Origin of the sequence: Parasphingomonas halimpatiens (assembly GCF_036663795.1) — a bacterium.
Classification (GTDB): Bacteria; Pseudomonadota; Alphaproteobacteria; order Sphingomonadales; family Sphingomonadaceae; genus Sphingomonas.
On the sequence record NZ_JAXOJP010000001.1, the window covers coordinates 338,584 to 394,384 of the forward strand.

At 67.2% G+C, this 55,801-nt stretch carries 57 protein-coding genes (1 of these 57 cut by a window edge); 33 read left to right on the forward strand and 24 right to left on the reverse strand.

Annotated elements, in window-relative coordinates:
• Positions 1 to 119, forward strand: the 3' end of a protein-coding gene (locus U1839_RS01670; protein WP_332801936.1) for a hypothetical protein. 964 nt of this gene lie to the left of the window's left edge; only the last 119 of its 1,083 coding nucleotides appear in the window; its start codon lies off the left edge, out of view; the stop codon is at positions 117 to 119.
• A gap of 96 nt (positions 120 to 215) precedes the next feature.
• Here U1839_RS01670 and U1839_RS01675 read toward each other — a convergent pair whose 3' ends face one another.
• Positions 216 to 494 carry a hypothetical protein gene (locus tag U1839_RS01675; protein WP_332801937.1) on the reverse strand — a complete coding sequence of 93 codons (279 nt, stop codon included), beginning with the start codon at positions 492 to 494 and terminating at the stop codon, positions 216 to 218.
• A gap of 207 nt (positions 495 to 701) precedes the next feature.
• On the opposite strand from U1839_RS01675, the gene U1839_RS01680 reads away from it, so the two are divergent.
• The 5 genes from U1839_RS01680 to U1839_RS01700 all read left to right on the forward strand — a co-directional run bounded on the left by U1839_RS01680 (position 702) and on the right by U1839_RS01700 (position 5,011).
• Positions 702 to 2,516: a DUF885 domain-containing protein gene (locus U1839_RS01680; protein WP_332801938.1), complete on the forward strand. Its 1,815-nt coding sequence runs from the start codon at positions 702 to 704 to the stop codon at positions 2,514 to 2,516.
• Positions 2,513 to 2,878 carry a hypothetical protein gene (locus tag U1839_RS01685; RefSeq protein ID WP_332801939.1) on the forward strand — a complete coding sequence of 122 codons (366 nt, stop codon included), beginning with the start codon at positions 2,513 to 2,515 and terminating at the stop codon, positions 2,876 to 2,878. The genes U1839_RS01680 and U1839_RS01685 overlap by 4 nt, the downstream gene beginning before the upstream one ends.
• Before the next feature lie 83 nt (positions 2,879 to 2,961).
• Positions 2,962 to 3,393, forward strand: a complete 432-nt coding sequence (locus U1839_RS01690) for a DUF5990 family protein (RefSeq protein WP_332801940.1) — start codon at positions 2,962 to 2,964, stop codon at positions 3,391 to 3,393.
• A 314-nt stretch (positions 3,394 to 3,707) separates the two neighbouring features.
• Complete coding sequence (locus tag U1839_RS01695) at positions 3,708 to 4,412, forward strand: hypothetical protein (RefSeq protein ID WP_332801941.1); 705 nt, start codon at positions 3,708 to 3,710, stop codon at positions 4,410 to 4,412.
• Positions 4,413 to 4,495: 83 nt separating this feature from the next.
• A complete protein-coding gene (locus U1839_RS01700; RefSeq protein ID WP_332801942.1) occupies positions 4,496 to 5,011 on the forward strand; it encodes a hypothetical protein in 516 nt (171 codons plus the stop codon).
• Between the two features lie 34 nt (positions 5,012 to 5,045).
• Here the strand turns inward: U1839_RS01700 and U1839_RS01705 are convergent, their stop codons facing one another.
• Entirely contained in the window at positions 5,046 to 5,402 is a 357-nt protein-coding gene (locus tag U1839_RS01705; protein ID WP_332801943.1) for a hypothetical protein, read from the reverse strand.
• Between the two features lie 201 nt (positions 5,403 to 5,603).
• Here U1839_RS01705 and U1839_RS01710 point away from each other — a divergent pair, with 201 nt between their 5' ends.
• Complete coding sequence (locus tag U1839_RS01710; protein WP_332801944.1) at positions 5,604 to 6,065, forward strand: cupin domain-containing protein; 462 nt, start codon at positions 5,604 to 5,606, stop codon at positions 6,063 to 6,065.
• 13 nt (positions 6,066 to 6,078) lie between these two features.
• Here U1839_RS01710 and U1839_RS01715 read toward each other — a convergent pair whose 3' ends face one another.
• The gene (locus tag U1839_RS01715; protein WP_332801945.1) at positions 6,079 to 6,723 is read right to left on the reverse strand and encodes a hypothetical protein; all 645 of its coding nucleotides are present in this window, start codon (positions 6,721 to 6,723) and stop codon (positions 6,079 to 6,081) included.
• Positions 6,724 to 6,844: 121 nt separating this feature from the next.
• Between U1839_RS01715 and U1839_RS01720 the strand changes: the two genes are divergently transcribed.
• Positions 6,845 to 7,585, forward strand: coding sequence for a hypothetical protein (locus U1839_RS01720; protein ID WP_332801946.1), 741 nt, complete (start codon positions 6,845 to 6,847; stop codon positions 7,583 to 7,585).
• A gap of 40 nt (positions 7,586 to 7,625) precedes the next feature.
• Here U1839_RS01720 and U1839_RS01725 read toward each other — a convergent pair whose 3' ends face one another.
• From U1839_RS01725 to U1839_RS01735, 3 genes are all read right to left on the reverse strand, one after another.
• Positions 7,626 to 7,985, reverse strand: coding sequence for a response regulator (locus U1839_RS01725; protein ID WP_332802085.1), 360 nt, complete (start codon positions 7,983 to 7,985; stop codon positions 7,626 to 7,628).
• A gap of 23 nt (positions 7,986 to 8,008) precedes the next feature.
• Positions 8,009 to 10,123 carry a two-component system sensor histidine kinase NtrB gene (locus U1839_RS01730; protein ID WP_332801947.1) on the reverse strand — a complete coding sequence of 705 codons (2,115 nt, stop codon included), beginning with the start codon at positions 10,121 to 10,123 and terminating at the stop codon, positions 8,009 to 8,011.
• A gap of 308 nt (positions 10,124 to 10,431) precedes the next feature.
• Positions 10,432 to 10,566, reverse strand: a complete 135-nt coding sequence (locus U1839_RS01735) for a uracil-DNA glycosylase family protein (protein WP_443030555.1) — start codon at positions 10,564 to 10,566, stop codon at positions 10,432 to 10,434.
• A gap of 120 nt (positions 10,567 to 10,686) precedes the next feature.
• Between U1839_RS01735 and U1839_RS01740 the strand changes: the two genes are divergently transcribed.
• Positions 10,687 to 11,487: a cystatin family protein gene (locus U1839_RS01740; protein WP_332801948.1), complete on the forward strand. Its 801-nt coding sequence runs from the start codon at positions 10,687 to 10,689 to the stop codon at positions 11,485 to 11,487.
• 53 nt (positions 11,488 to 11,540) lie between these two features.
• Positions 11,541 to 11,951, forward strand: a complete 411-nt coding sequence (locus U1839_RS01745; RefSeq protein ID WP_332801949.1) for a VOC family protein — start codon at positions 11,541 to 11,543, stop codon at positions 11,949 to 11,951.
• 52 nt (positions 11,952 to 12,003) lie between these two features.
• On the opposite strand, the gene U1839_RS01750 is transcribed toward U1839_RS01745, so the two are convergent.
• Positions 12,004 to 12,450, reverse strand: a complete 447-nt coding sequence (locus U1839_RS01750) for a low molecular weight protein tyrosine phosphatase family protein (protein WP_332801950.1) — start codon at positions 12,448 to 12,450, stop codon at positions 12,004 to 12,006.
• A 346-nt stretch (positions 12,451 to 12,796) separates the two neighbouring features.
• On the opposite strand from U1839_RS01750, the gene U1839_RS01755 reads away from it, so the two are divergent.
• Together U1839_RS01755 and U1839_RS01760 are read left to right on the forward strand one after the other, a co-directional pair.
• Positions 12,797 to 14,041, forward strand: coding sequence for an Ig domain-containing protein (locus tag U1839_RS01755; RefSeq protein ID WP_332801951.1), 1,245 nt, complete (start codon positions 12,797 to 12,799; stop codon positions 14,039 to 14,041).
• A gap of 64 nt (positions 14,042 to 14,105) precedes the next feature.
• Positions 14,106 to 16,574, forward strand: a complete 2,469-nt coding sequence (locus U1839_RS01760; RefSeq protein WP_332802086.1) for a beta strand repeat-containing protein — start codon at positions 14,106 to 14,108, stop codon at positions 16,572 to 16,574.
• A gap of 30 nt (positions 16,575 to 16,604) precedes the next feature.
• Here U1839_RS01760 and U1839_RS01765 read toward each other — a convergent pair whose 3' ends face one another.
• A complete protein-coding gene (locus U1839_RS01765; RefSeq protein ID WP_332801952.1) occupies positions 16,605 to 17,090 on the reverse strand; it encodes a hypothetical protein in 486 nt (161 codons plus the stop codon).
• 61 nt (positions 17,091 to 17,151) lie between these two features.
• A complete protein-coding gene (locus U1839_RS01770; protein WP_332801953.1) occupies positions 17,152 to 17,535 on the reverse strand; it encodes a hypothetical protein in 384 nt (127 codons plus the stop codon).
• A 215-nt stretch (positions 17,536 to 17,750) separates the two neighbouring features.
• Here U1839_RS01770 and U1839_RS01775 point away from each other — a divergent pair, with 215 nt between their 5' ends.
• Positions 17,751 to 18,776, forward strand: coding sequence for an endonuclease/exonuclease/phosphatase family protein (locus U1839_RS01775; protein ID WP_332801954.1), 1,026 nt, complete (start codon positions 17,751 to 17,753; stop codon positions 18,774 to 18,776).
• Positions 18,777 to 19,023: 247 nt separating this feature from the next.
• Here U1839_RS01775 and U1839_RS01780 read toward each other — a convergent pair whose 3' ends face one another.
• The 4 genes from U1839_RS01780 to U1839_RS01795 form a co-directional block, all read right to left on the reverse strand.
• Positions 19,024 to 19,389 carry a hypothetical protein gene (locus tag U1839_RS01780; RefSeq protein ID WP_332801955.1) on the reverse strand — a complete coding sequence of 122 codons (366 nt, stop codon included), beginning with the start codon at positions 19,387 to 19,389 and terminating at the stop codon, positions 19,024 to 19,026.
• Between the two features lie 178 nt (positions 19,390 to 19,567).
• Positions 19,568 to 20,206: a hypothetical protein gene (locus U1839_RS01785; RefSeq protein WP_332801956.1), complete on the reverse strand. Its 639-nt coding sequence runs from the start codon at positions 20,204 to 20,206 to the stop codon at positions 19,568 to 19,570.
• Between the two features lie 138 nt (positions 20,207 to 20,344).
• Positions 20,345 to 20,722, reverse strand: coding sequence for a GFA family protein (locus U1839_RS01790; protein ID WP_332801957.1), 378 nt, complete (start codon positions 20,720 to 20,722; stop codon positions 20,345 to 20,347).
• Between the two features lie 30 nt (positions 20,723 to 20,752).
• Positions 20,753 to 21,115 (reverse strand): hypothetical protein, encoded by a 363-nt coding sequence (locus U1839_RS01795; RefSeq protein WP_332801958.1) that lies wholly within the window; start codon positions 21,113 to 21,115, stop codon positions 20,753 to 20,755.
• 56 nt (positions 21,116 to 21,171) lie between these two features.
• On the opposite strand from U1839_RS01795, the gene U1839_RS01800 reads away from it, so the two are divergent.
• Both U1839_RS01800 and U1839_RS01805 read left to right on the forward strand, forming a co-directional pair.
• Entirely contained in the window at positions 21,172 to 22,026 is an 855-nt protein-coding gene (locus U1839_RS01800; protein ID WP_332801959.1) for a hypothetical protein, read from the forward strand.
• A gap of 391 nt (positions 22,027 to 22,417) precedes the next feature.
• Entirely contained in the window at positions 22,418 to 22,732 is a 315-nt protein-coding gene (locus U1839_RS01805; protein ID WP_332801960.1) for a hypothetical protein, read from the forward strand.
• 92 nt (positions 22,733 to 22,824) lie between these two features.
• On the opposite strand, the gene U1839_RS01810 is transcribed toward U1839_RS01805, so the two are convergent.
• Positions 22,825 to 23,571 (reverse strand): hypothetical protein, encoded by a 747-nt coding sequence (locus U1839_RS01810; RefSeq protein ID WP_332801961.1) that lies wholly within the window; start codon positions 23,569 to 23,571, stop codon positions 22,825 to 22,827.
• A 167-nt stretch (positions 23,572 to 23,738) separates the two neighbouring features.
• On the opposite strand from U1839_RS01810, the gene U1839_RS01815 reads away from it, so the two are divergent.
• The 4 genes from U1839_RS01815 (at position 23,739) to U1839_RS01830 (ending at position 26,058) form a co-directional block, all read left to right on the forward strand.
• Positions 23,739 to 23,882: a hypothetical protein gene (locus tag U1839_RS01815; protein WP_332801962.1), complete on the forward strand. Its 144-nt coding sequence runs from the start codon at positions 23,739 to 23,741 to the stop codon at positions 23,880 to 23,882.
• Positions 23,883 to 24,393: 511 nt separating this feature from the next.
• Entirely contained in the window at positions 24,394 to 24,756 is a 363-nt protein-coding gene (locus U1839_RS01820) for a hypothetical protein (RefSeq protein ID WP_332801963.1), read from the forward strand.
• A 163-nt stretch (positions 24,757 to 24,919) separates the two neighbouring features.
• Complete coding sequence (locus U1839_RS01825; RefSeq protein WP_332801964.1) at positions 24,920 to 25,147, forward strand: hypothetical protein; 228 nt, start codon at positions 24,920 to 24,922, stop codon at positions 25,145 to 25,147.
• Between the two features lie 251 nt (positions 25,148 to 25,398).
• A complete protein-coding gene (locus tag U1839_RS01830; protein WP_443030556.1) occupies positions 25,399 to 26,058 on the forward strand; it encodes a manganese efflux pump MntP in 660 nt (219 codons plus the stop codon).
• A 726-nt stretch (positions 26,059 to 26,784) separates the two neighbouring features.
• Here the strand turns inward: U1839_RS01830 and U1839_RS01835 are convergent.
• From U1839_RS01835 to U1839_RS01845, 3 genes are all read right to left on the reverse strand, one after another.
• Positions 26,785 to 28,020, reverse strand: coding sequence for a hypothetical protein (locus tag U1839_RS01835; protein WP_332801966.1), 1,236 nt, complete (start codon positions 28,018 to 28,020; stop codon positions 26,785 to 26,787).
• A gap of 162 nt (positions 28,021 to 28,182) precedes the next feature.
• Positions 28,183 to 28,683 carry a hypothetical protein gene (locus U1839_RS01840; RefSeq protein WP_332801967.1) on the reverse strand — a complete coding sequence of 167 codons (501 nt, stop codon included), beginning with the start codon at positions 28,681 to 28,683 and terminating at the stop codon, positions 28,183 to 28,185.
• Positions 28,684 to 29,481: 798 nt separating this feature from the next.
• Positions 29,482 to 29,970, reverse strand: coding sequence for a hypothetical protein (locus U1839_RS01845; RefSeq protein ID WP_332801968.1), 489 nt, complete (start codon positions 29,968 to 29,970; stop codon positions 29,482 to 29,484).
• A gap of 191 nt (positions 29,971 to 30,161) precedes the next feature.
• On the opposite strand from U1839_RS01845, the gene U1839_RS01850 reads away from it, so the two are divergent.
• The 6 genes from U1839_RS01850 to U1839_RS01875 all read left to right on the forward strand — a co-directional run bounded on the left by U1839_RS01850 (position 30,162) and on the right by U1839_RS01875 (position 39,121).
• Entirely contained in the window at positions 30,162 to 30,290 is a 129-nt protein-coding gene (locus U1839_RS01850) for a hypothetical protein (RefSeq protein WP_332801969.1), read from the forward strand.
• A 160-nt stretch (positions 30,291 to 30,450) separates the two neighbouring features.
• Positions 30,451 to 31,395, forward strand: coding sequence for a LysR family transcriptional regulator (locus U1839_RS01855; RefSeq protein ID WP_332801970.1), 945 nt, complete (start codon positions 30,451 to 30,453; stop codon positions 31,393 to 31,395).
• Positions 31,396 to 31,479: 84 nt separating this feature from the next.
• Positions 31,480 to 33,216 carry a non-ribosomal peptide synthetase gene (locus tag U1839_RS01860; protein ID WP_332801971.1) on the forward strand — a complete coding sequence of 579 codons (1,737 nt, stop codon included), beginning with the start codon at positions 31,480 to 31,482 and terminating at the stop codon, positions 33,214 to 33,216.
• Positions 33,213 to 34,448: a cytochrome P450 gene (locus tag U1839_RS01865; RefSeq protein WP_332801972.1), complete on the forward strand. Its 1,236-nt coding sequence runs from the start codon at positions 33,213 to 33,215 to the stop codon at positions 34,446 to 34,448. Before U1839_RS01860 ends, U1839_RS01865 begins: the two co-directional genes overlap by 4 nt.
• Positions 34,445 to 38,443 (forward strand): non-ribosomal peptide synthetase, encoded by a 3,999-nt coding sequence (locus U1839_RS01870; RefSeq protein ID WP_332801973.1) that lies wholly within the window; start codon positions 34,445 to 34,447, stop codon positions 38,441 to 38,443. Before U1839_RS01865 ends, U1839_RS01870 begins: the two co-directional genes overlap by 4 nt.
• Positions 38,444 to 38,446: 3 nt before the next feature.
• Positions 38,447 to 39,121 carry a 4'-phosphopantetheinyl transferase family protein gene (locus U1839_RS01875; protein WP_332801974.1) on the forward strand — a complete coding sequence of 225 codons (675 nt, stop codon included), beginning with the start codon at positions 38,447 to 38,449 and terminating at the stop codon, positions 39,119 to 39,121.
• Here U1839_RS01875 and U1839_RS01880 read toward each other — a convergent pair.
• Positions 39,078 to 40,289, reverse strand: coding sequence for an MFS transporter (locus tag U1839_RS01880; RefSeq protein ID WP_332801975.1), 1,212 nt, complete (start codon positions 40,287 to 40,289; stop codon positions 39,078 to 39,080). The two genes, U1839_RS01875 and U1839_RS01880, sit on opposite strands and share 44 nt — an antisense overlap.
• Before the next feature lie 155 nt (positions 40,290 to 40,444).
• Between U1839_RS01880 and U1839_RS01885 the strand changes: the two genes are divergently transcribed.
• A complete protein-coding gene (locus tag U1839_RS01885) occupies positions 40,445 to 41,743 on the forward strand; it encodes a cysteine dioxygenase (RefSeq protein ID WP_332801976.1) in 1,299 nt (432 codons plus the stop codon).
• Between the two features lie 41 nt (positions 41,744 to 41,784).
• Entirely contained in the window at positions 41,785 to 42,882 is a 1,098-nt protein-coding gene (locus tag U1839_RS01890; protein ID WP_332801977.1) for an AI-2E family transporter, read from the forward strand.
• A 27-nt stretch (positions 42,883 to 42,909) separates the two neighbouring features.
• On the opposite strand, the gene U1839_RS01895 is transcribed toward U1839_RS01890, so the two are convergent.
• Complete coding sequence (locus U1839_RS01895) at positions 42,910 to 43,527, reverse strand: hypothetical protein (RefSeq protein WP_332801978.1); 618 nt, start codon at positions 43,525 to 43,527, stop codon at positions 42,910 to 42,912.
• Positions 43,528 to 43,532: 5 nt separating this feature from the next.
• A complete protein-coding gene (locus U1839_RS01900; protein WP_332802087.1) occupies positions 43,533 to 45,029 on the reverse strand; it encodes a lipopolysaccharide biosynthesis protein in 1,497 nt (498 codons plus the stop codon).
• Between the two features lie 399 nt (positions 45,030 to 45,428).
• Between U1839_RS01900 and U1839_RS01905 the strand changes: the two genes are divergently transcribed.
• The 3 genes from U1839_RS01905 to U1839_RS01915 all read left to right on the forward strand — a co-directional run bounded on the left by U1839_RS01905 (position 45,429) and on the right by U1839_RS01915 (position 47,488).
• Positions 45,429 to 46,064, forward strand: coding sequence for a hypothetical protein (locus U1839_RS01905; protein ID WP_332801979.1), 636 nt, complete (start codon positions 45,429 to 45,431; stop codon positions 46,062 to 46,064).
• Positions 46,054 to 47,121 (forward strand): RAD23 family protein, encoded by a 1,068-nt coding sequence (locus U1839_RS01910; RefSeq protein WP_332801980.1) that lies wholly within the window; start codon positions 46,054 to 46,056, stop codon positions 47,119 to 47,121. The genes U1839_RS01905 and U1839_RS01910 overlap by 11 nt, the downstream gene beginning before the upstream one ends.
• 115 nt (positions 47,122 to 47,236) lie before the next feature.
• On the forward strand, positions 47,237 to 47,488 hold the full coding sequence (locus U1839_RS01915; protein ID WP_332801981.1) for a hypothetical protein: 252 nt from the start codon (positions 47,237 to 47,239) through the stop codon (positions 47,486 to 47,488).
• Positions 47,489 to 47,592: 104 nt separating this feature from the next.
• Here U1839_RS01915 and U1839_RS01920 read toward each other — a convergent pair whose 3' ends face one another.
• Positions 47,593 to 49,533 (reverse strand): putative bifunctional diguanylate cyclase/phosphodiesterase, encoded by a 1,941-nt coding sequence (locus U1839_RS01920; RefSeq protein WP_332801982.1) that lies wholly within the window; start codon positions 49,531 to 49,533, stop codon positions 47,593 to 47,595.
• A gap of 194 nt (positions 49,534 to 49,727) precedes the next feature.
• Positions 49,728 to 49,865, reverse strand: a complete 138-nt coding sequence (locus U1839_RS01925) for a hypothetical protein (protein WP_332801983.1) — start codon at positions 49,863 to 49,865, stop codon at positions 49,728 to 49,730.
• On the opposite strand from U1839_RS01925, the gene arsC reads away from it, so the two are divergent.
• The 3 genes from arsC to U1839_RS01940 all read left to right on the forward strand — a co-directional run bounded on the left by arsC (position 49,855) and on the right by U1839_RS01940 (position 52,224).
• On the forward strand, positions 49,855 to 50,280 hold the full coding sequence (gene arsC, locus U1839_RS01930; protein ID WP_332801984.1) for an arsenate reductase (glutaredoxin): 426 nt from the start codon (positions 49,855 to 49,857) through the stop codon (positions 50,278 to 50,280). The genes U1839_RS01925 and arsC overlap by 11 nt on opposite strands.
• Positions 50,280 to 51,566, forward strand: coding sequence for an arsenic transporter (locus tag U1839_RS01935; protein ID WP_332802088.1), 1,287 nt, complete (start codon positions 50,280 to 50,282; stop codon positions 51,564 to 51,566). The genes arsC and U1839_RS01935 overlap by 1 nt, the downstream gene beginning before the upstream one ends.
• Before the next feature lie 166 nt (positions 51,567 to 51,732).
• Positions 51,733 to 52,224, forward strand: a complete 492-nt coding sequence (locus U1839_RS01940) for a P-loop nucleotide/nucleoside kinase family protein (protein ID WP_332801985.1) — start codon at positions 51,733 to 51,735, stop codon at positions 52,222 to 52,224.
• A gap of 3 nt (positions 52,225 to 52,227) precedes the next feature.
• Here U1839_RS01940 and U1839_RS01945 read toward each other — a convergent pair whose 3' ends face one another.
• Both U1839_RS01945 and U1839_RS01950 read right to left on the reverse strand, forming a co-directional pair.
• Positions 52,228 to 52,785: a VOC family protein gene (locus U1839_RS01945; RefSeq protein WP_332801986.1), complete on the reverse strand. Its 558-nt coding sequence runs from the start codon at positions 52,783 to 52,785 to the stop codon at positions 52,228 to 52,230.
• A 27-nt stretch (positions 52,786 to 52,812) separates the two neighbouring features.
• Positions 52,813 to 55,680: a PAS domain S-box protein gene (locus U1839_RS01950; RefSeq protein WP_332801987.1), complete on the reverse strand. Its 2,868-nt coding sequence runs from the start codon at positions 55,678 to 55,680 to the stop codon at positions 52,813 to 52,815.
• Positions 55,681 to 55,801: the final 121 nt, after the last annotated feature.

Consider the following 55,801-nt stretch of genomic DNA (forward strand, 5'->3'; position numbering starts at 1 on the left):
GCTGGGCACTGACGGCCAAGGGCCTTTGGGTCGGCGCGATCTTCGCGCGCGTCGAGCGTGTGTGCGACGTCCCTGACTGGGCGATCATTCCGTGGAGCAGATTGTCGCGCAAGCCCTGATCGCGATCGCGCCGTGTCGGCGCCCATCCCGGTGGCCTTGAACCGTCTCGCCACCAGGCGGGGGCAAGGCCTGGATATCTGACGCAGGTGCGACGATCAGGTCGCAAAAATGACGACCCAGGGAGCCAGCGCCAGCCCGGCCAGAGCCAAGGGAGTCCCCTTGCTGGACCTGATGTGAAGTACAATGCTCGCGATCAGGAAGACGGCCATCACGCCGATACAGGCGTTCCGTTCGAATGAAACCCGGTCGAAACAGCGCTGAATTTGAGATTCCGTGCGGCTCAATTGGCATTCGGGCATCGCAAGTAGCGCAAACAGCGGCACCGTCATGCAAAGGGAAACGACCAACCCGGCAGCAAAGTGCGTCCCTTTCATCGATGAATTCGATAACGCGGCGACGCGATGTCGGCAACGGGGCCGATTCCTGTGCGGCCGGCGTCACACTGTTTTCATCGACCGCCCGCCAGGCAGCCAGCCCTTGACCCGCCGCGTGATCGACTCTGCCACACCGCAAAACCACTGGCACCCCGCGTCATGCCCGAATAAACCACCCTCAACGCCCTCGCACCGCAAGGAAACCCCATGGACCGTCGCCAATTCCTCGCCACCGGCAGTGCCGCCGCGTTCACCGCCGCGTTGGTGCCGGCCAGCGTCTGGGCCGCGGGCGGCGGCGATGCCGCGCTGAATGCCGATTTCGCGCGGATCTTCGATGCGCAGGTCGCGCGCTCGCCGGAACTCGCCTCGTCGCTCGGGCTCGACAAGGGGCCGCTCGCCGCGCTCAAGGGCAAGCTCTCGCCGCGCACCCGCGCCAAGCGTGCCGCCGATGTCGCCGCGACCAAGGCCGCGCTGGCCACGCTCGCCGCTTACGACGCCGCCGCGCTGTCGCCGGCGGCGCAGCTCAATCTCGAGGTGGTGCGTTATTCGCTCGGCACGCAGATCGCCTCGACCGAGAAGTTCGGCATCGACAGCGCGATCCGCCCCTATGCGATCTTCCAGCAGGGCGGGGCCTATTTCTCGACCCCCGATTTCCTCAACACCGCGCACACGATCAACGTCGCGAGCGACGCCGAGGCCTATCTCTCGCGGCTCCACCAGTTCGCCACCGTGCTCGATCAGGAGAGCGCGGTGCAGCGCGACGATGCGGCGCGCGGGCTGCTCGCGCCGGGCTGGTCGCTCGACCTGACGCTGGGGCAGATGCGCGCGCTGCGCGGCCAGCCCGCCGCGACGTCGAGCATCGTCCAGTCGCTCGTCCGCCGCGCCGCCGCCAAGGGGCTGGCCGGCGACTGGCAGGGGCAGGCAGCGAAGATCGTCGATGCCGAGGTCTATCCTGCGCTCGACCGCCAGATCGCGTTGATGGAAAAGCTCCGGCCGACCACCAAGTCGGGCGACGGCATCTGGCGCGTCAAGCAAGGCGAGGCGATCTACGCCATGGCGCTGGCGCAGGCGACGACCACGACGATGGCGCCCGACGAGGTCCACCGCATCGGCCTGGCGCAGGTCGCCGAGATCAGCGCGCAGCTCGACACGATCCTCACCGCGCAAGGCTATAGCGGCGGCACGGTCGGCGAGCGGCTGGCGAAGCTCAACGTCGCGCCCGACCAGGTCTATCCGAACACCGCAAGCGGCCGCACCGATCTCATCGCTAGCCTCAATGCCGGCATCAAGGCGATGTACGAAAAGCTGCCCGCGGCCTTCGCCACCGTGCCGACCCAGCCGCTCGAAATCCGCGCCGTGCCGGTCGAGATCCAGGACGGCGCGTCGAACGGTTATTACAACCGCGCCTCGCTCGACGGGTCGCGCCCGGCGATCTATTTCATCAACCTCAAGGATGTCGGCGACTGGCCCAAATACAGCCTGCCCTCGCTGACCTATCATGAGGGCGTGCCGGGGCATCATCTGCAGATCAGCCTGGCGCAGGAATCGAAGGACATCCCGACGCTGCGCAAGGTCGGTTTCTTCTCGGCCTATTCGGAAGGCTGGGCGCTGTATGCCGAGCAGCTCGCCGACGAGCTCCACGCCTATGCCACCCCGCTGGAGCGCGCCGGCTATCTGCAATCCTTCCTGTTCCGCGCCGCGCGGCTGGTGGTCGATACCGGCATCCACGCCCAGCAGTGGAGCCGCGAAAAGGCCACCGACTATCTCGTCGCGACCACCGGCTTCGCGCGCCCGCGCAGCCAGCGCGAGGTCGAGCGTTACTGCACCCAGGCCGGGCAGGCGTGCAGCTACAAGATCGGCCATATGGCGTGGACGCGCGCGCGGGCGAAGGCGCAGGCGGCGCTGGGCGACAAGTTCGATCTCAAGGCGTTCCACGAGATCCTCAAGGAAGGCGCGATGCCGCTGACCATCCTCGAACGCCGCATCGACCAGCGCATCGCGGCGCTGCGCGGGGCAGCGTGATGGCGCGGCGCGGGAAGCAGGGCAGCGCGCTGCTGTCTGGGCTGGCGATGATCGGCGCGGCCATTGCCACACCGGCCACCGGTCGTGCGCGCGGCGGGTTCGACGGCGCTGCGCCGCAGGAGGTGCAGACCAGTGGAAAAGCCGTCGCCGCGCTCCAACGGTGCATGCTCGACAAACTGGGGCGGTACGGCGCGCCGGTGTTCACGCGCGACCTGCGGCGGGTCGTCATCGATTTCAAACAGGCATCGCCGCCGCTGACCGTCGTTATCAACGATCTCGCCGAAGAGACGCGTTCGGTGGAGGTGTGGCGGGCGGGGCCGCGCGATCACCAGCTCTGGCGCGACACGCTGGCCTGTCGCTAGCGGTTTCGCGGCGCGGCGCGGCGCTGTCTGCCGCTGCCAGCCGTATCGCTTTTGCCGGCGGGCGAGCTTATCCTCGCCTGATCATGCCGCGCGCCGACCAGACCGAAATCCGCCTGCGGATCGTCATCGAGCGGCCCGTCATCGGGGTCGTCCACAGCCTGCAGGTCGGCGACGCCGGCGTGCTCGATCCGAAAGCGTCGCGCGCAGGCGAACCGCTCGCCTTCGAATTCCCCGTGCGCGTCGCGCCGGGCCCGAAATTCTTCGGCGACCAGGTGCGCCGCGAGGGGCCGGTGCGGCGCTTCGTCTATATCCGCATCGGCCAGTCGGCCGGCGACCATGCCGCGCCCTGGACGCGGCGGATGAAGATCGACATTCACGATCTCGACCCGGCGATGCTGGCGGATGCGGCGGCCGGCGGCGGCACGATTGAGATCGCAGTCGACGGTACCGGCAAGGATGGCACGCCGGCCTGCGCGACGGTACGGCCCGTGCGGCGAACGCTCGCCTGCGATTGAGCGGGGCGCCCGCGACCGACGCGTGGAGCGGGATGCGTGAAATCTGAAGCGTGAAACGCGTCAGCCGCTCTATCTTTCTAGCTTCTCCGGCGAAGGCCGGGGTCCAGTTGGGGGGGGCTGCGACGGGCGTTGCCGCTCATCATATCCGTCATCCCGGCTGGGCCCCGGCCTTCGCCGGGGAAGTGAGGAAAAACGCGACAATATTCGGTCAGCTTTCGGGCGCGATGTTTCAAATGTTGCTGGATCGTAACGACATTCCCCGCTATTTCTGCCGCAAGCTGCTATTTCCACTGCACTAATCCGGGGAGCTCGTGATGGTCAGCGCCATGTCGCGACGCAGTGCCGATCATCTGTTCTTTCCCGCCATGGCGCTGCTGCTGGTCGGCGAGACGCTGCTCGGCTTCTGGCGCACCTATGTCGGCGCGGGGTTCGTGCTGGCGCGGCTGCCGAGCCTGCTCGTCCATGTCCATGCCATGCTGTTCGTCGGCTGGATCGCGCTGTTCGCGGTGCAAACGCTGCTCGTCGCGCGCGGGCGGGTCGCGGTGCATCGCCGGCTCGGCGGTGTGATGGGCTGGTGGGCCACGGCGATGGTCGTGGCGGGCCCGGCGACGGTGATCATGGCGCTGCGCCGTCCCGGCAGCGGTATCGACGCGACGATCCTCGCCGGCGACCTCGCCCAGACCGCGGCGTTCATCGTGCTGCTGTCGACGGGGCTCGCGCGCCGGGCGTACGCGGCGGAACACAAGCGGCTGATGACGCTCGCCACCGCCGCGATCATCGGCCCGGCGCTGGCGCGCTGGCCCTTCGCCATCATGCACGCGACGCCGCCGATCGGCATCGTGCTGTTCTACCTGCTGCCGCCGGTGCTGATGCTGCTCTACGACCTGGCCGTGCTGCGCCGCGTCCACCGCGCGTCGGCTTTCGGGCTCGTCATGATGGTGCTGGTGCTGGCGTGCTTTGTCGCGCTGCCGGCCACCTCGGCCTGGCTCGCCTTTGCCCGCTGGGTCCAGCACGCCTGACGGTGCCGCCTGATCGACATTTGCGCAACCGTGCGCCATTCTGATCGTTAGCGGATATGATGACCCCGATCGAGGAGAGACCCATGGCCAAGCCGCCCGCCAAGACCAGCACGAAGCCGGCCGAATCGCCCCTGCGCAAGGCCGCAAAGAAGGTCGCCGCGGCGTCGAAGCCCGACAAGGCCGCGCCACCCGCAGCCGCGCCGGCCCGGAAGCCGCGTGCTACCAAGGCCACGGCGCCCGCGAAGCCCGCCCCGGCCGCGAAGCCGGCCAAGGCGGTAAAGTCGGTCGAGACCGCCAAGCCAGCCGAGACGAGTGTGGCAGCTGCGCCGAAGGCTGCCGCAGCGCCGCCGACGCCGGTCGCGACCGCTCCGGCCAAGCCGGCAAAGGCGGAGAAGTCCGTCAAGCAGGCCAAGGGCAAAGCCAAGGACAAGGTTGAGCGCAAGTCGGTATTTCAGGAAGCCTCGGCGAAGATCGCGCAGCTCGCGTCCGATATCCTCGAGGACCGCATCGTGCCGACGATCGACCAGATCAAGGCGCTCGCCGCCTCGGCGCTCGGCCATGAGACCAAGGCGAAGAAACCCAAGCGCAAGAAGAAGTAGCGCGGTTGGCCCGGCCCGCCACGGCGCGCCGGGGTTAGCCCGCGTTCCCCGTCACCGGGATGCCGAGCTCTTCCAGCCACGCCCGTGCCTGGCGCGGCTCGCCCATCTTGCTCGACGCGACCGGCCCGCGGCTGGCGAGAAAGGCGTGGTGCAGCGCGAAGGGCTCGATGCCGAGCTGCGCGCGCATCGCGTCGATCGTTTCGCCGGTCTCGGTCAGCTCGGCCACCACCTCGGCGTAACGCGCCGTCGCGGTGCGATCATTCTTGTGGCCGAACAGCCCCCAGGCACCGCCCGCGGTACGTTGCAGCGCCGCGATCAGCGTGGCGGCATAGTCTTCCTCCAGCGCGGCGCGCTGGGCATCGAGGCGTTCGAGACGATCGGCTTTGGCCATGCCCCCGCCTGCGCGCGACGCGTGCCTGCGTCAATGCCACCTGCCAGAAGCGACCAAAGCTCTCTGCGTGCCGCCAGGTCCGTCGTGAGCGATGTTACGCGATCGTGGGCAGGGCGAACGCACCCTCTCGAGCCGGGCCCCACGGTCGCGGATATCGGGGTGGCGAAAGATTGTCGTCTGTTGATTGCGGCGGAGATGGCCATGCCCAGGATCGACCTCGAACGTGTGCCGGTTCGCGAAGGCGCGGGCTATCCGCCGCCCTTCGACGCGCCTTGCGCCGGGCGCCTGCGGCAGCGGCTTGGCGCGGCGGGCGGGCTGGTCGACTTCGGGGTCAACCTCATGCGCCTGCCGCCCGGCGCTTGGTCGAGCCAGCGCCACTGGCATTCGCACGAGGACGAGTTCGTCTATGTCATCGAGGGCGAGCTGGTGCTGGTCGAGGATGCCGGCGAGACGGTGCTGCGCGCCGGTTACGCCGCCGCCTTTCCCAAGGCGAGCGGCAACGGCCATCATCTGGTCAACCGCGCGGACCGGACCGCGGTCTATCTCGAAGTCGGGTCGCGCCACCCCGACGACCTTACCACTTGTTCCGACATCGACATGCAGAGCGCCAATGCCGATGGCCGTTTCGTCCACAAGGACGGCACGCCTTATGCGTCGGGGTAGACGCACGCTTGTTCTACGCCGCCAGGAAAGCCGACAGTTCGGCGAGGCCGGCAGGCGCATCGTCCCAAAACGCCGATAGCTCATGGGGATATCGCGCTTTCAGATCGGCAAGGATCGGTGCGGCGACTGGTTCGCGCAGGCGCGCCAGCCACGGGCCAATCGGCAAGCCGGCGCGGGCGATGCCGCAAAGCACGCCTTCGGCCTCCCAGCCGAAAGAATCCTCGATCAACGCGGACACGTCCTCGCTGATCGCCTGATCGAGCCAGACATCGACGAACGCGGTGATCGCGTCGCGTTCGCCCTGCGGCCATTGCTGCCAAGCCGCGCGCTCAAGCCTGTCGAGAACGATCTCGGCGTCGTTCGAATTTTCTGGATCGACGAGCGCGATCTCGAAAATGCGCGGCAGGAAATAGCGAAAGTCGTGCGTGCTGCCGGCCGTCAGGAAAACGCTCGAGACATAGGGCCAGAGCGCCTGACCGGACAGTGCGCGCAACGGTGTCGACAGCAGGACATCGACGTCGCGCTTTTCAATACAGCAGGGGCAGCCTTCGATCACCGAAGGCGTCGGCGCCGCGAACTGACGATAGAGTTCCTCCCCCGCCTCGCGGCGTCGCACTTCGGTGGGGCTTCGCGGCACGTTCATCCTGTCGTCGAGCATGGCATTTGCCGCTACGCCCGGCAATCCGGACACAGCCGGCCTTTGCGCCAATGTCGGCGCAAGAGGGATTGTCGCCGGCGTTGCCGCATGACAGCCTGATCGGGGCAAGCAGGGGATGTTCGTGGCAGGGGTTTCGATCGGACAGGGTGGCCGCGCGCGCGGCGGCTGGAGTTTCTTCGCGACGATGTCGCTGGTTATCGCGCTGATCATCACCGCCGGCTTCGGGCCGAGCTATGCCGCCAGCCTCGCGCCGCCCGGTCTGCCGATCTGGGTGCATCTCCACGGCGCGGTGATGGTCTGCTGGATCGCGCTGTTCGCGTTCCAGGCGGCGCTGGTCAGGTGGCGATCGTACCGGCTGCACCGCACGCTCGGCTTCGCATCGATCGCGCTCGTCGTGGTGATGGTCCCGCTCGGCATCGCCACCGATTTGCTGGCGATCCGCCGCGGCGCGACGCCGCCCTTCTTTACCCCGGCGATGATGTTCTCGTCCGACCTGACCGACATGCTGCTGTTCGCCGGCCTGTTCGGCTGGGCGGTGGCGCTGCGGCGGCGCAGCGACTGGCACAAAAGGCTGATGCTGTGCGCGACGGTGCTGCTGACCTGGCCGGCGCTCGGCCGGCTCGCGCCGCTGCACGCGTTCGGCCTGGCGATGATCGTGCCGCTGTCGCTCGCCTTGCTCGTCGCGCTCGCGCTGGTCGGGCCGCTGCACGACTTTTACCGTCGACGCCGCATCCACCCGGCCTATGGGTGGGGCGTCGGCCTGATCGTCGCGGTGCAGCCGCTCCACGTCATCCTCGCCGCCAGCGCGCCGGTCACGGCGGTCGTCGCGGCGGTAACACCGCACCCCGGCATCGCGAAATGAGCGGGATCCGGTTTCAGCCGCCTTCTATCCGCCGCTAGCGTCAGCCGTCGGGAACGAGGGTCTCGCCGACCAGCTCGAGCAGCTCGCGCGCGTCGAACGGCTTTTCCAGATAACGGGTCGCGCCGGCGGCGAGCGCCCGGTCCCGGAAGCTCGTCAGCCCGGCCTCGACGCTGCCCGACATGGCGATGATCGGCAGGTCCGGTGCCGCGGCGCGAATCCGGGCTATCGCGCTCATGCCGGGCTCGCCCGGCATCATCAAGTCGCTGATGACGAGATCCGGCCGGTGGTTGCGCACCGCGTCGACGCCGCTCGGCCCGTCGGCCGCGAGCACCACCGCATAACCCTTGGCTTCCAGCAGGATCGAAAGCGACAGGCGGATCGCGTCATTGTCGTCGATCACCAAGATAGTCTGGGTCACGACATTCATCCCTGGGCGGCTTGCCGGGGCATGGCGGGAAACAACAGGTCGAAACGCGTGCCTTTGGCAGGCGCGGTGCGCACCAGGATCGTGCCGCCATGGCTCTTGACGATCTTGTTGACGATCGCGAGCCCGAGGCCGGTGCCGCCGGTGCCGCCGGTGCCGCCGGTGCCGCCGGTGCTGCCGGTGCTGGACTTGGTGCTGAAATAGGGTTCGAAAACGCGCCGCGCGGTCGCCACGTCCATGCCCGGTCCGTCATCGGCGACGAACAGCCTGACATTCGCCGTGTCGCCCGCGCCGCCGGGCTCGCTGCTCGAACCGATCGTGATCGTGCCCGGCCGCTCGCCGATCGCCTGCGCCGCATTGGTCGCGAGATTGAGGATCGTCTGGTAGATCTGTCCCTTGCTGCCGAGCACCGGCGGCACCGGCGCGAGCGCGTCGACGACGGCGATGTTCGTCGGGATGCCAGCGCGGATGATCGTCATCGCCTCGCGCACCAACAGGTCGAGCCTGATCGGCTCGGGCGCGGCCTCTTCCTTGCGGCTGAAGGCGAGCATCTCACGCACCAGGTCGCGCGCGCGTTTGGCGCAGCCGATCATCACCTCGAGGATCTGCTGGCCCGCGGGGTCGCTGCTTTCCATCAGCAGCGGCGCCAGCGTCGTGATCGGCACCAGCGTATTGTTGAGGTCGTGCGCGATGCCGCCGGCGAACATGCCGAGCGATTCGAGCTTTTGCGCATGGCGCAGCTGCACCCCGATATCGGTTTGCTGCACCTCGGCACGGCGCAGCGCGGTGACGTCATGGACCACGCCGATGATCCCAACCGGCTTGCCCAGCGAATCCAGCAGCAGATCGACATGCATCACCGCGTTGTGGACGTCGGCGCCGTGACGCAAATAGCTGTAGTCGAGGTCGCGTGCCTCATGCCCGGCCTTTGCGGCGGTGATCATGCCGTCCAACGTGCCGCGCTCGTCCAGCGGAATGCTGGTGCGCAGAAAGGTCGCCCAGTCGCAGGTCGCGTCCTCGTGCAGCCCGTGCAGCGCCTGGAAGGCGCTGCTGCCGGTCATCATCATGTCGGAAAAGCGCAGCTCGAAACTGCCGATGGACGCGATCGACTGGGCCGTCGCGAAATGATGCTTGCAGCGGCGCAAATCGCGGCGCGTGACGTGCCGTGCGTAGACGAGCGCCGCTACCAGCCACACCCCGGCGATCGCAAAGCTGCGATTGACGGCCGCGACGTCGAACGGAATGTGGCCGGGCGGCGAGGCGAACAGGCCGAAGACGATCAGCAACGTCGCCATCGCCGCGAAGGCAACAGTGAGATAGGCGCGCTGAAACCACAGCGCGCAGGCGACCAGCGGCGCATAGCACAGGCCGGCATTGACATCGAGCGGGGTGTAGACGTCGAACAAAGCCACCGCGAAGAAGCCCAGCGCCGGCAGCCAGGGCGGCAGCCGCGATATCACCGCGGTCTCGTCCTGCCAGCCCTGCGCGAGCATCGCCGCGCCGAGGCTCAGCGCGCAAAGTGCCGAGGGGATCGACATCGGCCGGCCGCTCCACCAGCCGACGGCAAAGGCGGATTGGCCGATCTGACCTGCCAGCGCCTCCATCGCGACCGCGACGATGGCGAGCGGCACCACAAACAGCGCCAGGCGATGCGCCGCCTCGCGTCGGGCCGTGAGCAGCAGCAGGATGACGATGCCTGAGAGCAGGAGGATCGTCGCGGTGTTCGGGGGCGAACGTCCGGGCATCGGCCCGGCGGCGGCAGGCCAGTCGCTGATCAACAGCTGGTCGATCGGGATCGCGACGCCGAGATATTCGAGCAGGGTCAGCCCGCCGATCAGCAGCGGCACCGCCGCCAGCGCCGCGCTCCAGCGCCGTTTACCGTGGAGCAGGGCGAGCAATGCCCCGCCCGCCGCCGCAAAGCCCAGCGCCGAATTGGCCTTCATCTGGAACAGCAGGCGATGCGCCTGGTAAAAGCCGGCGTCGTGGCTGGCATAAAGCAGCAGGATCGCCAGCGAGATCGCAACGGTGGTCGCCGCGCCGGCGATACTGAGCGAGCGCAACGTAGCTCTGCGACGGGCGAGAAGTTCGGGTTCGAGTTGTTGCAACCGCTCCACGCGATATGACTAATCCGTGACAGCGACATTGGACAGCGATTTCTTACGTATAAATACGTAAAGCACGCAATTCTTGTCGTTGATTGCGTTACGTTATCGTAACGGCATTAGTCAATTCGGTTTAGATTTTAACTTGTGGCAACAACAGATCGAGGAGGAGAAAGTATTTTAACCGCCGCGATAGTGAATTGCGCTGAAATGCCACGCTGATCGCGCGAATTTTTTACTGACGTCGCGCCGTCGCTGTGGCTCGCGCTCGGCGCTCTCCCCCCGCGACTGCGTCGCGCGGTGTTCGCCGTCCCGCCGCACTACAGTCGCGCGCCGATCTCGCGCCGCAGCGACGGCAGCACCTCGGCCTCGAACCACGGGTTGCGCGTCATCCACCCCGTGCTGCGCCAGGATGGGTGGGGCAGGGGCACGGTGGGCGCCAACGCCAACGGCATGTGGGGTCATCCGCGCTGGTCCGTCCGCGGCATCTGTGCGAGCGTGCCCGACGGGTAACCGGGTTGGTGAAGGAACATCCCCGTCGCCCGTGATCGACCGCCCGGATGAGAGGACGTCGCATGCGTTTCGTGTCGCTCGCGCTGATGATCACCGCCACCGCCGCCGCCGCCGCCAGCGCGGCAGTGGCGCAGGTCAGCGATCCGGGCGTGCGCGCGATGCCGCCCGGGCCGGACCAGGCGACGCAAGGGGACTTCGGCACGCTGCAGATTTTCACCACCGACCCCGAGCAATTGCACAAGGACTGGGCGCAACCGACCGAGGGCGTGCGCATCGCGACGCAGGACCAGGCGACGCGCAACCAGCCGATCTTTTCGTTCATCGTCTTTCGCGGCTGCAAGGCCGGCGCCGATGGCAATTGCCATGTCTCGGTGCGCTTCGAGACGCTCGATCCGCGCGGCAAGCCCTATGACGCGGGGGGCGAGGCCCCGATATGGGACCAGCCGCCGCCGCCGTCGGGCCGTCTTCAGCTGAGCGAGGGCGGGCTGGGGCTGCGGATCGAGGATGGCGAGGCATTGGGGCAATACCGCGTCATCGCGCGAACGACCGACCATGTTGCCGGCATCACCCTCACCACCGAAGGCACGCTGACGATCGTCGAGGCACCGCGCGCCGGCGGCTGGAGCGCGGTGGCAAATCCGGCCGGCGACCGCGACATTCGCGCCGCGGCGCAGGCGCTGCTGGCGAAACTCCCGGCCGGGCATGCCGGCCTCGATACGATCGTCACGGTGCAGCGGCAGGTCGTTGCGGGGACCAATTACCGCCTCATCCTGCGGCTGACCGATGGCGACAAATGGACTGCCCTGGTGTGGCACAAGCTTGACGGCAGCTTCGTCGTATCCGATCCGTCCCGCGTGCAATAGCCGCCCGCGACGCGCGCCGATTCCCTGCGGTGCACCCGACGGGAGCGGACGCCATGTCGAGAATGATTTTCGTAAACCTGCCCGTCACCGATCTGGCGAAAGCGCGCGCCTTTTACGAAGCGATCGGCTTCACCAACAACCCGCAGTTCAGCGACGAGACCAGCGCCTGCATGGTTGTGAGCGAGACGATCAACGTCATGCTGCTGACGCATGCCAAATGGCACACCTTCACGACGCGCCCGATCCCGCCGAGCAGCATGAGCGAGGTGTTGCTGGCGATTTCCTGCGACAGTCGCGCCGCGGTCGACGCGATGAACGACGCCGCCGCCGCGCATGGCGGGACCGCCGACATCAACCCGAAGCAGGACCTCGGCTTCATGTACAACCGCAATCTCGCCGATCCCGACGGCCATGTCTGGGAAGCGATGTGGATGGACATGGCCGCCTTCGCCAACGCGGGGTAGCGCGTCGTGGAGCGGCGTTCATGAACGCCGGGCTGCGAAACGCCCGGCAGCGTTACTTTCCAACTCCCCCGGCGAAGGCCGGGGTCCAGCCTGCCGGGCGCTCGCCTTCGGGCATGATCGTGGTGGTGAGATCTGACGCTTGTTGGGCCTCCGCAACCTCCTCCCGCACCGGCGCCATCGGCAGATGCCGCGCCATCCGCGCCGCGAGCAGCCGGATCAGCGCCGGGTCCATGAACGCATACTCATCGGGAATGTCGAGACAGACGATGCGCTTGCCGCCGAGATGCCGGCGAAAGCGCCGCTGGATCTTGCTGCGGTGCGTCCGCTCCATCACGACGATGATGTCGGCCCAGTGCAGCAACTCGCCGGTCAGCGGGTTTTCCGCATCGTGGTTGGTGCCGGCGGAATCGACTTCGATGTCGCGCCGCGCCGCGAACACCTGCTCCGCCGTCGGGCTGCGCAGCCGGTTCTGGCTGCACACGAACAGATAGTGCTTCATGCGCGCGGGTCCGAAGCGAAGGGCGTCGCGACCCGGTCAGCGGTCACGGTCACGCGGCGCGCCCCGTTCCGCTGCCACCGCTTGTGCGCGTCGAAAGTCGAGGATCTGCGCGTCATTGCGCCATTCATGACCGTTCTTGCCGATCGCGGCAACGGCGCGGCGACCGGACCGCGTCGGAAAGATAAGGCCGCCGGCTTTTGTAAGGAATACACCATATCGGTCTGAGTTATTTCTGCTAACCGACGTCCAAGCTCGCCCGGTTTGGCGCGTCGGACTCCGCCGCACGGCGAGACGGCGCCACAGATTTTGCCTGCTCGGTCCGCTTCTGGATCAAGGGGGCAAATGAATGTCAGATCTGCTGCGCGCCGCTGGCGCACCCGTCGCCATGCCTGGCGAGGCGACGCCATTCGGCGCGGTCGCGCCCGCCATCGCAGCCGTTTGCCGCAAGGTCACGCGCGCGCTGGCGTTGCTCGTCTCGGTCATGCTGCTGATCGGCGCGAGCGCCGCCGTCGCGCAGGAGGCGCCGACCATTACGGCGATCTCGCCCGCCAGCGGGGCGGTCATCGGCACCAACACCATCACCATCACCGGCACCGGTCTCGACACCACGACCGCGGTCACCTTCGGCGGCAACAGCGCGAGCTTCGCGATCAACGGCGCGACCTCGCTCACCGTCACGGTGCCGCCGGCGTCGCTCGCCAGCAATGCCAATGGCGATTTTCCCGCCCCCGGCGCCGTCGATGTCGCGGTGACCACGCCTGCCGGCATCGCGACTGTGCCGAACGGCTATACCTATCTCGCGATCGATCGGGCGACGATTACCTTCCCGATCGATGGGTCGAAAATCTATTCGCAACACATCATCGTCACCGGAACCGCCGATCCGGGCAACACGCTGAGGCTCGCGGTATCCGACAGCAATGGCGACCTGGTTTTCGGCGCGGGCGTCACGGTCGATGGCAATGGCGCCTGGCACGTCGCACTGCCGGCGCTGTCCGATGGCAACTATTCCCTGCTTGCCTTGCCGCAGACCTATAATGGCGGCGAATCGCCAGGTTCGAATATTCCTGCCATCACTGTCGCATCGGGCGCGCCCCCGGCGATTACGATCGATCCCACGACACTCGCGGACGCCGTCACCGATCGCTCCTATCGCAGCGACCTGACGGCGAGCGGCGGCACTCCGCCCCTCGGCTTTGCGATCACCGCCGGCGCGCTGCCGACCGGGCTGAGCCTGTCGCCGGGCGGCGCGATCGCCGGCACGCCGCGCGTCGGGGGCAGCTTTTCCTTCACCGTCACCGCGACCGACATCTACAGCGACGGCGGTCCCTATAGCGGCAGCCGCAACTACACGCTCACCGTCGCTGCGCCGACCGTCCTGCTGACGCCGGCAACCCTGCCCGACGGGGCGGTGACCGCCGCGTACAGCCAGACCATCACCGCGAGCGGCGCGACCGCGCCCTATGCCTTTTCGCTCAGCGCCGGCGCGCTGCCGCCGGGGCTCGCGCTGAGCGCCGCCGGCCTGCTGTCGGGCACCGCGACGACCGCCGGGCACCTTCAGCTTCACCGTCGCCGCCAGCGACAGTTCTGATGGCAGTGGCCCCTATATCGGCTATCGTGCCTATAGTCTGACGATCGCGCCGCCGACCGTCGTCATCGCCACGGCCAGCTTGCCCGGGGCGAAGCGCGGCCTGGCCTATGCCGCTACGATCACCGCCGGCGGCGGTACGGCGCCCTATCGCTTCACGATCGACACCGGCGCCTTGCCCCCCGGCTTGACGCTCGCCACCAACGGCGCGCTGTCGGGCACGCCGACCACGCTCGGCACCTACAATTTCAGCGTCGTCGCCACCGATGCCTCGCCTTATCCCGGCCCCTATGCGGCGAGCCGGGGCTTCAGCATCGTCGTGAGTGCGGCGATAATCGCCATCACACCGAGCTCCTTTGCCGGCGTCAAGGCCGGTGTCGCCTACAGCGCAACGCTCAGCGCATCGGGCGGCGCCGCACCATACAGCTATGCTGTGAAGACAGGCGTCTTGCCAGCGGGGCTCAGCCTGACGAGCGACGGCGTGATGAGCGGCACGCCGACCGCCAAGGGCAACTTCTCCCTCACGATCACCGCCACCGACAGTTTCGGCAACGTCGGTGCGCGCCCTTTCTTCATCGTCGTGGCCGCGCCATCGATCGCCTTTATACCCGGGACGCCGCCCGGCGGGACCGTCGGCGTGCCCTACAGCAAAACCTACAGCGCGAGCGGCGGGACTGCGCCCTATAGCTATACGCTCTTTTCCGGCACGCTGCCGCCCGGCCTGACCCTGTCGAGCGCCGGTATGTTGTCCGGCACGCCGTCCGCCGGCGGCACCTTTTCCTTCGTCGTGCAGGCGAGCGACAGCACCGCCGGCAGCACGCCGAGTACCTCCAGAGCCTCGCAAATACTTGCCGTGGCCACCCCGACGCTGGTGTTCGCGACAATCCCGGGCGGCAGCCAGTTTGTCCCCTATACCGCGCAGGTGACCGTAACCGGCGGGACCGCGCCCTATAGCTTCTCGTTGATGGCCGGCGCGCTGCCGACCGGGCTCGTGCTCGGCCCGCACGGCGCGCTGTCGGGCACACCGACGGTGGCGGGCCGTTTCACCGTCACCATCATGGCGGTCGACAGTTCGACGGGCTCGGGACCCTATAGCGGTTCGCAGACCTTCAACATCGATATCGCCGCTGCGCCCGACGCGCCGCTGATCGTCACCCCCGCCGCGGGCGCCACGGTGACCACCGCCACGCCGTCCTATAGCGGCACTTCCAACGCGGCAGCCGGATCGATCGTCACCGTGACGGTCGACAGCGCCACGCCGCTGACCACCGCCGTCGATGGCGGCGGGTCCTGGACCGTGACGCAGCCGACCGCCCTCGCCGAGGGCGGTCACGGCGTCTCGGCCACGGTGCAGGTCGGTGGTGTCAGCTCCGTGCCATCCACCACCACCAGCTTCACCGTGGCGTCGCGCCCGACCGTCACCGCCGTGTCGCCGACCGGTGGCCCGGCCGCCGGCGGGGTGGCGGTGACGATCACCGGCACCGGGCTGAGCGGCGCGACCGCCGTCAAATTCGGCACCGTCGCTGCGCCGTTCACGATCGTCGGCCCGACCGAGATCGATACCACCGCGCCCGCCGGCAGCGGCACGGTCGACATCACCGTCACCACCCCCACCGGCACCAGCGCGACCGCGCCGGCCGACCAGTTCAGCTATGCCGCGGCGGTCGCGATCGGCCGCAGCTGGGTGTCGCGCAGCGGCCTCGATTCCAATCCGTGCACGCGCGCCGCGCCATGCCTGACCTTCCAGGCGGCGCTTGCGCTGACCGTGCCCGGCGGCGAGCTTAACTGCCTCGATCGCGCCGGCTACGGCCAGGCGACGATCGTCCAATCGGTCTCGATCCTCTGCGATCGTACCGGCGCCAGCGTGCCCGTCGCCGCCGGCAACGGCATCGTCATCGCCGCCGGCCCGGCCGATATCGTCACGCTCAGCGGGCTCGATATCTCGGGCAGTGCGGCCGCGGGCAACGGCATCCTCGTCCAGTCGGTCGGCACGCTGCGCGTCGAGAACAGCCGCCTGCACGGCTTCACCGCGACCGGCGCCAATGCCATGCTGGTTGCTCCCTCGGTCGGCGCGACGAAAATCTTCGTCACCAGGACGAGCGTGGCGGACAATCTCAGCGGCCTGATGGTCAGCCCGGCCTCGGGCGCAAGCGTCGCGGTCGCGATCCTCGACGCGACCTTCCAGAACAACAGCGCGGTCGGCGTGCGCCTCGACACCGTCGGCAAGACCAATGCGACGATCCAGGCGAGCATCGACCGCAGCCTGTTCAGCGGCGACTATGTCGGCGTGCTGGCGAAATCGCCGCTCGGCAGCGGCAGCACGCAGCTGACCGTGACCGGCACCACGTTCAGCCGCAACAGCTATGCCCTGACGCTCAACGGTCCGCTCGTCGCGACCATCGGCCTCAGCACGATCGTCAACAACGGAATCGGCCTTTACCTGCTCGGCGGCAGCGGCGTGGCCAGTCTCGGCGGCAACCGGATCGGCGGCAACACCACCGACGGCCCGATCGCGCTGACCTATCGCAGCCGGTAGCGTCGGCGCAGGGCGCCGGCGCTAAGCGGATTATTTGCGCGCCATCAGCGATGCGGCAGCGGCCTTGGCCATCTCCGCATATTCTTTCGATCCGGCCGCGCCGACCTTTTTGGCGAGGACCGGCATCAGCATGCCCGCACCGATCATCGCGCGCACATAATCGGCGAAGCGCGCGATTTCGTCGGGCGTGTTGCGCGAGCCGCTATCGACCACGATCTTGCTGAAGGCGCCGGTTGCCGCCGCACCCACCGCAACACAGCCGTCGTCGACCGCCTGAAGCGCGCCATCGATCTCCTCGCGCGAGGATTGTGCCGATATCGCGGATTTTTCCAGCGCACCGGTGAGACAGGCGGCATAGTCCGCAAACGCCACTTCCATGTGTTCCGGCGGCGTGCCGGAAATCTCGGGCATTTTGGCGGGGACCTGGTCGGCCAGCCGGCACAAAACGCCACAATGCCGCGGCACGGCGGGCGGCGCGGCGGCGATCATCATGAGATAAACTAGCGCGATAGCCATCGGTCGTGCCCCCTGTTCGTGCAACGCCGGTATAGCCGGACAGCGCGGTGCGACAAGGCGATCACCGCCTGTTCCGGTTGTGGTAGAAGCGCGCCGGTTGCCGTCGGTCCTTCCCCAGCCAGCGGAACAGCCGCACATTGACGCTGGTCAACAGGCCGAGCGAGCGCGTGCGATCGATCAGCTGGCAGAGGCGTAGCAGACGATCGTCGCTCAACGCGTCGGGGACGGTCGCGGTGATCTTCCACTGCGCCGGCGAAACCAGCGCCGGCACTGTCACCGCAAGGCCATGCCGCCGCAACAGCCGCGCGATCCCGCCGATCTCGGCCAGCGACGCCCGAAGGCCGAACCGCCCCGGCCGCTCGTTGCATATCGGCTGCCGCGCGCGGCGCGCCCTTTTCAGGCGCAGCCGCTTTCGCCGCTCGAAGGTCCAGGGTTTGTCCGTCATGCGCGGTAGATGCCCGCAGGCGCGAAAGCCCGCAACGGGGCGATAGCGATCGACCAGCGCGGCACGGCATTTGATTTTTTGAAATGCAAGCGCGTGAGGTCAAGTGATCCGCCCTGATGGGTGGATCTGCCGGCGCCCCCGCGACCTTTGGCTCTCGACGAAAAACGGACAAGCGATGGATGTTGACTGCACGCCCATCCGGTAGGGCGCCGTGCATGATCGCGGTCAACGAACGCCTCGGGCACAGGAGCATGGGGCTTTTCTCCCGATGGCTGCTGGCCGCTGCGCTCATCGTCCTGCTCGGCGCGGAAATTGTGGCCCTGGCCGGCCCATGGTTGTGGCAAGGCGACATGGTCACGCCGTTTCGCCTGCAAATGCTCCTTGCCGCCGCGGTGCTTGCGGCGCTGAGCGTGGCGTTTCGGCAGCGCTGTCTTCATGCACTTGCCGTCGCCGCGCTTGTCGGCGCGCTCGGGCCGATCGCGGAACGGCTGATGGTACGGCACAGCCTGCCGGCGCGCGCCCGGGGCGACGCCGTCAGCGTCGTCTTCGCCAATGTGCTGTGCGACAATCGCCACTATGATCGTGTAACCGCCATGGTGCGCGCCGAGGCGCCCGATCTGTTCCTTGCCGCCGAGACCACGCCGGCATGGATAGCGCACCTCGACACGCTCGCGGACCGTTATCCTTACCGCTTCCATGCCGGGCCAGGCGTTTTCGGCATTGCCGCCTATGCCCGCCGGCCCTTCACGGCGCGCGTCTTTCGCATCGGCCGGCACCATATGCCGCTGGGCCGGCAGGAGTTCGCCGACATGGTGGTGCTGGTCGCGCACCCGCAGCCGCCGGCACGACGCGGCCTGGCAGCGGAAAACCGTGCCTATCTCCAAGCGCTCGCGCGCCTGGCGCAGACGTCGACCAAGCCGGTGATCCTTGCCGGCGATCTCAATGCCACCTTGTGGTCGCACAGCCTCGCGCCGCTGCTCGACATCGGGATGCAATGGCCGGCAGGATCGGGGTTGCGCTACAGCTGGCCGGTGGACAGGTCGTATCTGATGATCCAGATCGACCAGATCCTGACCCGCGGCGCGGTGGCGGGAAGCTTGCGCGTGTTGCCGGATGTCGGCTCCGACCATTTTCCGGTGCGTGCCGACCTGGTGTTCCCGCGCCCGCGCGCGCCGGCGGCGCAACCATCGCGGCCACCCGTTTCGATCAGACCTGTCGCACGCGGCCGGCTGCCCGAGTAATTTTTTGCCGTCGTCGTCACGATATTGTGAGCGCGGTTGCCGGATCGCCCCGAGCGATCCGCCGTTCCGTGGCTGCAGCCACGTCGCGCAACAACGGCTAGAGCGGGATGCGAAAAAGTGGGAACCGGTTTTCGCTACAAATCCCGCGACAACAAAAGATTATAGAGCAGGATGCGATTCAAATTAATCACATCCTGCTCTAGGTGCGGAGCTTCAAGCCGAAAAATACCGTCGGACGCAACTGCCTCTACAGCGCGTTTTGTTGGCAATTTCCCCGTAACGTTACAATGTAATCGCGTATTTGACGTTTTTCGACCGCAGTAAAGTGGCGGTGTACCATATATATATCGGGTATAGGCTCGACGTGATACCCGCTTCTATTTCCAGATTCTCGATCTATTACCATTTGTTCGCAACTACGCAAAACCTCTCGCATTGATTTCATCAACGAAATTTCTTCAGCGGTCGGCTGGATATCAGAATGAACGATCTTGACGGCGAGCGGTGATTCCGGGTTCTGAATCGGCGGCGAGGCGCGCGCATCGTCTCCCCAGAGCCCATGGATGCCTAACTGAACCGGACCAAGGACACCCTGATTCGTGCTGACGTTCATCTTGACCGTTCCGCTGAATGAGGTGCCAGCTGCGATGCCGAGGCACAGCAGGACTCCGAGAAAGAGGAAAACGTTCAATCTGTTGCGACGAATCCGATCCATACGACATCATAGCGGTCCAGACTTTCGTGAATCTTAAGTCCGGGCGACGATCACGTGCCGGTTGGTCGGTGTTGGATCACCCAGAGCGCCTTGCGGACGCAGCGCTCTCGGGCAGCGGTTTCATCGGTTTCCGCTGTGGCTCTCTTGAGGCGAGCCGATTGCCGACTCGCCGGCCGATCGGCGCGACCCGCCGGAAAGACGCAGCGGGGCTCGGTGATCTTACCGAGCGTCCTTCGCCATGCAGCGGCGGATAGGCCTTTTGCACAAAGCCGGCCAGCTCGCCGCGACCCTGCATGCCCAGCAGCTTTTCCAGCGCCGGCGATGTAACATCCGGCTGGGCGGCGTGTATCGAGCGATAGGCCTTCAGTGCGCTCTCGACCCCGGCCAGCTGTTGCGCGTCCGCGTCGTTCGCCTTTGCCGGATTCTCGATGACGAAGGCGGCCATCGCGATGGTATATTGGAAGACGATCTGCGGAAAATGCGCATAGTCCTTTTGCGACGCGCCTCCGAGCGGGTCCATGCAGACGTCGACCGACACATCCGGCGCGTCCGTTGCCCATTGCAGCGCCCATTGCCGGTCTGCCTGCAGCGCGGGGTCGAGCGGCGTGCGTTCGAGGCTTCGCACGATGCCGACGAAGCGCTGCCGATCCGCGGCTGACGAAGCCGCGTCCGTTTGCGCAAAGGCGGGATGTGCGCTGGCGAGCAACGCGAGCAACACGATGAACAGGCGGGCGATTTTCATCGCGCAGCTTTGCGGCACGGGACAAGTCACTGCAAGCGCAGCGTTATGCCCCGTCGCGTCGATCGATGGCACCGGAGCAAATTTGAAAGTACGCAGCCGCTCGCCCCGCACTCACCCCGCATTGTCGAATTTCCTGACCTCGATCGCGCTCTCATCGAAACCGTCGAGCAAACGCGCATTGATCCCCATCTTGCCGAAATCCTCGCCAAGCGTCTCCCAATGCGTCCCGCAGCCGCACACCGGGCAGTGATGAATGCCGATCATCCTGTCGCCCCAGACATAGGCGATGGTCTCGCCCGAGATGCGCACCTGTTCCGGCGGGAAATACGCCACGCGCCAGGCGAGCTTGCGGCACAGCGAGCAGTTACAGTCCGCCACCCATTCGGGCGCGCCCGGCAGCTCGATCCGCACCTTGCCGCAGTGGCAGCTTCCCTGAACGCCCATGGTCACTTCCTGGCGCCGGTCGGGAATGTCCGCAAGAGGCCGCACCCGCCGCCTGTCACCCGTCCCGCGACAGCCTCAATGCCCCGACAACAGCTTCCCGACGAGCGGAATGGCGATGCCCGCCGCCAGCACGACGATCATGACAATCAAGGCAAGCCGAACGCGGCCGTGTCGCGCCCGCAGCGCCACGTCATAGGCCACGACGTCGAGCCAATAGCGGTCGGCACCCTCCTGTCGGATAATCCCGCTGTCCCGCATCCGGTCGAATTGCCGCCGCTCGATCGCGTTCGCGGCGACGAAGGGCGTCGCGCGATCCGGCCGGACGGCGTCCGCGGCAAAGAAATGGTGCTGAATCTCGCGCCTTGCCCGCGCGATGAGTGCGGCTGCTGCCGTGGCCATCGAACATCCCCCCGTTGGAAAAGGCAGGCTGACAGCCAATCCGCGCCTTCGCAAGCGAGGATGCGCTGCGGTGATGAACGGCGTAGCCGGGCGCGATGCCGCTTCGCCATGGCACCGAGATCGACCTTGTCATTCGAGGTGCCGATCCGCACGATGCGCGGATGGGGGACGGTTTCCAGGCTGACATGGTCACGCAGCAGGCGGTGGTGCCCGGTGCCGACACCCCCGCTCCAGCTATTGAGACGACCGACACGATGGACATTCACAAGCCAAAGCCGATCCATAATATGCGAGAGCTTCTCGGCGAAATCGGCATCATCGTCATCGGTGTGTTGATGGCGCTCGCTGCAGAACAGACGGTCGAGGCCCTGCACCACCGAAGCCAGGCGATCGAATTGAGCGAGGCCCTGGACGTCGAACTGTCGCACAACCTCGCCGTGTTGAAGGACACGGTCGAGCTCACGCCCTGTATCGACCGCCGCCTCGGCGACATCGCCAAATGGAGCATGTCGGTATCGGCGGGGCGCCCGCTTCAACTCGCCGGCGAGTTCGGCCGCATGCCAGGGCAGATCTCGTTGACCGCGATCTGGCGCTCGACGGGGACCAGTCTGGAATTGCTGCCGCTCGACAAGCGGATCGACTATGCGCGCTTTTACGATAATTTCGGCAACAGCGATCGCATCCGCGACGAGATGCGCGACAAGTGGAGCGACCTCGCCAATTTCGAAGGCGCGGCGACACTGGCGGCCCGTGAAGTGCTGCAGATTGCGCATGACATCCGGGACATCCGCCGGGCGACCGAAGTTCTCGCCGCAAATTACACCATCCTCAGGGATCGGATGAGCGCCAAAATACACGTCGTGGCGAAGAAGAACGGGGAATCGGCCGCTTCCTCGGCCTATTTGAAGCAGCGCCGTGCCGAATTCTGCAAGCCGCTGCTTGCTGGCTGATCGCATCCTTGCTCATGTCGCCTCGCCAGCCTTGGACGAAGCGGTACATCATGTTCCGGCAATGGCGGCAACCAGGGCGATTGCCGCCTCGCGCCTGTCAGGCACGCCGCCTCGCGCGATCAGGAGCGAGCCGAGAAATCCGGTGGGGAGCGGCCGTTGACACGGGTCAGCATTGATTCAATGAAAACAGCGAGGTGGTGGTCGATAGCTTTCGCCGGCCGCGACCTTCTCCGGGGGGCTCCTATGCGCTGTTACGCACTTATCTTGTTGCTGGTCGCCGCCAGCCCGATCGCGAGTGACTGGCGTATGTTTGGCGTAACCCGCGACCATCGGGCTGACGGTCAACTTCGTCGATCTTGCGAGCGTCACCGAGCAGGGTGATATGCGGACGGTGCGCGTCGCCCAGGTAGACGGCGATAAAAGCTCGCCCACAGAAGAGCGGCTGCTTTCGGTCGATCTCGATTGTTCGACCAGCAAGATTCGTCTTATGGCGCTATCGGCGACCTATTGGTCGGGGACGACGGAGAATTTTGCTGCCCAGCATCGTCCCTGGCTAAAGCCCTCGCCCTGGCAAGAGGCGGCACCGGGAAGTTGGGGAAGGGCGCTTCAGGCGCTGATTTGTAAGGGTGAGGCCAGGGACAAGGCTCAACCGATAACCGGCACCCCGCTGCAGGCGGGGCGAGAATTGCTGAAAAATGCCCGGTAGGACGCCTCCCGGCCATCGGCGATGCCCTGGCTTTGGCGCTTCGTCGCGCGGGCGATGGCAGCGCAGGCGCGGAGGACGACGGTAACCTTGCGCTATCGGCCCTGCTTGCAGTGGAGATCGGCGGCGTAGCTGCGCCAGCCAGCGACCGCCGCATCGCGTTCGCGCGGCGAACCGCCGTTCACGATCGACCCAAAGCGCTGACCGGTGATCTGGTTGAGCACCGCGTCGAGTCCGTCCACCACCTGCTCGGGGCCATAGTGGCGCATGCCCTCAAAGGCGTCCGGGGCGTGGTTCACCAGCGACATCGCCCGCGTGCGCAAGGGCCGTCGTTCATCCATCTGCGCGATGATGGCGGGCACCGCTGCTTCGCCAAGCGCCTCAAGCTGGTCAAACACGCGCTGTTGCTCATCGCCGCTCACCGTACCGAGACGGGCGATGAGGTCCCGCACCTCGGCGAAGTGCGGTAGCGTGGTGTCGGCACGCCACGATGCGACGATCTGCGCCTGCCGCGCCGCCTCGGCGCGCACCGCCGCCACCGTCGCGTCGCTTGCCGGCTTCAGCGCGTCCGGCGTGTCGCCCGCGAAATAAAGGCCGGCGGGACCGGCCTCCACGCGGGTGAGAAGCAGGATTGCGGGTTTGTCCGCCAGACCGAGAAGGGCGTCGTTCGACGGCTTATAGGCAGCGTCGCGCGGATAGAAGCGCACCGTCGCACCTTCCATGCTCTCGCCCTTCACGACGCGCTCGACGCGTATCGGGATGTCCAGATAGGCCGGCGATGCCTTGCGTGCTTCATCGACGAGCCGTTGCTTCGGCACATCCATCTCGCCGACCAGCACCACATCGGAGGCGGCAAGCAAGGTCGCGAGCCCGGCATTGCTCGGGCAGGCGCGAGGCGGGATGGGGGCAGGGCTGAAGGCATCTGGCGCAACGGCCGACGCCACGGCAACGGCAAGAAGCATCTCCAGCATCATGGCGATGACGCTACCAGTTTCGGGGCGCGACGGCCATGGCGGCGGATGCCGCCGGGCTGCTTTCTGTCGCGACGACTGCCGGTCGGCTTTCAGACGGGCCACGTCGATCGACGGCGCCGGAACGGCGCAACATGGTGGTCAGGAAAATGTCTGCTTTCTGGCTGATCGCCAACCTCTGAACCCCGACCAGACCAAAACGACAGCGACGGTCATGATGGCACGCATGGGGAACCGATCAACGGCCTCCAGAAAATTCCTGCTCCAAATCCAGTCGCCCGCAAACTGCCCTGCCACAACGGGCAGGACGAGTTTTATCGGCAGATGCCAAAAACGCTCTCGCATATCCTCATCCTACACAGACTTGGTGTGGCCGCCAGTGCGGCGCTTGCCGCCGGGCAGCTTCTCGTTCCCGAGCCGGCTGGTCGGCTTGCAGCTGGGTCGCGTCGGTCGATGGCGCCGGCGCGGGCGAACGTGGTGGGACGCCGAACGGCGGGCCGCTAGACGCTTGCTGCCGCCACAGGCGGAATACGCCGCAATCTGCGCGGAAATGCGACCGCGACTTGCAACGTTGCACGGCGGTTGCACCTTCCGCAGCGCGCCGTTGCAACTCCCCGCTCCGATCCGCCCCGCCTAGTGAAACCGCCATCGCGCCGGCAGCGACGCCCGCCGAACCGGATGGAGGATATTACCATGTCGAAGTCGATCATCATTGCCGCGGCCATCTCGGCCCTCGTCATCGCGACCCCCGCCCTCGCGCAGGATCGCGGCAAGCCCGCCGGCGCCCCGTCGACCGGTTTCGGCGGCCGTAACGGCTCGGCCACCGTTCTGCGCGATGCGCCCCGGCGCGATGCCGCCGCTGGTATTCAGCGCGAAATCCGCAGCAGCGGCGTCTTGAAGCCGCTCCCGTCAAGCGAAGCAGGCGCCACCCAGGGCGTCACCAAGATCGGTGCAGGCACGCTCCGCGCAACCGGGTCGCCTCGCCGGCCCCGCGAATATTCGCCGCGGCCCAAGGCGAGCAACAATCTGAAGCGGATGGGGATGGAGGCGCATTGATCGCCGGCTGGGATGGGCGCTCGCCTTTGCGGGCGCCCATGATGTGAGCGATGCCACCCTGTGGCAGAGTGCGCAACGTGGCGGCTACGGGCCAACCGCAAACGCACGCTCTCGGGCTCGCCGACCATTGACACCAGGTCGTCGCGTTCAGCACGATGCCACAATGGATCGCGAAATCTGGTTCGAGAATGTCGGTTGGAGCTACATGCCCTGCCATTGGAAGGGATGGGCGACGATGGCCATCATCATCTTTCCGACGGTTGCACTCATTCTTATCGCGCAGTCCGTGCTCGGCGGGCTCGGCTATGGTCGCTCGGCCGATCTGTCGTTTTTCGTTTTCTTCCTTCCCGCCTGGGTTTCTCTCTCCGCCATCGCGAAGCGCCATAGCTGACCGAGGGCCATCGGGCGGGGTGCATGGCCGGAGCTGGGGCGCTCCCGCCCGGCAGCACGGCGTTCCCAAACCCGCCGGTCGAATGTCGGGCCGCTCGCCCAGACAGGTCCGCCACAAACCCGGTGTCGCAGCTTGGCATGTTGTCAGCTTGCGGGCGCTGCGCTAACGGGGCCGCTCCTGTTGGGGAGTAGCTTCCGGCCGTAGCCGGGTTCACGTCAACATCCTTGCTCCTTGTCTACATCGAGCGTGGCGTGATCAGCGAATTCAGTTCGCCTAGCGAGACCAGCGCATCCCACTGCCGAGCCGGCCGGTGTGGGTGCGTGTCTCGCTGCCCGGTGGAGCGTGCAATGACCCCCGGCGCAGTGGCCCTTCTTTCGATGAGCATGTCGACCGACGCTTTTGCCGCGGCGGTTGGCCGGGGCGCATCACATCGCATGTCGTTCCTGAAGGCCGTACGGGCGGGCGCCGTTTTCGGCATCATCGAAGCCGTCACCCCGATCATCGGCTGGGCACTGGGTATCGTGGCCGCGAGCTTCGTTCAGCAGGTCGATCACTGGATAGCTTTTTCCCTGCTCGGCATTGTCGGCGGGAAGATGATTTTCGACGCGGCGCGGCGCGGCGATGGGGACGATGCGCCTCCCGCCTCGGGCGCGCTGGCCCTGGTCGCAACCGCCATCGGGACAAGCCTCGACGCGGCGGCGATCGGGGTGGGCCTCGCCTTTATCGGTGCGAACATCTGGGTCATCGCAGCGAGCATCGGTCTCACGACCTTCGTCTTCACGACCATCGGCATGCTCATCGGCAGCGTGGTCGGGGTGCGCTTCGGCAAATGGGCCGAGATTACCGGCGGCATCGTACTGATCGGGATCGGCACCGCGATCCTGATCGAGCATCTGGGGCTCCTGGCATAGCGGAGCGTTCGCTTGCGGGGTGCCTGTCGCCGGGCAGCTTTCCGTCCCGGTACTTGCCGGTCGGCTTTCAGGCGCGTCGCGGCGATCGACAGCGCCGGAACGGGGAAAAGTGGTGGTTTCCGGCCCGACCGCTTTAAACGATTTGAGGTCTGAGGTAGCGCTACCCGACCCTAAGAATTTGGCGATTACGTAGTTTACAAACCAGCAGTCAAATCGGGGCGTCTGGGAACGCTGTCTTGGCTTCATCCGGGGTGACTATCCAAATGCTCCGGAGGTTCTCTTCCCATAGCGTTCCGCAATAGCGGCAGCGTTTCAGGAACGCGGGACCATCCGCAATCACTGCGATCTGATCTAATGCTGCCATGCCTTTGGGTCCGGGGTAGGGGTGCGATGATCTTCCAGCGCTGCAGTTGTCGCAAGGAATCACTCCGGCTTCTCCGGCACCGGCTTATGCTTCACCAGCTTCCCTCGCCGCTCCTTGAAGCGCTCCGGATCGTCGTCGCATAGGTTGGCACGAGTGGTCATGCGGAGGCTACACCATGTTCCGGTAATGGCGGCAACTGGGGCGCTTGCCGCCGGGCGGCTTTTCGCCCTGCTACCTTCCGCTCGGCTTTCAGGCGGATCGTGTCGAGCGACTGGCCGGGAACGGCTCGACCTGGTGGTTAGGCGACTGACTGGGCCGTTCGGGCGCTGGTCGCCCTTCGATCGCCACCAATTGCACTAGCATCATTGGCTGATTCGGTATTCTGCGAGGCGGGAGTACCCGCTGATCCATGCAAGCCTAGTGTTCGAGGAGAAGCCAAACCTACTATGGAAGGCGCCGGAAGAAGGTATCTTTTGCAGAATTTTGCCTGATGCCATTTCAATGAGGGCAGCGGTTTCGCCCTCATAGCTTCGCGGCATGGAAATCAACGCATAGCGACCGTTCGGGCTAATCGCAGGCATGCCATCATTCGAGAAGGTCGGCGCTGTTCCAGTCACCGACCAGATCACCCTCCCGCTACGGATATCTCGAAGTTCAGCGACGACGCCAGTGCTGGGGGTTGGTGGCGGGCATTTCGCATTATGTTCGCAGATTATGCCCGTGGCACTCAGACCTCGCATCATCAAGACCGACCGGCCATCCGGACTAAGCGCATATGGAGTGCGCCACGGCTTGACATCGATCGGCATTCTGTGTGGCGTTTTCCCCTGCTCCCACGATATCCAAAGATCAGGCGCGAGGGTGATAAGGGCTTCGACGCGACCGCGTCGATCAATCCGCCACGCGACCTGATTGATGCTCCTCACCGAGGGGTTGGGGGTCAAGTCGGCGAGCGGAATCGACTGGATTATCCGCCCTGCGCGCGCATCAACCAAGGCAATCGTCGGAAGCGGATCGCGGTGCTCGGGGCGATAATAGCTTCCCTTTGTACCGAACAATACGATGGCGAGGCCAGCATTCCCTACCCAATGAACCTCATCCAGGGGGCCCGCAGGGCTCACCAGCGCTGGCAGCGTTTGGAACTCCCCGTTCATCGAGACGAGAAACGGCCTTAGCGGGCCGAGTGCCCAACCGCCTCTCGGTTTCATTTTCTTCTGGCGCACTCCGAGGACGTAATATCCACGATCGGACCATGTGAATGGCGGGTCGTATTCAAGCGCGTTCAACGCCGTGACATCGGCCTCAACGTTACGCAACGTGGGCTCGGAACGTGTTTCGCCCAGCCACAGGCCACTGCTCACGTCGAACATAAAGAAGGCCTTCCGATCCGGCGACGGTGCTGGTGGCGACGCACCTCCAGAGATGCCGTGAGAAAGCTCAAGACAGTGAATTGCTGCAAGAACCAAGGGACCGTCCCCGACCGGCGTCAAGTCTTGGCCAGCGATACCGCATGTTGATTGTGGCGGTGCAGTGACGGCGGCAGAGGGCATGAGCGCGATCGCCAGCCCGGCGGCTCCGAATCGAAATAGATTGCGCATCGTGCGTCCAGTCGAAGTGAGACAATAGCTTGCAGCGCGCGCATGAACGACCGGTTACGATGCGGATGAAGTCGGACCGGAACGGCGGCTACTGGGGCGCTTCCTGCCCGGCAGCTCTCCGTTCCCGACCGGCTTGCCCGACAAGGTCGATAGCGAACCCGCTCAGCCGCCGCCGACGGCGCTTCGCCTGGCCAGCCAGTCACGGCGCACCGCCATGCCGGCCGCGAGCCACAGCGCACCCGCCGCCATGAAGCCCGCCAGCGCCCCGCCGGTCGGGGCGCCGGCGACGAAGCCGGCGACCGCCGCGACGATCAACGTGGTGCCCAGCACATAGAAGGGGCGAAAGGCGGCGGCATAGGCGATCGGCAGGAAATGCAGCCCGACGACCAGCGCCATCGCCGGCAGCAGCAGGTCGGGCCGGTGCAGGTTGATGACGATGTTGGACGCGAGGAACAGGCCGATCCCCTCGCCGATGGTGCTCCACATGATCGCCCGTTCTTCCCTTGGCGTCGGCCTGATGCCCTCACCGGGCGTGCGGATGACATAGCCTGCGGCGAGGCCGATCAGCGCGAAGCCCAGGAACGGCACGGCCAGCGCGATGCAGGTCAGGTGCCACTGCCAATATAAGGTCAGCGACGCGAACACCGCGCCGAAGAAACTCATGATAAGTGCGCCCCATGCCCCCACGGATCGATCCCTTTCGCTGCCGTGATAATGCCTTACGTGGCGGCGTCGGATCGGTCGAGAGGGTGCAGGTCTGAAAGCGCCGTCGCTGGCGCCGTCACCTCCCGGCCCCGTCGCGCGCCCCGATTCAAGTGTGCCGCCGGCCGGGCTAGGCTCGTCCCAGCGCGCGCCATGCCCCGGCGCGACGGGAGCCGGAATGATGGATTTCCCACCCCCACCATCCCGCTGCCGTCAAACATTACGGAGAAAAGATATGAGGGAAACCAAAACGCGCCAAGTCACCGCCGCACGCGCAACAGCCCGACGGTGAATAAAGCGATGTTGGCGATCGCGCGTTTTTCCGCGCCGCTATTGTCGCCATCAAATAAAACGATCGCGCGCCTATAATCGCAAGGACGCACACGTAGCTCTCCAAAAGGGGTATTTTACTGAAGGGGGGTTAAATAAAAATGCCCGATGATACTTTGGCAAAGAGCGAGAATATTATACGGGACCTTCCGTCGCGCCGGCGCCGCAATGATTCAACCGCGCCACCACCGCGCTAACCCTGCCACCGATCCGCGCGCCCTCGCGGCGCAGACCGCTCTTTCGCATCGTCGATCAGCCCGACAACGCCCCCTGCCGGCAGGAGGCGCTACCCTGCTCCGCGCACCTTTCTCCCCTGCTTTTTCGTAGCAGGGGAGCGGTGGCGCAAGCGACTGTAAAACAGCCTGTAAATCGCGCCAAAAACGATGCGGGCAGGGGAGGTTTTTGCCCTGTTCCCGCGATCGACCCGGCTCAGCGCGCCGGCACGATCAGCACTGTCATCGCCGCCGCGCGCGCGTTGGAAAGTTGCACGACATAGTCGCCCGGCATCAGCGCGAAGTCGACGATCTTGCGGATCCCCGAACAGGCCGGCCCTTCGGTGTGCGCGACCGGCTTGAGCGCGCTGCCGCCGCGCAGCAAGTCGATCCAGGCAGCGCCATCGAGCGCGATGCGATAGGTGCCCGGCGTCGCCACCGCGACATGGAAGACGCCGGCCAGGCTGCCCTCGGCGGGCTTGCGCTCCGGTGCCAGGGCGAAGCGCGTTGTCGCGGCGGGTGCCAGCTTCACGCCCGTCCGCGCGCCGATCGCGATCGGTCCGGTGGTGGCCGCGGTGATCCGCTTCCATGCTTCGAGCCCGGCCGGCGGTGGCGCCTCCGCGGTGCAGACCGGCGCGGCGCGCGCCGGGGCAGCGGCGGGGGGCGCGCTCTGCAGCGCGACGGCGATCAGCAAGCTGGCGAGCATGGCGAAGGTCTCCTGTCATCGGGCGGCGGCGCGGGCGACGCCGGTCGGCATCGCCGTTATGCCGGTTTCGCTGCGATCCCAAGCGTCTCTTTTATGCGGCGCGCGAAAACCCGCCGCGCTTTGACAATCGTCAAGGCGCCGCCGCCCCGCCCCGTCGATAGCCGTCGCAACAGCCAGCGAGGAGCTTCGACATGGGCGCTTTGGTTTCGCAATATTTCGTCGACATGGTGATCGTGTCGATGTCCGTCTTCTCGGCGGTGATGATCTATGTCTGCATCGAGGATGCCGTGCGGCATCGCGACGATTCCCAAGCGCGGTAACCACCCTACTCTCCAGCCGCGTTGCCTCGGGCGCCGTTCTCCCCCAAGGGCCGGCGCCCGATTTTTTGCGTCGAGATTTCGCCGGCGCGCAGGCGATGGACCTGCGGCCCGCTTGCCGCTAGCCATGTGCGCGACATGATCTGGTGACGGCGGTTCGACAATGCGGCGCGAGACCTGGACCGACCTCGCGACCTTCGCGGCGATCGCCGATGCGGGGAGCTTTACCCGCGCCGCCGAACAGCTCGGCGTCTCGACCTCGGCGCTCAGCCACGCGCTGCGCGCACTCGAGACACGGCTCGGCGTCAAGCTGCTCGAGCGCACCACGCGCCGCATCGCCCCGACCCGCGCCGGCGAACAATTGCTCGAACAGCTCCGCCCGGCAATCGCCAGCCTCGACGCCGCGCTCGACCGGATCGAGGCCGGGCGCGCGACGCCGGCCGGGCGGCTGCGCATCGCCGCCAACCGCACCGCGGCGATCCATGTCATCCAGCCGCGCCTCGCCGCCTTCGCCGCCACTTGCCCCGACGTGCAGGTCGAGCTGTCGATCGTCGATGGGCCGGTCGATATCGTCGCCGGCGGTTTCGATGCCGGCGTGCGCTACGACGTCCTCGACGCCAAGATGGTCGCGGTGCGAATCGGCGAGCCGCAACGCATGGTGGTCGCCGCCGCGCCCGATTATCTCGCGCGCGCCGGCGAACCCGCGAGCCCGCAGGACCTGCTGGCGCATCGCTGCCTCGTCTATCGCATCGCCGCCTCGGGCGCGCTGCAGCGCTGGCGCTTCGACCGCGACGGGCAGGCGTTGACGCTCGATCCGCCGCCGGCCCTGGTCAGCAACGATGCCGAGCTGATCCTCGCCGCGGCGCGCAGCGGGCTGGGCGTCGCGGTCTTTTCCGAGCCGCAGGTCGCCGCCGATCTCGCCGCCGGTAGCCTGGTCGATCTGCTCGCCGATTGGTGCCCGGTGATCCCGGCGCACTATCTTTATTATCCTGCGCGCCGCCAGGTCGGCCCGGCGTTGCACGCTTTTGTCGAAATGCTGCGCGAGGCGCCGGCCTTTGCCAATTCTGATCCGGGAAGTTTCGGCAATGATGCGGAATTCTTAACCTGAGTCAGCTGCGGGCCGGCCGCGCGTTAAACAAAATCTCACTCCTTTCTGCTTAGGTGCCCGCGACAAATGACGGGGCCTAACCTTATGCATGCCTTTCCCGCGGGAACTTCCAACGGCGGATCCATCGCCGTCGCCGACGCCACGGCCACGCTGAGCTATGACGACCTTGCCGCGCGCACCGGCACGCTCGCCGCGGCGCTGCGCACGCACGGCGTCGGCGCGGGCGATGTCGTCGCGATCTGCCTGCCGCGCTCGATCGACCAGATCGTCGCGATGTGCGCGGTGTGGCGCGCCGGGGCGGCTTATCTCCCGCTCGATCCGGCCTGGCCCGAGGCCCGCCGCGCGGCGTTCGTCGCCGGCGCCGGCTGCACCGCGCTGATCGCCACGCCCGATCTCGGCACCGCGATCGCCGGCAGCGCCGCGCTCGTCTCGCCGGCGGCGGGGGCGGGTTTCCCGCCGCTCGACGCCGAACCGCGCGACCCGGCCGCGCTGGCCTATGTCATCTACACCTCGGGCTCGACCGGCGCGCCCAAGGCGGTCGAGGTGACCCATGCCAATCTCGCCGCGCTGGTCGCGTGGCACAATGACGCGTTCGGCGTCGTTACGGGCACGCGCACCAGCCATCTCGCCGGGCTCGGCTTCGACGCCGCGGCATGGGAAGTATGGCCGACGCTCGCCGCCGGCGGCACGCTCGTGCTCGCCGACGAGCATGTCCGCCGCGACGCCCATGCGCTGCACGACTGGCTGCTCGCCGAACGGATCGAGGTCGCCTTCGCGCCGACCGCATTGGCCGAGCCGCTGGTGGCGATGGCCTGGCCGGCCGATGCCCGGCTGCGCGTGCTGCTCACCGGCGCCGACAAGCTCACCGTGCGCCCCGCGCCCGGCCTGCCGTTCGTCTTCGTCAACAATTACGGCCCGACCGAATCGACCGTCGTCGCTACCTCCGGCATCGTCTCGCCCCATGGTGAGGGGCTGCCGTCGATCGGCAAGCCGATCGCGGGAACGCAGGTCTATCTGTTCGATGGCGAGGGCGAGCCCGTGCCGTACGGCGAGGAGGCCGAAATCTTCATCGGCGGCGCGCAGCTCGCGCGCGGTTATCGCGGCGATCCGGCGCTGACCGCGACCAAGTTCCTGACGCACCCCGATCACGGCCTGCTCTACCGCACCGGCGATCTCGGCGCGTGGCTGCCGAACGGCGAGCTCGCCTTTCGCGGCCGCGTCGACGGCCAGGTCAAGATCCGCGGCCACCGCATCGAACCGGCGGAAATCGCCGCCGCGCTCAACCGCCTGCCCGAGGTTGTGGCGAGCGCGGTCGTCGCGCAGGGTGGCGAACTCGTCGCCTATGTCGTGCCGGCCGAGGGTTCGACCCCGGCGGTCGTCGCGCTGCGCGGCCCGCTCGCCGAGACGTTGCCCGATTACATGCTGCCGTCGCGCTTCGTCGCGCTGACCGCGCTGCCGCTCAACGCCAATGGCAAGGTCGACGTCGGGGCCTTGCCCGACCCGGCGACGCACGCGCTGCCCGAATCGCCCGCCGGTCGCGCCCCCGCAAGCGCGACCGAGCGCCGCCTGCTCGAAATCGTCAGCGACGTGATCGGGCGCAGCGACATCGGCGTCGACGACGATTTCTTCCTCATCGGCGGCCATTCGCTGCTCGGCACGCAGGTCGTGGTGCGCGCGCGCGACGCCTTCGGGGTCGAGCTGACGCTGTTCCACCTGTTCGAAGGCCGCACCGTCGCCACGCTGGCGACGATCATCGAGGGTCTCGTGATAGAGATGCTCGACGGGCTCAGCGACGAAGACATCGCGCGGATGTCGGCATGAACGTGATGGCCACCCAGCCCAAGTCGGACCCGACGCTCAGCCTTTACCGGCTGCTCGATCCGGCCGTGCTCGCCGATCCGTACCCGCTCTATGCGCGGCTGTGCGAGGAGGACCCGGTGCACTGGGACCAGTTCCTGCACTGCTGGGTGGTGACGCGCTATGCCGATGTCCACCAGGTGCTGCACAGCTTCTCGGCCGATCGCACGCCCTCGCCCGAGGCGATGCGCGCGCTCGGGCTCGGCCATATCGAGCCGATCGCCGAGGTGATGGTCAAGCAGATGCTGTTCCTCGACGCGCCCGACCATACGCGGCTGCGCAAGCTCTGCTCGACCGCCTTCACCCCGCGCCGCGTCGAGCTGCTCGAAGGCCGCATCGAGACGATCGCCAATGAGCTGATCGACAAGGTGATCGCCAACAAGCGCATGGACGTGGTGGCGGATTTCGCCGCGCCTTTCCCGGCGATCGTCACCGCGCATCTGCTCGGCGTGCCGGCCGAGGATCATGCGCAGCTTAAGGCGTGGTCGGCTGACTTTGCCGAGATGCTCGGCAACTTCCAGCACAACCCCGAACGCATCGACCGCGTGCTCAAGAGCGTCGCCGACATGACCGGCTATTTCCGCCGCGCGGTGCGCGAGGAGGAGCGGCCGCTGCCCGAGGGCCTGATCCGCTCGCTGGTCGAGGCCGAGATCGACGGCAACCGGTTGAGCGAGGAAGAGGTCATCGCCAACACCATCGTGACGATGGTGGGGGGCCAGGAGACCACCACCAACCTGATCGGCAACGGCTTGCTCACGCTGCTGCGCCAGCCCGACAAGCTCGCCGAGCTGCGCGACAACCCCGAGATCGCCGAAAGCGCGATCGAGGAACTGCTGCGCTTCGAGACGCCGAGCCAGCATACCGGCCGCATCTGCCGCGAGGACACCATCATGGGCGGCAAGCTGATCAAGAAGGGCGATGCGGTGATGGCGGTGATGGCCGCGGGCAATCGCGACCCGCGTCGTTTCGCCGACCCCGACACGCTCGACCTGCGCCGTACCGACAATCGCCACCTCGCCTTTGGCTGGGCGGCGCATTTCTGCTTCGGCGCGCCGCTCGCGCGGATGGAGGGGCGCATCGCCTTCACCACGCTGCTGCGCCGCCTGCCCGAGCTCGCGCTCGGCGAGGGCAAGCTCAGCTGGCGCGAGAATCTCGGCCTGCGCGGCCTCAAATCCTTGCCGGTGACCTTCGCATGACCATCCAGACCAAGATCGACGTTGCCGCCGCGCGCCGCGCGCTGCTCGAAAAAATGCTCAGCGGCGATGCCGGCACGGGCGCCGCCGTCGCGGCACCGGCGCCGATCCCGCCGCGCGACCCCGCGCACACCGTGCCGCTGACCGCCGAGCAGAGCCAGTTGTGGCTGCACGCGCAGATGGCGCCGGACATGCCGCTTTACAATGAGTCGATCACGATCCATCGGCTCGGCAAATATGATCACCACGCGCTGGAGATGGCGCTGAGCGAAATCGTGCGGCGCCATGCGATCTGGCGCACCGCCTTCCACGATGTCGATGGCGAATTGCAGCAGGCGATCGCCGATCCGATGCCGATCACGCTGGCGCTGATCGACATCAGCGACCTGCCCGAAGACGAACGCGATGCCGAGGCGGTGCGCCTCGCCACCGAGGATGCGCGCGCGCCGATCCCGTTCGACACCGCGCCGCTGTTCCGCGCCCGCGTCGTCAAGCTCGGCGAGGAGGAGCACCGGCTCTACCTCACGCTGCACCACATCATCTTCGACGGCGTCTCGATCTACCGCACTTTGGTGCCCGAACTCGCCGCGTTGGTCTCGGCGTTCGAAAAGGGCGAACCGTCGCCGCTCCCCGAACCGACGCTGCAATATGCCGATTATGCCGCCTGGCAGCTCGACCAGGCCGACCCGTCCGCGATCGCGAAGCAGGTCGAGACATGGCGCACGATCCTCGCCGAACCGCTGCCCCGCCTCGACCTCGCCGGTGACCGGCCGCGCGCGGCGCTGCCGACGCATGCTGGTTCGATGGAAGTGTTCCTGCTGCCCGACGCGCTGATCGAGCAATTGAAGCATCTCGCCCGCGCCGAGGGCGCGACGCTCTACATGGTGCTGCTCGCCGCCTATAAGGCGATGCTGTTCCGCTATACCGGCGATGAGGACATCATCGTCGGCGGCGTCACCGATACGCGGCGCCGGCCGGAGCTGCAGCCGCTGATGGGCTATTTCCTCAACACCATGGCGCTGCGCAGCCGCCCGAGCGGCGACCGCCCATTCCGCCAGTATCTCGCCGAGGTGAAGGCCAGCGTGATCGGCGCGCTCGGCGCGACCGACGTGCCGTTCGACCGGCTGATCCGGGCGCTCGACATCAAGCGCGGCACCGGCACGCACCCGCTGTTTAACACATTGTTCTCGATCGAACCGCCGGTCGAGCCCTTCCCGGACGGGTGGGACCTGACGCAGATGGACGTCACCGTCGGCGCGGCGAAATACGATCTCTATCTCGAACTCGACGAGCGCCCCGAGGGCTTTGCCGGGCGTTTCCTCTATTCGACCGAACTGTTCGACGTGGCGACGATCCGCCGCATGATCGGCCACTGGACGCGCCTGCTCGAAGGCATCGCCGGCGACCCGGCAACGCCGCTCGCCGCGCTGCCGATGCTCGATGCAAGCGAGCGCGAGACGCTTGCCGCGACATGGAACGACACCGCGCAGGCCCTGCCGCATGGCAGCGTCGTCGACTGGTTCGCCGCGCAGGTCGCGACGCAGCCCGACGCCACCGCGCTCGTCCATGACGATGAGAGCTGGAGTTATGCCCGGCTCGCCACCGCCTCCGACACGATCGCCGCGCGGCTCGTCGCCGAAGGCGTCACGCCGGGCGCGCTGGTCGGGCTCGCGCTCGGCCGTTCGCCGTGGATGGTCGCGGCGATGCTCGGCGTCGCCAAGGCCGGCGCCGCCTATCTGCCGCTCGACCCCGGCTTCCCGCCGAGCCGCCTTGCGCTGATCGCCGAGGATGCCAGGCCCGCGCTGGTGCTGGTCGAACCCGACACCGTCGATGCGCTGCCCGAGGGTGCCGCGCCGCTGCTGACGCTGGCGCGCGACTGGCCCGACACGCCCTTTGCCGGCCCCGCGATCGACCCTGAATCGCTGGCTTATGTGCTCTACACCTCGGGCTCGACCGGCAAGCCCAAGGGGGTCGAGATCCCGCACGCCGCGTTGGTCAATCTGCTCATGGGGATGCAGCAGGCGCCGGGCTTCGCGCGCGGCGAGACGCTGCTCGCGGTGACGACCTTGTCGTTCGACATTGCCGAGCTCGAACTGTGGCTGCCGCTCGTTTCCGGCGGCACCGTCGCGATCGCTTCGCGCGAGGCGGCGAGCGACATGGCCGAGCTGATCGCGCTGATCGAGCGCGTCCAGCCGCACGTCCTTCAGGCGACGCCGGCGACATGGCGCGGGCTGATCGAATCCGGCTGGCGCGGCGCGCCGTCGCTGCGCGTGCTGTGCGGCGGCGAGAAGCTGCCGCGGGCGCTCGCCGACCAGTTGCTGCCGCGCGTCGGCGAAGTGTGGAACATGTACGGCCCGACCGAGACGACGATCTGGTCGACCGTGGCCAGGGTCGAGCCAGGCACCGGCGCGATCCCGATCGGCCATCCGATCGCCAACACCGTGGTGCGCGTGCTTGATAGCGCGGGCAACGACCTGCCGATCGGCGCGGTCGGCGAATTGCTGATCGGCGGGCGCGGGCTCGCCACCGGCTATCGCGGCCGCCCCGACCTCACCGACGAGCGCTTCGTCGAGCATCGCGGCGAGCGGCTATACCGTACCGGCGACCTTGGCCGCTGGCGCGCCGATGGCGTGCTCGAATGCCTCGGCCGCACCGACAATGAAGAGAAAATCCGCGGCTTCCGCGTCGCGATCGAGGAAGTCGAAGGCGCGCTGGCCAAGCTGCCCGGCGTCAGCGGCGCCGCGGTCAAGGCGTGGCCCGATGCCAGCGGCGAGCGCGCGCTGGCCGGCTATATCGTCGGCCCCGGCGACGCGCATGTCTGGCGCGAGCTGCTGTCGGCGGCGCTGCCCGACTATATGATCCCGACCAAGTTCGTCGCAATGGACGCGCTGCCGCTGACCCCCAATGGCAAGGTCGATCGCAATGCGCTGCCCGAGCCCGGGGTGTCGACGAGCCGCAACACCGAGCCGCCCGCCACGCCGGAAGAAGTGCGGCTCGCCGCGATCTGGTGCGCCGTGCTGCAGGTCGAGCAGGTCGCGCGCTACGACGATTTCTTCGATCTCGGCGGCCATTCGCTGCTGATCGCGCGGCTGCTGCGCCGCGTGCAGGCCGAGTACAACATCCGCCTGCCGATGGCCGCGCTGTTCCGCGCGCCCCGGCTCGCCGACATGGCCGAGCTGATCGCGACCGGACGCGCGGCGGAGAAGGCCTCGCCGATCGTGCCGATCCAGCCGCACGGCACGCAGCGCCCGCTGCTGTGGCTTGATGGCGGGTCGACCTTCCTCCCGCTGTCGGAAAGGCTCGGCAACGACCAGCCGTTCCTCGGCATCTCGGTCGACGCGATCCTCGAACAGACCGGTGGCTGCCCGAAGAAGCTCGAGGATGCGGCGGTGCTGGTCGCGGCGACGCTGCGCGAGGCGCAGCCGGTCGGGCCGTACCGCATCGGCGGCTGGTGCACCTCGGGCATCCTCGCTTACGCCGTCGCGCAGGAAATGCGCGCGGCGGGCGACGAGGTCGAGCTGCTGATGCTGGTCCACGCCTTCCACCCCGGCAAGGCGCGGACGATCGGTGAGGTGCGCTTCTTCCTCAGCAAGTTCCAGTTCCATATCGGCCAGTCGATGGCGCAGCCCAGGGGCGAGCGATTGCGCTATTTCCGCCAGCGGCTGCGCGGCCTGTCCGACGCGGCGGCGCTGCGTGGCGGGCGTGAGGCGGTGTTGCAGCCCAAGCTGCGCACCCAGCTCGATCGCGCGGCAATGAAATACAGCACGCCGCCTTATGAAGGCGAGATGATCCTGTTCCAGCCGTCCGACCATCCCGGCGTGCTCGATTTCGTCGAGGACTGGCGTGCCGTCGCGCAGGGCGGCTTCGCGGCGCATGTCGTGAGTGGCGGGCATCGCACGATGCTCGAGCCGCCCAATGTCGATCACTTCGCCGACCTGCTGCGCGACGCGCTCGACGCGACGCTGGTCGACGAGGCGCCGAGGCGCGCGGTCGGCTGACCCGTGGCGCGCGTCGCGGTCCGCTTCGAGGCGCTCGACGTCGATGACGCGACGCTCGCCGCGCTGGCGCTGATCGTCGACGCCGGGGAGCGCACGCGCGCGGCCTGCTATCGCTTCGCGCGCGACCGGCGCCGCTTCATCGCACGTCGCGCGCGGCTGCGTCTCGCGCTCGGGGCGCTTGTCGGCGTAGCGCCGCAGGCGCTGGTCTTCACCGAGAATCTCTATGGCAAGCCGATCCTGCCGGGCGGCCCGAACTTCAGTCTGTCGCATGCCGGCGACCGCATGATGCTCGCGGTCAGCGACGACGATGTTGGCTGCGACCTCGAGCGGCTCGACGAAGAACTCGACTGGCGGCCGATCGCCGCGGGGCTTTTCACCCCCGGCGAGCGCGCCGCGCTGGCGGCCTTGGCGCCGGCGGCCGGGTTGCGCGGCTTCTTCGCCTGCTGGACCCGCAAGGAAGCCTTCGTCAAGGCGCTCGGGCTCGGCCTGTCCTATCCGCTCGCCGCGTTCGACGTCTCGGTCGGCGCACGGGCCCGGCTCCAGTCGGGCGGCGAGGGCTGGGCGATCGCCGCGCCGCCGGCCCCGCCCGGCTTCACCGCCGCGCTCGTCGCGCGCGACGATGGTAGGCCGCTGGTCATCGAGCCACTGGTCGATCCGCTGCACGCGGTCGCTGCCTGACGACGCCGAGGAGCAGCAACGCCGCGCCTGCAAAGCCCGCGCCCGCCAGAAAGGTCGCGTTCGCGCCGAAGCGCTGCCACACCAGCCCGGCGGTGACGCTGGCGAGCAGCATCGCCACGCCCGTCGCCAGATTGAATGCGCCGAACGCCGAGCCGCGCAGCTCGGCCGGGGCGTGATCGGCGACCAGCTTGGCGAACAGCCCCTGGGTCAGCGCCATGTGCACGCCCCACAAGGCGATCCCGAGAAACGCCCCGCCGAGCCCGGGCAGCAGGCCGAGCGACAGATCGGCGAAGATCAGCGCGACCAGCCCGCCACGCAGCAGCCATGGCGCGGGCACGCGGTCCGACCAGCTCCCCGCGGGATAGGCGCCGAGCGCATAAACCAGGTTCATGACGATCAGCACCAGCGGCGCGAGCGTGAGCGGCAGACCTGCCGCGCTGGCCTTGAGGATCAGGAACGCCTCGCTGAACCGCGCCAGCGTGAACACCACCCCGACCCCGGTCACGACCCAGAAGGCACGCGGCAGCCGCTTCAGATCGGCGAAGCGGATCGGCACACGGGCGGCGACCGGGCCCGGTTCGACAGGCACGTCCTCGACGCCGAACAGCACGCACGCCACCGCCAGCATCGCCGGGATCACCGCGACCCAGAACACCGCCTTGATGTCGTTGGCGAAGGCGACCATCAACCCGATCGCCATCAGCGGTCCGCCAAAGGCACCGACCGTGTCGAGCGCCTGGCGCAGGCCGAAGGCGCGGCCGCGGATTTCCGGCGGCGTCACGTCGGCGACGAGCGCGTCGCGCGGTGCGCCGCGCAGCCCCTTGCCGATGCGATCGGCAAAGCGCGCGCCGAACACCACCGACGCCGATCCCGCCAGCGCGAACAGCGGCTTGCTCAGCGCGCCAAGGCCATAGCCGATCAGGATCAGGATCTTGCGCCGCCCCAGCCGGTCGGAGAGATAGCCCGAGAAGATCTTGCTGATCGATGCCGTCGCCTCGGCGACCCCGTCGATCAGGCCGACCAGCGCGACGCTCGCGCCGAGCGTGCCGGTCAGGAACAAGGGCAGCAGCGCGTGGATCGATTCGGACGACAGGTCCATCAACAGGCTGACCATGCCCAGCGCCCAGACGGTGCGCGGGATCGGCGGGCGCGGTGCCGGGCTGGTCATATGCGGTCTCGTCTGTCTCGTGCCATCGGCGCGGACGCTAGAAGCTTTGCGGCAGCGATGTAACCGGGCATTCCGACGGCGCGGGGCGATGCTGTTTCCAGTTGACGCCGCGGCGCGCCATGTCATTGTAACGCCAGTAAAAAGCGGGGGATGAAATGACCCATTTCGGAGAGGAATTCGTTCGTGCGCCGGCGCATCTCAGCCTGACGCCGTCACAGGCCGGTGGCGTGGCGGCGGTGCCAGCGGTTCCCGACCCGACGGAGCACGGGCTCGGCGAGGTCCGCCTGCTGGTCAAGGGGCAGGGCACGATCGGCTTCGCCATTGCCGAGCGCGACGCGTTCAGCGTGGCGATCCGCAGCAGCCGCTGGGATGCACGCGCCTTTCGCTGGGATGTCGGCTTTGACGGCGTCCGGCTGTTCGAGCGGATCGACGGCGAATGGCGCGAGCGCGCTGCCAGCCCCGATGCCGGCTTCAACGACCCGGCCGGGCTCGATGACGAACCCGCCTGCGTCTATTGGTTCAGCCTCGACAGCCACAATGGCTATCTGCGCTATGGCAAGGGCGAGATGCGGCTGCGCGGCACGCTGGTCGAGCACCGGCTGATGCTCAAGCTGCCCGACAGCGACGACCCCGGTCCCGATGCCTGGCTGCGCGAGGCGCCCGCCATCGACGTGTCGGCGCGGATCAGCGGCAATGTCGATGTGTGGCGCGACCCGGTCGTGGTCGAGCCGGCGATGAAGGTCATCCCGCACGACGAGGCGACGATGGACGACATTGCGCATGGTGCCGTCACCGTGCCGGCCAATCTGACCGCGACGTGCCAGATCCTCTACGACAATGTCGCGGGCAAGGCGTTCCAGCTCGAAAAGACCGAGGCGTTCGACTTTGCCGCGGCGGTCAAGGCGAGCATCGCCGACCCCGATGGCTGGTGCTGCAAGACGCTCGACCACAAGGCGCGCGAGTTTGGCAGCTACGATCCGCTCAAGACCTATCTGCGCATCACCATGGGGCAGAATCAGGGCGATTCACCCGGCATTCCCTTCGTCATGGAGATCTGGCCGGTCGGGCATTATTCGCCGATCCACAATCACGGCGGCGCCGATGCGGTGATCAAGGTGCTGCACGGCGAGATCACCGTCGACATGTACCCGATGCTGTCGCTCCATCACCAGCAGCCGTTCGCCCGCGCCATGTTCGCAAAGGGCGACGTCACCTGGATTTCGCCGCGCCTCAACCAGGTCCACAAGCTGACCAATCTGGGCAAGGACGAGCCCTGCATCACCATCCAATGCTATATGTACGCCGACAACAACCTGACGCACTGGCCCTATTTCGATTATCTCGCCGCGTCGGACGTCGGCCATTTCGATCCCAATTCCGACGCCGATTATCTCGCCTTCAAGGCGTTGATGAAAAGCGAATGGGACGACAAATATGCGAAACGGCGCGCGTAGAATTCGCTCGGCAGCGCGGCCGGTTCCTGGTTATGTGAGTCATGGTCTTTCCGAACGATACCGCCTCCGATCATGACCCCGCCGCGCGGCGCACGCGGATTGCGCGCGGCGCGCTCGTCGCGGTCTTGCTGCTGTTGGCGCTGTGGCTGCTGCTGCCGTTCCTGCCCGCGCTGATCTGGGCGATGATCATCGCGGTGGCGGTCGATCCGCTGGTCAAGCGGACCGAAGCGCGTTTCGCCACGCCGCACCCCAATCTCATCGCGCTGACCTTTACGCTCGGGCTCGCGCTGCTCGTGCTGGTCCCGGTCGCGTTCGGTGTGGCGCAGGCGGCGCGCGAGGCGCAGGACGTGGCGGGCTGGATGGCGGCGGCGCGCGACCATGGCCTGCCGCCCCCGGCCTGGCTGGCGCATCTGCCCTGGGGCAGTAGCGAGGCGACAGCCTGGTGGCAGGCCAATCTGGCCGATCCGAACGCGGCGCGCGTGCAGCTGCATGCGCTGCAAGGCGTGCTGTGGTCGACGCAGAGCCGGCTGATCGGGATCGGCCTGCTGCACCGGGCCGTCGTGTTCGGCTTCACGCTGCTCGCTTTGTTCTTCCTGATCCGCGACCGCGATGCGATCGTCGCGCAGCTGCGCACGATGAGCGACCGGCTGCTCGGCCCGACCGGCGAGCGGATCGGGCAACAGGCGATGCTGTCGGTGCGCGGCACGATCGACGGGCTGGTGCTGGTCGGGATCGGCGTCGGCGCGGTGATGGCGGTGGCTTATGAACTGCTCGGGGTGCCGCATCCGCTGCTGCTCGGCGCGGCAACGGCGATCGCGGCGATGATCCCGTTCGGGGCACCGGTGATGTTCGCGGTTGCCGCGCTGCTGCTGCTCGTCAACGGTTCGGTCGGCGGCGCGGTCGCGGTGGTGGTGATCGGCGTGATCGTGGTATTCATCGCCGACCATTTCATCCGCCCGGCGATGATCGGCGGCGCGACGCGCCTGCCGTTCCTGTGGGTGCTGCTTGGTATCCTCGGCGGGGTCGAGGCGCTCGGTCTGCTCGGCCTGTTCGTGGGGCCGGCGACGATGGCGGTGCTGGTGATGCTGTGGCGCGAGTTCGTCGCGCCGGGCGGGGTGGCAAGCGACGGTGCGCCATAGATCGCAGCGTTCGGGTCGCCCGTTACCTCATTGGGTGGCGGGCGCGATCCAGACATTCAGCTGTCGCATTTCCGTCTCGAAGCGCCCGTGCAGCCGTAGTGCTTTCATCGTCCGGATGACGTCCCAGGGACTGTCGCAACCGGCCTGCTGCAAAATTGCCAGCATCGCAGCGTCATCACCCGCATCGACCGCCTCATAGCGCTCCTTGAGCCCGGCCTTTGCGATCAGGTCGGCAAGGCCATGTGCGTCATGGCCATTCGGAAGTGGACGCTCCATGGTCGAATCGCGCACCCATTCACTATCGGGACGACGCCAGAACTCGACAATGGCGATTTCGTCTGAGCCCTTCATTCTTCCGGTACAACTATCTTCCTTATGAAAGTTGTTCGGCGGATCGCCGATCCATAGGGCGCCATGAATCGCAAGATAGGGCCGCATGCCAAAAGGATAGTCAGGCGAAGGCGCGGCGAAACCGATATCGAACAAGTTGCCGCAGGTTTGGCATGCGGTGCGGACCAGCGCCGCTTCCCTGGGATAGACTCCGACATCGTCGGGTCGGAACGGATCGTAGCGCGGCACCCCGTCCAGCCACCAGATCGGCTTGTCGGGGATGCGGGAAATGATGTCGTCATATTCGATGTACATTCGGGTTACGCTCCCGTCGCAGACAACGCATCCCCGCCACGCGCATGGCGGAACAGCGCGATCGTCTCCAGCACGACATGCCGGGCGGTGAACCATGCCAGCCCGGCATAGACCGCGCCGCCCAGTGCGACGAGCAGGGCGAGCCGCGGCGTCGGCGCCGATGGTGGCAGCAACCGGTCGGCCAGCGCCACCACCGCCGCCATGCCGCCTGACGCCACCAGCGCCGGGCCGATCGCGGCGAACAGCCGCGTCGTCGTCGTGCCGAGCACCGGCATGGCGATCGCCGCAGTATAGGCGGTGAGCAGCGGCATCGCGACCAGCCACGACCAGGCGAGCCCCATCACGCCCCAGCGGATGCCGATAAGGAAACCGAGCGGCATGAGCAGCGCGCCCGCCGCCGCCGACCACACCTGCACGCGGGTATGGCCGAGCGCGGTGGTCGCCGGCGCGAACAGGATCTGCAGCGTCAGGAACGGCATAGCGAAGGCGAGGATCGAGACGACGGGAATCGCGTCGTGCCATTTCGGCCCGAGCATCGTGACGACGAACTCCGGCGCGGTCACCGCCAGCCCGAAATAAAAGGGCAGGGCGACCAGCATGATGATGCCGACGGCGCGATCGAAGGCGCGGGCCGCGCCGGCGCGGTCGTGCTGCAGCCGGGCATAGGCGGTGAAGGCGACCTCGTTCAGCGGCGGGATGAACTTGCTGGTGACGATCTGTGCGAGGAACAGCGCGGTGGTGTAGACGCCGAGCCGGTGCGGATCGAGCGCGCGCCCGCCGATCGCGACATCGGCCTGGGTCTGCACCAGCCAGAACAGGTCGCTCAAGAGCATCGCCCCGCCGAACAGCACGGTCGCGCTCGCGCCGGCGAGGCCGAAGGTCGGCCATACCAGCATCCGCGCGGCGATCGTCATGCCGATCGCGCGCGTCCACACCGCGACCAGCGGCGCGGCGACCAGTGTCCACACGCCCAGCCCACCCAGTGCGCCACCCAGCGCCATCAGCGCCCCGGCGGCAGCGGCGAGCAGGTTGACCTTGGCCTGGCGGCGGAAATCCATCCCGCGTGCCAGCAATGCGCCGGGCAGGACGATGAACGGGTTGGCGAAATAGAGCAGGCACTGCACGCGCAGCATCGTGCCGACCAGCGGATAGCGGAAATAGGCCGCGACCAGCGGCGCGACCGCGAACTGCGCCAGCGCGATCGCGCCGTTCATCATCAGCAGCAGCCCGAACATCTGCCGCACCTGCGCGGTGGTGATCGTCGGACTGCGGATCAGCGCGCCGGCAAAGCCCTGGCCGTTGAGCATGCTGAGCAGCACCATCACGCCCGAGGTCATCGCATAGAGACCGTAATCCGACGGATCGAGCAGGCGCAGCACCCAGAAGGTCGAGGCCCACATGCTGAGCTGCGCGACGATCTGGCTGCCCGAGCGCCACATCACGGCCTTGACGACGCGCGCGGCGATGCCCGGCGCGGGCGTATCGGCAATGATCGGGGTCATGTCGTTCAAGTCGTCGGATCCGCACAGCCTCTTGCGTTGCGGCCAGTCCTAGCGGCCATCGGTGGAGGAAGGATGAAGGCGCCGGTCGGATTCGATCGCACGGCGGCCTGTTTGCGCGGGCACGCTTATCAAGTCCCGACGAAATCCGGGCCCTATAGTCATCCGGCCGAGGCAAGATCACCGCGCACAAGCGCCAGGTCGACCGAGTATGATCGTCGCGAAATATTGCCGTGCCGCGCATATGGCCAAGCTATAGCGCAATTATCGCACCATTTCGGATCTTTAACAGCATGGATTATTGCGCGCGGCGGATTATGCAGGTGGCAGGATGAGTCGTGCGGGCAGTGCTGGCGCTCGAGCTGGTGCTTCGGCTTGCCATGATGGCGCGGGGGTATTGGCATGAGCATTACCGATACGTTGCTCGATTTCCTCACCGGTCGCATTCCCGATGCCGACCCGGAGGATCATGACCTGGCGCGGCGCGCCTATGCCGATTTCATCGACGTGCAACTGGCGGGCTTTCGCGTGCCGGACGGCGCCGCGCTGCGTGCCAAACTCTATGTCGCCGACGAGAACAACCCCGGCAGCAAGATGCCGGCCGAACTGCCGGTGATCATGGGAATCGAGACGCGGCTCGCCGCGGCATTGTCCGATGGTCTTGCCAGCCGCACCTACTGGATCGTGCGCGACCGCTTCAACCGCATCGCCTCGACCCAGGCCGCCGCCGAATATGCGCGCTGGGCGCCGCCCGAGCTCCATGAGGCGCGGGTCGTCGCGGTCGACGATCCGCTCGCCGTCGCCCGCCAGGCCGAGACGGCCGCGCTCGCTGCGGTCGGCCGCGCCTCGCTCGATCTCGACCAGGCGAAGGCGATCCCGCCCGACAAGCACAGCGCGGACAGCGATGCCGCGCTGGCGACCGCGACCAAGGTCTATGAGGCCGCGATCGCCGCCGCGGCCGAGGCGTCGCGGCGGGTCGCGGCGCTGGAAGCCACGGTGGCCGAGCCGACGCATGCGGAGACGACCGATGGCAAGTAATCCGCCCCCGCCATCGCCGCAGCTGCTGCGCCACGACATGCAGGCGATGCTCAGCTACATCCAGGGCGCACGGATCGTCAGCATCGCGCGCGAGACCGCGATCAGCCGGCTCAAGGGCTGGCTGGTCGGTCGGTTGTGGATGGGCGTGACGACCGCACTGTTCGCGCTGTTCATCGTCTATCTGTGCGGCTTCTGGTCATGGACCCGCGATCTCGACGGTCCGCTGGTATCGGGCCTGATCCTGATCGTGCTGGCGTCGCGCGCCGGCGCGATCATCAGCATCAGCCGGCGCATCAACGACGACGATCTCGGCAGCGTGGGTGGCGGCGATTCGATCTTCACGCTGGCCAGCCTCGGCTCGGGGCGCAACGGCCTCGCGCTCGCCTTGCTGTCCTCCAACGTCTTCGGCCTCGTGCTGTTCGCATTGTTCGCCTCGGGCATCCCCGGCGCGCTCGGGCTGACCGGCGGTATCGCGCCGAAATTTCGCGAGACCGCGACCGAGGCACGCGCCAAGGCGCAGGCCGCCGACGCGGTGGTCGCCGATCGCCAGAAGGACGTGAACAATCAGTGCAGTGCCGCCGCGCTGGCACCCAGGCCCGCGACCGGTGCCGCCAGCCCCGCGCCCGCGCCAAGCACGTCGCCAACGAGCGCGCCGACGGCTGTCAGCGCGCCAGCGCTTGCCACGCCGCGTGCCGCTGGCGGCAAGAGCACGGTGCCGTCTGGCGCGCCCTCGCCTGCCGCGACGGCGACTCCGGATGGCGGCTCAGCCGCAGACGAATGTACCGGGGCGCGCTACGCGTTCAAAAAAGCGCAGCAGACGGCGACGGAACTGGCCGAGACGGCGAGCGCCACCACGAATGCCCGGTTGCCGGTCGATGGCTGGTTCGACCAGCTCGCCATGGCGCTGGGTCTCTTCGCGCCGTCCGATCTGTTCAAGATGCTGATCTGGGCGTTCATCGCGGGATTCTTCGAACAGTTCGTCCCCGACATGCTCGATACGATCGCCGCGCGCACCAAGCAGAGCCAGCAACAGGCGGCAGTCGCAGGTGCGAAGTGAGCGGGTCGCGGGACCGCGCCGGCGGGCGCGCAAGCCAACGAAATTTCATTCTTTTTGCGTAGGCATTCACGATGCCATTTTTTCCTGACGGCGCTAAGAAGTGCACGGGGGATATATGCCGTATCTGATTCGCTATTTCCGGGACGGGCGGGAACGCGGCTCGACGCCGTGGGACGGTTCGCTCGACATCATGCAAAAAATCGCCGCCGACGGCGTCGTGCGCCACGGCATGGACCGTGCGGTGATCGCCGATGAAGCCGGTGCGATCGTCTGGTCGAGTGCCGGCGACGCGAGCGACATGCGCCGTGCGAAGCGTCGCCCCGGCGAAGCCTTGCTGCGCCGGATACGGCGGGACGCGGCGACCTGATTTAGAGCGGGATGCGAAAAAGTGGGAACCGGTTTTTCGCTACAAATCCCGCGACAACAAAAGATTATGGGGCAGGATGCGATTCAAACTAATCACATCCTGCTCTAAACGGCGCTGCGCAGGCGGCCCCGCTGCGCGCCATGTGCCGCAGCGAGGAACGCGGCGACCTCGTCGCCATGAATCGGCTTGCCGATCAGGAAACCCTGCACCTTGTCGACCCCCAGGCTGTCGAGCAGGACGAGATGCTCGGTCGTCTCGACCATCTCCGCCGTCACCGGGCAGCTGATCGCGCGGCACAATTGCATCACGCCGATCAGCAGATTGCGCGCGGCAGCACTTTGCGCGATCGGCGCGATCAGGCTGCCGTCGAGCTTGATCCCGTCGAAGCGAATCTGGCGCAGATAGCCGATCGAGGCATAACCCGCGCCGAAATCGTCGAGCAACACGCGCACGCCGCCGTGGCGCAATCGCTCGATCATCGCGCGCGCGGCCGAAAAGTCCCTGAGCAGCGCGGTCTCGGTGATCTCGATCGACAGTCGTGCCGGCGAGAAGCCGTGTTCGGCGCACAGGTCGAAGATCAGCGCGCACACCGCCGGCGAGTTGAGTTCGACCGCGCTGAGGTTGAACGACAGGCCGATCCCGTCGGGCCAATGCGAAGCGGCCGCGAGCGCCTGGCGCAGCAGGATCGCGGTCAGCCGGTGGGTGATGCCGCGTCGCTCGGCGACCGCGATGAACTCGGCCGGGGAGATGTCGCCGAGCACGGGATGGCGCCAGCGCGCCAGTGCCTCGAAACCATCGACCGTCATCGTCGCGGTATCGAACACCGGCTGATATTGCAGCGTGAGCGTCGCCAGCGCGTTGGGGTCGGTCGCGGCCTGTTCGATCAGGACGCGGCGGCGCACGCGCCCCTCCATCGCCGTTTCGAAGCCGCAGATGCGCTGCACGCCTGATTCCTTGCTTTCGTAGAGCGCGAGATCGGCGCGGTGGATCAGCTCCACCACCGAGCAGTCGCAAAAGCCGCCATGCGCGATGCCGATCGAGGTGCTCACCATCAGATCCTTGCCGTCGACGATGAACGAGCGCTCGAACGCGGCCGCGATTGGCAGCAGCCGGGCGTGTGCCGCGTCGAGCGTCACGACATCGCGCAGCAGCAGCGCGAACTCGTCGCCGCCGAGCCGGACGATCAGGTCGCCGGGATCGAGCAGCGCCTCCAGCCGTCGTGCGACCGCGACGAGCAGGCCGTCGCCGGCAAGATGGCCAAAGGTGTCGTTGATCGCCTTGAAGCCGTCCAGGTCGAGCATCGCCACGGCGATCGCGCCTTTTCCGTCGCTCGCGTCGACCGCGCTGAGCTGATCGAGAAAGGCGCGGCGGTTGGGCAGCCCGGTCAGCTGGTCGCTGAACGCCAGTTCGGCGACCTTGTGCTGCTCGCGCCGGGTGTCGGCGTGCGCGGCGGCCATGCGCCGCAGCTGGAGATATTGCCGGCGGATGAAGTTGAAGGTCAGTGCGGCGACCATCAGGAGGCTGATACCCGTTCCCATCAGAATCGCATTGTTGGTGAACAGCAAGGCGAACGCAATCGGCGCCGCGCCCAGGCCGATCAGGATATACCCGGCCTCGGGATGGCCCATCAGGCAGGCACCGCAGATGATCATGCTGAGCGCGGTGAATTGCGGCACATAATATTGGCTCGGCGCGCTCGCCGTGAACAACAGGTAGATGCTCCACCCGGCGAGCGTGCTCGCCATGACCAGCGCCGATCGGCTCGTCGTGGTCGCCAGCGACGCCATTTGCGCGACGCTCCGCGGCGGTCCCTCGTTGATATGGCGCCACCGGATGATGCGTGCGGTGCACACCGCCGTCACGATCAGTGAAACGACGTAGGAACGCATTTGCCAGCGCTCGCTCGCCGTGACGATCTGCATGACGAGCGTGTTGGCAATGATGAAGAGAAACATCGTCGGTGCCTGCGACGACAGCGAACGCATCTGCTCGGCCAGCAATGTCTCGTCCAGCCGCACCTTATCGGCCGGCGATTCCTGCTCCATGGCGGGTCCTTCCGCCGGCAGCGCTAAAGGGGGCAGGGGAAATGCGCGGTTACGAACCGGCCACGCACTAATACGTACTTGTCCGCGCTCGATGCTTGCCCAGTCGGCTTGTCAGATCGATAGTTCCGCGATAATCGAAATTATATCGTCAGCGAGAGCCGAGATGAAACGTCCGCACCTGCATCTCGGCGCGATCATGCGCCGATGATGAAACCTTGTGCCGGCTGCCCGGTTTTCCGATCGACGATGAAGACGCCGACCGGCCGGAAATGCGCGCGCCGCCGGCTGCCGAACTGATCTGTTGCTGACCGAGGGCCCTTGATGACCGACATCGTGATCTACCATAATCCCGCCTGCGGGACGTCGCGCAACGTGCTCGCGCTGATCCGCAACAGCGGGGTCGAGCCGCATGTCGTCGAATATCTCAAGACCCCGCCGGCGCGTGCGCTGCTGGTCGAAATGATCGCGCGCGCCGGCATGACGCCTCGCGCGCTGCTGCGCGAAAAGGGCACGCCCTATGCCGAACTCGGGCTCGACGATCCGGTGCTGTCCGACGACGCGCTGGTCGATGCGATGATCGCGCATCCCGTGCTGATCAATCGGCCGCTGGTCGTCACGCCGCTCGGCGTCAAGCTGTGTCGGCCGTCGGAAGCGGTGCTCGACATCCTGCCCGACCCGCAACGCGGCGCCTTCGCCAAGGAAGATGGCGAACAGGTGGTGGATGCGCAGGGTTCGCGGCTGGCGTGATCGTCTCCGCCGCGCTGGTCTTTCTTGCGACCATCACGCTCGTCATCTGGCAACCGCGCGGGCTCGGCATCGGCTGGAGCGCGATGGGCGGCGCGATCGCCGCGCTGCTGCTCGGTATCGTCTCGCTCGGCGACGTGCCGGTGGTGTGGCACATCGTGTGGAACGCCACAGCGACCTTCGTCGCGATCATCGTCACCAGCCTGCTGCTCGATCGCGCCGGGCTGTTCGAATGGGCGGCGCTGCATGTCGCGCGCTGGGGCAGGGGGCATGGGCTGTGGTTGTTCGCGCTGGTCGTGCTGCTCGGCGCGGCGGTGTCGGCGCTGTTCGCCAATGATGGCGCGGCGCTGATCCTCACGCCGATCGTTATCGCGATGCTGCGCGCGCTCGGTTATCGCGAAAAGGCGACACTCGCCTTCGTCATGGCGGCGGGGTTCATCGCCGATACCGCGAGTCTGCCGCTGGTCGTCTCCAACCTCGTCAACATCGTCTCGGCCGATTTCTTCGGGGTAGGGTTCGGCCGCTATGCGCTGGTGATGGTGCCGGTCGACCTGGTGTCGATCGCCGCGACGCTCGGCGTGCTGCTGCTGTTCTTCCGCCGCGATATTCCGCAGCGCTACGATGTCGGGCAACTCGCCGCGCCGGCCAGCGCGATCCACGATGTCGCCACCTTCCGCGCCGGCTGGGTCGTGCTCGGCTTGCTGCTGCTCGGCTTCTTCGTGCTCGATCCGCTCGGTGTGCCGGTCAGCGCGATCGCCGCGCTTGGTACGCTGGCGTTGCTCGGCGTCGCGGCGCGGGGCCACCGGATCAGCCCGGTCGAAGTGCTGAAAGGCGCGCCTTGGCAGGTCGTGATCTTCTCGCTCGGCATGTATCTCGTCGTTTACGGGCTGAAGAATGCCGGGCTGACCGCGCAGCTCGCGCTGCTGCTCGATCGCTTCGCGGCGGGCGGCGTGTGGGGCGCGTCGCTCGGCACCGGCCTGCTCACCGCCTTGCTGTCATCGGTGATGAACAACATGCCGACGGTGCTGATCGGTGCGCTGTCGATCGATGCGAGCCATGCCGTCGGGCCGGTCAGGGAGGCGATGGTCTATGCCAATGTCATCGGCAGCGACCTCGGCCCGAAGATCACGCCGATCGGTTCGCTCGCCACCTTGCTGTGGCTGCACGTGCTGGCGGCCAAGGGGATCCGCATCGGCTGGGGTTATTATTTCCGGGTCGGCATATTGCTGACCATGCCGGTGCTGCTCGTCACGCTCGCGGCGCTCGCGTTGCGGCTGACGCTAGGCTGACGGCGACGGTTGAGATTCGCCGCCGCGCGCGGTAAAAGGGCGGCATGTCCCGTCCGGCGATGAACCTGCGAATTAGCCGCCCGGCCTGATCCCGTCAGGCCGGCCCGCGCGTCTTTTGGTTCATCCGGCACCGGCAGATCGGCCGGCGCCCATGCGAGGCAGGAACATGACCTCCGATACCCCGATATTGCACCTGCTGTGCGGCAAGGTCGCCGCCGGCAAATCGACGCTCGCCGGCACGCTCGCCGCGGACGGCGCGCTGCTCATCGCGCAGGATCCGTGGATGGCGCGGCTCTATCCGGCCGAACTGCGCACGATCGAAGATTATCTGCGGCTGTCGGCGCGACTGCGCCAGGCGATGACGCCGCATCTCGTCGCCCTGCTGCGTGCCGGGCTGTCGCTGGTGCTCGACTGGCCGGCCAATACCGTGGCGAGCCGGCGCTGGATGCGCGAGATCGCCGATGCCGCCGGTGCCACCGCGCGGCTGCACTGGCTCGACCTGCCCAATCGGCAATGCCTGACGCGGCTCGACGCGCGCAATGCCGGCGGTGCGCACGAATTCACCGTCAGCCATGGCGAGTTTGCCGAGCTGGCGCGGCTGTTCGAGCCGCCGGGCGCCGAGGAGGGGCTGCCGATCGTGCGACACACGCCCGGCTGAGGGTTAGACCCCGAAGGTCACATTCCCCGCCTCGTCCATGATGAAGCCGGGGTTGTGCGCGATCTCCCAGGCATGGCCATCGGGGTCGGCGACATAACCGCGAAAGCCGCCATAAGCGGGCGCGTCGGCGGCGCGGAGCAGCGTGCCGCCGGCGGCGACGAGCCGCGCGATCAGCGGCGCGACCTCATCCTGCGTGCGGACATTGTGCGCGAGCGCGGCATTGCCAGGGTTGGGGCCCGGGCCGTGCACGGGGCGCTGCATGTCCGCCGCCAGCGCATCGTGCAGCCAGGTGCCGAGGACCAGGCCGTTCAACTGGTAGAAGACGATCGTCGCATCCTCGAACACCGGCACCCAGCCGAAACCCTCGCCATAGAAGCGCTTCGAGCGCGGCAGATCGTCGATCCCCAGCGTGATGACCGAGACGGTTTGCTGGCTCGCCCGCGACGCGCGCGATTTCCTGCTGCCCTCGCGCCGGTGGCCGTGCCCCGACGATCGCCGGCTTTTCTCGTCCGATGCGCCGAAAAACGCGCGCACCCGTCCGGTCAGATCCGACTTGCTCATTTCCGCGCCCTCCCATGCCCCGGCATATCACCGATCCAGCATTTCCCTGACCTTGTTGCTCAACGACGCGACCGCGAACGGCTTGGTGATGACCTCCATGCCGGGGTCGAGATGGCCGTTGCCGACCGCCGCATTCTCGGCATAGCCGGTAATGAACAGCGTGCGAAGGTCGGGCCGCGTCGCGCGCGCGGCATCGGCGACCTGCCGGCCGTTGAGCCCGCCCGGCAGGCCGACATCGGTGATCAGCAGGTCGATCCGCGTGTCCGATTCGAGGATCTTGAGCCCGGCCGGGCCATCGATCGCCTGCAGCACGCGATACCCCGCGTCCTCGAGGATCTCGACCACCAGATCGCGCACCACCGGCTCGTCGTCGATCACCAGCACGACCTCGCCATGCCCGGGATCGAGCAAGTCGCGCGCGGCGCTCGCGCGATCGTCCTCCAGCGCCCCGGCATAGCGCGGCAAATACAGGCACATCGTCGTGCCATGGCCGAGTTCCGAATAGATCCGCACCTGACCGCCCGATTGCCGCACGAAGCCGTGGATCATCGACAGGCCGAGCCCGGTGCCTTGCCCCATCGGCTTGGTGGTGAAGAACGGGTCGAACGCCTGGGCGATGACGTCGGGGGGCATGCCGGTGCCGGTGTCGGTCACGCACAGCGAGATATATTGCCCCGGCGGCAGCTCGCGCTCGCGCGCGGCGCGGTCGTCGAGCCATTTGTTGGCGGTCTCGATCGTCACGCGTCCGCCATCGGCCATCGCGTCGCGCGCGTTGATGCACAGGTTGAGCAGCGCATTTTCGAGCTGCGACTGGTCGATCCGCGTCACCCACAGCCCGCCGGTGCCGACCACCTCGACCGTGATGGCCGGCCCGACGGTGCGGCGGATCAGGTCCTCCATGCCGGCGATCAGCCGGTTGACGTCGGTCGGCCTGGGATCGAGCGTCTGGCGCCGCGAAAAGGCCAGCAGCCGCTGCGTCAGCGCCGCCGCGCGCCGCGCCGCATCCTGCGCGCCGTCGATATAGCGATTGAGCCCGGTGACGCGGCCCTTGCCGATATGCATGTCGAGCAATTCGAGATTGCCGCTGATCCCGGCGAGCAGATTGTTGAAGTCGTGCGCAATGCCGCCGGTCAGCTGGCCGACCGCTTCCATTTTCTGGCTCTGGCGCAGCGCCTCCTGCGCCGTCAGCAACTCGGCCTCGGCGGCCTTTTCCTCGGTGATGTCGCGGCCGCTGCAATAGACCATGCCGTCCTCGGGAATGCCGACCCACGAGATCCAGCGATAGCTGCCGTCCTTGCAGCGATAGCGGTTGGGGAAGCGGATCGCCGGCTGGCCGATCTGGGTCAGCGCGAAGCCCTGGCGGGTGCGCTCGATATCGTCGGGATGGAGCAGTTCGAAGATCGACATGCTGGCGACCTCCTCCTCGCTCCAGCCGAGCAGGGACTGCCAGGCCGGGTTGGAGGTCTCGAAATACCCCTTGCTGTTGAGTGCGCCGAGCAGGTCGGGGCTGACCTGCCATGTCATGCCGCGCGCCTGGGTCCGTTCGATGACCTTGCGTTCGAGTTCGGCGTTGAACGCGCGCAGCGCCGCCTCGCTGCGTACCCGGTCGGTCACGTCATGGCCTTCTGCGAAGATGCCGGTGACGGTGCCGTCGGCGCCGACGATCGGCTGATAGACGAGGTTGAGGAAGCGCTGCTCGAGCGGGCTTCCCGGCGCGCGCTGCAGATCGACCGGCATGTTCGCGCCGACGAACGGCTCGCCGCTCACATAGACCTGCTCGAGCAGCTCGAAGAAACCCTGGCCGTTGACCTCGGGCAAGGCCTCGCGCACCGGCTGGCCGACGACATTGCGATGGCCGATCAGCTGGAGATATGCCTGGTTCATGAACTCGAACACATGCGTCGGCCCGCGCATCACGCACATGAAGCCCGGCGCACGCTCGAACAGGGTGCGCAACCGGTCGCGCTCGGCGCCCATCGCTTCGGCCGCTTGTACGCGCGCGAGCGCCGCCGAGACCTGTCCGGCGAGCAGGCCGAGAAAGCCGCTATAGTCGGCATCGAACACGCGGTGCGGATTGAGCCCGATGACCAGCGCCCCGAATGGCGTGTCCTCGCTTTGGCCATCGAGCGGCAGCACCATCGCCGCGTCGGGCGGCCGCTGCCACGCGCCCTGCGGCAGGGCGAGCGGGGCACCGAGCGGCACGACGCCGTGCGTGGCGAGTGCCCACACCGACTCGTCGCCGCGCGCGATCGCTTCCGGTGCGGCCGCGTGCGGTGCGGTGAAGCCGGTGCGCGCGGCGAGCTGCGCCGTTTCGCCCTCGAACAGATAGGCCAGGGTAAAAGGCAGATCGTACGGATTGGCCGTGAGCGCGTCATCGACCGCCACCATCACCGGCGCGACCGTGTCCGCAGCGGTCAGTGCCGAAGCGAGCACGCGCAGCGTATCGAGGCGCCGGCCGGTGATGATCCGTTCGGTCTCCTCGACCACCGCGCACAGCAGCCCGCCGACGCTGCCGTCATCGTCGAAGATCGGGCTGTAGGAAAAAGTGTGATAGGTTTCTTCGGGATAGCCGTCGCGTTCGAGCAGCAGCAGCAGCGCCTCGCTCCACGTCGCTTCGCCGCGCTCATAGACGGTGCGGATCAGCGGCCCGACATCGTCCCAGATTTCCGCCCACAATTCCCTGGTCGGCATGGCGAGCGACGCGGGATGCTTCTGCCCCAGCGTCGGGCGATAGGCGTCGTTATAGAGGAAGGCGACCTCGGGCCCCCAGCCGACCCACATGTCGAACCGGCTGGTCAACAGAATCCGCACCGCGACCTTGAGCGCTTCGGGCCAACCGGTCACCGGGCCGAGCGTGCTTGCGGCCCAATCGTGCGCGCGCATCAGCTGTGCCATTTCGCCGGCGCCGACGAAGATGTCCCGCCCGCCTTGCGCTTCGGTTAAACCACGCCCCCACTGCGTCTTCCGGTCGGCATGATACCTGCGGAGCGGTCGATGGAACGCACGGTGCGTCGGG

Bases quoted from the DNA above. Each gene is read 5' to 3' on its own strand.
- U1839_RS01675 (WP_332801937.1), bottom strand. From the start codon at position 494: ATGAAAGGGACGCACTTTGCTGCCGGGTTGGTCGTTTCCCTTTGCATG.
- U1839_RS01680 (WP_332801938.1), top strand. From the start codon at position 702: ATGGACCGTCGCCAATTCCTCGCCACCGGCAGTGCCGCCGCGTTCACC.
- U1839_RS01690 (WP_332801940.1), top strand. From the start codon at position 2,962: ATGCCGCGCGCCGACCAGACCGAAATCCGCCTGCGGATCGTCATCGAG.
- U1839_RS01695 (WP_332801941.1), top strand. From the start codon at position 3,708: ATGGTCAGCGCCATGTCGCGACGCAGTGCCGATCATCTGTTCTTTCCC.
- U1839_RS01700 (WP_332801942.1), top strand. From the start codon at position 4,496: ATGGCCAAGCCGCCCGCCAAGACCAGCACGAAGCCGGCCGAATCGCCC.
- U1839_RS01705 (WP_332801943.1), bottom strand. From the start codon at position 5,402: ATGGCCAAAGCCGATCGTCTCGAACGCCTCGATGCCCAGCGCGCCGCG.
- U1839_RS01710 (WP_332801944.1), top strand. From the start codon at position 5,604: ATGCCCAGGATCGACCTCGAACGTGTGCCGGTTCGCGAAGGCGCGGGC.
- U1839_RS01715 (WP_332801945.1), bottom strand. From the start codon at position 6,723: ATGCTCGACGACAGGATGAACGTGCCGCGAAGCCCCACCGAAGTGCGA.
- U1839_RS01735 (WP_443030555.1), bottom strand. From the start codon at position 10,566: ATGCCGTTGGCGTTGGCGCCCACCGTGCCCCTGCCCCACCCATCCTGG.
- U1839_RS01740 (WP_332801948.1), top strand. From the start codon at position 10,687: ATGCGTTTCGTGTCGCTCGCGCTGATGATCACCGCCACCGCCGCCGCC.
- U1839_RS01745 (WP_332801949.1), top strand. From the start codon at position 11,541: ATGTCGAGAATGATTTTCGTAAACCTGCCCGTCACCGATCTGGCGAAA.
- U1839_RS01750 (WP_332801950.1), bottom strand. From the start codon at position 12,450: ATGAAGCACTATCTGTTCGTGTGCAGCCAGAACCGGCTGCGCAGCCCG.
- U1839_RS01755 (WP_332801951.1), top strand. From the start codon at position 12,797: ATGTCAGATCTGCTGCGCGCCGCTGGCGCACCCGTCGCCATGCCTGGC.
- U1839_RS01765 (WP_332801952.1), bottom strand. From the start codon at position 17,090: ATGGCTATCGCGCTAGTTTATCTCATGATGATCGCCGCCGCGCCGCCC.
- U1839_RS01770 (WP_332801953.1), bottom strand. From the start codon at position 17,535: ATGACGGACAAACCCTGGACCTTCGAGCGGCGAAAGCGGCTGCGCCTG.
- U1839_RS01775 (WP_332801954.1), top strand. From the start codon at position 17,751: ATGATCGCGGTCAACGAACGCCTCGGGCACAGGAGCATGGGGCTTTTC.
- U1839_RS01780 (WP_332801955.1), bottom strand. From the start codon at position 19,389: ATGAACGTCAGCACGAATCAGGGTGTCCTTGGTCCGGTTCAGTTAGGC.
- U1839_RS01800 (WP_332801959.1), top strand. From the start codon at position 21,172: ATGCCGCTTCGCCATGGCACCGAGATCGACCTTGTCATTCGAGGTGCC.
- U1839_RS01815 (WP_332801962.1), top strand. From the start codon at position 23,739: ATGGCGGCGGATGCCGCCGGGCTGCTTTCTGTCGCGACGACTGCCGGT.
- U1839_RS01820 (WP_332801963.1), top strand. From the start codon at position 24,394: ATGTCGAAGTCGATCATCATTGCCGCGGCCATCTCGGCCCTCGTCATC.
- U1839_RS01825 (WP_332801964.1), top strand. From the start codon at position 24,920: ATGGATCGCGAAATCTGGTTCGAGAATGTCGGTTGGAGCTACATGCCC.
- U1839_RS01835 (WP_332801966.1), bottom strand. From the start codon at position 28,020: ATGCGCAATCTATTTCGATTCGGAGCCGCCGGGCTGGCGATCGCGCTC.
- U1839_RS01840 (WP_332801967.1), bottom strand. From the start codon at position 28,683: ATGAGTTTCTTCGGCGCGGTGTTCGCGTCGCTGACCTTATATTGGCAG.
- U1839_RS01845 (WP_332801968.1), bottom strand. From the start codon at position 29,970: ATGCTCGCCAGCTTGCTGATCGCCGTCGCGCTGCAGAGCGCGCCCCCC.
- U1839_RS01850 (WP_332801969.1), top strand. From the start codon at position 30,162: ATGGGCGCTTTGGTTTCGCAATATTTCGTCGACATGGTGATCGTGTCG.
- U1839_RS01855 (WP_332801970.1), top strand. From the start codon at position 30,451: ATGCGGCGCGAGACCTGGACCGACCTCGCGACCTTCGCGGCGATCGCC.
- U1839_RS01860 (WP_332801971.1), top strand. From the start codon at position 31,480: ATGCATGCCTTTCCCGCGGGAACTTCCAACGGCGGATCCATCGCCGTC.
- U1839_RS01865 (WP_332801972.1), top strand. From the start codon at position 33,213: ATGAACGTGATGGCCACCCAGCCCAAGTCGGACCCGACGCTCAGCCTT.
- U1839_RS01870 (WP_332801973.1), top strand. From the start codon at position 34,445: ATGACCATCCAGACCAAGATCGACGTTGCCGCCGCGCGCCGCGCGCTG.
- U1839_RS01880 (WP_332801975.1), bottom strand. From the start codon at position 40,289: ATGACCAGCCCGGCACCGCGCCCGCCGATCCCGCGCACCGTCTGGGCG.
- U1839_RS01885 (WP_332801976.1), top strand. From the start codon at position 40,445: ATGACCCATTTCGGAGAGGAATTCGTTCGTGCGCCGGCGCATCTCAGC.
- U1839_RS01890 (WP_332801977.1), top strand. From the start codon at position 41,785: ATGGTCTTTCCGAACGATACCGCCTCCGATCATGACCCCGCCGCGCGG.
- U1839_RS01895 (WP_332801978.1), bottom strand. From the start codon at position 43,527: ATGTACATCGAATATGACGACATCATTTCCCGCATCCCCGACAAGCCG.
- U1839_RS01900 (WP_332802087.1), bottom strand. From the start codon at position 45,029: ATGACCCCGATCATTGCCGATACGCCCGCGCCGGGCATCGCCGCGCGC.
- U1839_RS01905 (WP_332801979.1), top strand. From the start codon at position 45,429: ATGAGCATTACCGATACGTTGCTCGATTTCCTCACCGGTCGCATTCCC.
- U1839_RS01910 (WP_332801980.1), top strand. From the start codon at position 46,054: ATGGCAAGTAATCCGCCCCCGCCATCGCCGCAGCTGCTGCGCCACGAC.
- U1839_RS01915 (WP_332801981.1), top strand. From the start codon at position 47,237: ATGCCGTATCTGATTCGCTATTTCCGGGACGGGCGGGAACGCGGCTCG.
- U1839_RS01920 (WP_332801982.1), bottom strand. From the start codon at position 49,533: ATGGAGCAGGAATCGCCGGCCGATAAGGTGCGGCTGGACGAGACATTG.
- arsC (WP_332801984.1), top strand. From the start codon at position 49,855: ATGACCGACATCGTGATCTACCATAATCCCGCCTGCGGGACGTCGCGC.
- U1839_RS01925 (WP_332801983.1), bottom strand. From the start codon at position 49,865: ATGTCGGTCATCAAGGGCCCTCGGTCAGCAACAGATCAGTTCGGCAGC.
- U1839_RS01940 (WP_332801985.1), top strand. From the start codon at position 51,733: ATGACCTCCGATACCCCGATATTGCACCTGCTGTGCGGCAAGGTCGCC.
- U1839_RS01945 (WP_332801986.1), bottom strand. From the start codon at position 52,785: ATGAGCAAGTCGGATCTGACCGGACGGGTGCGCGCGTTTTTCGGCGCA.
- U1839_RS01950 (WP_332801987.1), bottom strand. From the start codon at position 55,680: ATGGCACAGCTGATGCGCGCGCACGATTGGGCCGCAAGCACGCTCGGC.